General features: G+C 33.1%; 55 protein-coding genes (2 of these 55 cut by a window edge). 4 read left to right on the top strand and 51 right to left on the bottom strand.

The window, feature by feature from the left end; translation table 11 throughout:
* From ACZ1JT_RS09075 to ACZ1JT_RS08995, 17 genes are all read right to left on the bottom strand, one after another.
* A protein-coding gene (locus ACZ1JT_RS09075) for an O-antigen ligase family protein (protein WP_465093511.1) crosses the window boundary here: on the bottom strand, positions 1-1,283 show its 5' portion. 82 nt of this gene lie to the left of the window's left edge; 1,283 of the gene's 1,365 nt are visible here — the first part of the coding sequence; its start codon is at positions 1,281-1,283; its stop codon lies off the left edge, out of view.
* Positions 1,280-2,332 (bottom strand): glycosyltransferase, encoded by a 1,053-nt coding sequence (locus tag ACZ1JT_RS09070; RefSeq protein WP_465093510.1) that lies wholly within the window; start codon positions 2,330-2,332, stop codon positions 1,280-1,282. Before ACZ1JT_RS09070 ends, ACZ1JT_RS09075 begins: the two co-directional genes overlap by 4 nt.
* A gap of 33 nt (positions 2,333-2,365) precedes the next feature.
* A complete protein-coding gene (locus ACZ1JT_RS09065; protein WP_465093509.1) occupies positions 2,366-3,511 on the bottom strand; it encodes a glycosyltransferase in 1,146 nt (381 codons plus the stop codon).
* A gap of 66 nt (positions 3,512-3,577) precedes the next feature.
* Positions 3,578-4,726, bottom strand: coding sequence for a glycosyltransferase family 4 protein (locus ACZ1JT_RS09060; protein WP_465093508.1), 1,149 nt, complete (start codon positions 4,724-4,726; stop codon positions 3,578-3,580).
* 56 nt (positions 4,727-4,782) lie between these two features.
* A complete protein-coding gene (locus tag ACZ1JT_RS09055) occupies positions 4,783-6,156 on the bottom strand; it encodes a hypothetical protein (protein WP_465093507.1) in 1,374 nt (457 codons plus the stop codon).
* On the bottom strand, positions 6,146-6,850 hold the full coding sequence (locus ACZ1JT_RS09050) for an acylneuraminate cytidylyltransferase family protein (protein ID WP_465093506.1): 705 nt from the start codon (positions 6,848-6,850) through the stop codon (positions 6,146-6,148). The genes ACZ1JT_RS09055 and ACZ1JT_RS09050 overlap by 11 nt, the downstream gene beginning before the upstream one ends.
* Positions 6,850-8,007: a UDP-N-acetylglucosamine 2-epimerase gene (gene neuC, locus ACZ1JT_RS09045; protein ID WP_465093505.1), complete on the bottom strand. Its 1,158-nt coding sequence runs from the start codon at positions 8,005-8,007 to the stop codon at positions 6,850-6,852. Before neuC ends, ACZ1JT_RS09050 begins: the two co-directional genes overlap by 1 nt.
* Positions 8,004-9,008 carry an N-acetylneuraminate synthase family protein gene (locus ACZ1JT_RS09040; RefSeq protein WP_465093504.1) on the bottom strand — a complete coding sequence of 335 codons (1,005 nt, stop codon included), beginning with the start codon at positions 9,006-9,008 and terminating at the stop codon, positions 8,004-8,006. Before ACZ1JT_RS09040 ends, neuC begins: the two co-directional genes overlap by 4 nt.
* Positions 9,009-9,018: 10 nt before the next feature.
* A complete protein-coding gene (locus ACZ1JT_RS09035; RefSeq protein WP_465093503.1) occupies positions 9,019-9,891 on the bottom strand; it encodes a glycosyltransferase family 4 protein in 873 nt (290 codons plus the stop codon).
* A 250-nt stretch (positions 9,892-10,141) separates the two neighbouring features.
* Positions 10,142-10,858: a class I SAM-dependent methyltransferase gene (locus ACZ1JT_RS09030; RefSeq protein ID WP_465093502.1), complete on the bottom strand. Its 717-nt coding sequence runs from the start codon at positions 10,856-10,858 to the stop codon at positions 10,142-10,144.
* Positions 10,859-10,869: 11 nt separating this feature from the next.
* Positions 10,870-11,898, bottom strand: coding sequence for a glycosyltransferase family protein (locus ACZ1JT_RS09025; RefSeq protein WP_465093501.1), 1,029 nt, complete (start codon positions 11,896-11,898; stop codon positions 10,870-10,872).
* Positions 11,882-12,820 carry an NAD-dependent epimerase/dehydratase family protein gene (locus tag ACZ1JT_RS09020; RefSeq protein WP_465093500.1) on the bottom strand — a complete coding sequence of 313 codons (939 nt, stop codon included), beginning with the start codon at positions 12,818-12,820 and terminating at the stop codon, positions 11,882-11,884. Before ACZ1JT_RS09020 ends, ACZ1JT_RS09025 begins: the two co-directional genes overlap by 17 nt.
* 9 nt (positions 12,821-12,829) lie before the next feature.
* On the bottom strand, positions 12,830-13,411 hold the full coding sequence (locus tag ACZ1JT_RS09015) for an acyltransferase (RefSeq protein WP_465093499.1): 582 nt from the start codon (positions 13,409-13,411) through the stop codon (positions 12,830-12,832).
* An 84-nt stretch (positions 13,412-13,495) separates the two neighbouring features.
* On the bottom strand, positions 13,496-14,374 hold the full coding sequence (locus ACZ1JT_RS09010) for a glycosyltransferase family 2 protein (RefSeq protein ID WP_465093498.1): 879 nt from the start codon (positions 14,372-14,374) through the stop codon (positions 13,496-13,498).
* A complete protein-coding gene (locus tag ACZ1JT_RS09005) occupies positions 14,361-15,290 on the bottom strand; it encodes a glycosyltransferase (RefSeq protein WP_465093497.1) in 930 nt (309 codons plus the stop codon). The genes ACZ1JT_RS09010 and ACZ1JT_RS09005 overlap by 14 nt, the downstream gene beginning before the upstream one ends.
* Positions 15,290-16,372 carry a glycosyltransferase family 4 protein gene (locus ACZ1JT_RS09000; protein WP_465093496.1) on the bottom strand — a complete coding sequence of 361 codons (1,083 nt, stop codon included), beginning with the start codon at positions 16,370-16,372 and terminating at the stop codon, positions 15,290-15,292. The genes ACZ1JT_RS09005 and ACZ1JT_RS09000 overlap by 1 nt, the downstream gene beginning before the upstream one ends.
* 1 nt (position 16,373) lies before the next feature.
* Positions 16,374-18,083, bottom strand: a complete 1,710-nt coding sequence (locus ACZ1JT_RS08995) for an ABC transporter ATP-binding protein (RefSeq protein WP_465093495.1) — start codon at positions 18,081-18,083, stop codon at positions 16,374-16,376.
* A 198-nt stretch (positions 18,084-18,281) separates the two neighbouring features.
* Here ACZ1JT_RS08995 and ACZ1JT_RS08990 point away from each other — a divergent pair, with 198 nt between their 5' ends.
* Positions 18,282-19,016, top strand: coding sequence for a tyrosine-protein phosphatase (locus tag ACZ1JT_RS08990; protein ID WP_465093494.1), 735 nt, complete (start codon positions 18,282-18,284; stop codon positions 19,014-19,016).
* Positions 19,017-19,026: 10 nt separating this feature from the next.
* On the opposite strand, the gene ACZ1JT_RS08985 is transcribed toward ACZ1JT_RS08990, so the two are convergent.
* From ACZ1JT_RS08985 to recR, 30 genes are all read right to left on the bottom strand, one after another.
* Positions 19,027-21,411: a GumC family protein gene (locus tag ACZ1JT_RS08985; protein WP_465093493.1), complete on the bottom strand. Its 2,385-nt coding sequence runs from the start codon at positions 21,409-21,411 to the stop codon at positions 19,027-19,029.
* A 1-nt stretch (position 21,412) separates the two neighbouring features.
* Complete coding sequence (locus tag ACZ1JT_RS08980; protein ID WP_465093492.1) at positions 21,413-22,168, bottom strand: polysaccharide biosynthesis/export family protein; 756 nt, start codon at positions 22,166-22,168, stop codon at positions 21,413-21,415.
* 41 nt (positions 22,169-22,209) lie between these two features.
* On the bottom strand, positions 22,210-24,180 hold the full coding sequence (locus ACZ1JT_RS08975; protein ID WP_465093491.1) for a polysaccharide biosynthesis protein: 1,971 nt from the start codon (positions 24,178-24,180) through the stop codon (positions 22,210-22,212).
* 9 nt (positions 24,181-24,189) lie between these two features.
* Positions 24,190-25,326: a DegT/DnrJ/EryC1/StrS family aminotransferase gene (locus ACZ1JT_RS08970; protein ID WP_465093490.1), complete on the bottom strand. Its 1,137-nt coding sequence runs from the start codon at positions 25,324-25,326 to the stop codon at positions 24,190-24,192.
* A 70-nt stretch (positions 25,327-25,396) separates the two neighbouring features.
* Complete coding sequence (locus tag ACZ1JT_RS08965; protein WP_465093489.1) at positions 25,397-25,948, bottom strand: sugar transferase; 552 nt, start codon at positions 25,946-25,948, stop codon at positions 25,397-25,399.
* Complete coding sequence (locus ACZ1JT_RS08960) at positions 25,945-26,550, bottom strand: acetyltransferase (protein WP_465093488.1); 606 nt, start codon at positions 26,548-26,550, stop codon at positions 25,945-25,947. Before ACZ1JT_RS08960 ends, ACZ1JT_RS08965 begins: the two co-directional genes overlap by 4 nt.
* 1 nt (position 26,551) lies before the next feature.
* Positions 26,552-27,154, bottom strand: a complete 603-nt coding sequence (locus ACZ1JT_RS08955) for a sugar transferase (protein ID WP_465093487.1) — start codon at positions 27,152-27,154, stop codon at positions 26,552-26,554.
* The gene (locus tag ACZ1JT_RS08950; protein ID WP_465093486.1) at positions 27,144-28,298 is read right to left on the bottom strand and encodes a glycosyltransferase family 4 protein; all 1,155 of its coding nucleotides are present in this window, start codon (positions 28,296-28,298) and stop codon (positions 27,144-27,146) included. Before ACZ1JT_RS08950 ends, ACZ1JT_RS08955 begins: the two co-directional genes overlap by 11 nt.
* Positions 28,295-29,398, bottom strand: a complete 1,104-nt coding sequence (locus ACZ1JT_RS08945) for a hypothetical protein (protein WP_465093485.1) — start codon at positions 29,396-29,398, stop codon at positions 28,295-28,297. Before ACZ1JT_RS08945 ends, ACZ1JT_RS08950 begins: the two co-directional genes overlap by 4 nt.
* Positions 29,395-30,540 carry a hypothetical protein gene (locus ACZ1JT_RS08940; protein ID WP_465093484.1) on the bottom strand — a complete coding sequence of 382 codons (1,146 nt, stop codon included), beginning with the start codon at positions 30,538-30,540 and terminating at the stop codon, positions 29,395-29,397. The genes ACZ1JT_RS08945 and ACZ1JT_RS08940 overlap by 4 nt, the downstream gene beginning before the upstream one ends.
* A gap of 115 nt (positions 30,541-30,655) precedes the next feature.
* Complete coding sequence (locus ACZ1JT_RS08935) at positions 30,656-31,702, bottom strand: glycosyltransferase family 4 protein (protein ID WP_465093483.1); 1,047 nt, start codon at positions 31,700-31,702, stop codon at positions 30,656-30,658.
* Positions 31,699-32,886, bottom strand: a complete 1,188-nt coding sequence (locus ACZ1JT_RS08930) for a glycosyltransferase (protein WP_465093482.1) — start codon at positions 32,884-32,886, stop codon at positions 31,699-31,701. The genes ACZ1JT_RS08935 and ACZ1JT_RS08930 overlap by 4 nt, the downstream gene beginning before the upstream one ends.
* Before the next feature lie 10 nt (positions 32,887-32,896).
* Complete coding sequence (locus ACZ1JT_RS08925) at positions 32,897-33,988, bottom strand: acyltransferase family protein (RefSeq protein ID WP_465093481.1); 1,092 nt, start codon at positions 33,986-33,988, stop codon at positions 32,897-32,899.
* Positions 33,989-34,155: 167 nt separating this feature from the next.
* Complete coding sequence (locus tag ACZ1JT_RS08920) at positions 34,156-34,857, bottom strand: class I SAM-dependent methyltransferase (protein ID WP_465093480.1); 702 nt, start codon at positions 34,855-34,857, stop codon at positions 34,156-34,158.
* An 8-nt stretch (positions 34,858-34,865) separates the two neighbouring features.
* The gene (locus ACZ1JT_RS08915) at positions 34,866-35,978 is read right to left on the bottom strand and encodes a glycosyltransferase (protein WP_465093479.1); all 1,113 of its coding nucleotides are present in this window, start codon (positions 35,976-35,978) and stop codon (positions 34,866-34,868) included.
* A complete protein-coding gene (locus ACZ1JT_RS08910; protein WP_465093478.1) occupies positions 35,975-37,042 on the bottom strand; it encodes a glycosyltransferase in 1,068 nt (355 codons plus the stop codon). The genes ACZ1JT_RS08915 and ACZ1JT_RS08910 overlap by 4 nt, the downstream gene beginning before the upstream one ends.
* Before the next feature lie 25 nt (positions 37,043-37,067).
* The gene (locus tag ACZ1JT_RS08905) at positions 37,068-38,483 is read right to left on the bottom strand and encodes a lipopolysaccharide biosynthesis protein (RefSeq protein ID WP_465093477.1); all 1,416 of its coding nucleotides are present in this window, start codon (positions 38,481-38,483) and stop codon (positions 37,068-37,070) included.
* A gap of 1 nt (position 38,484) precedes the next feature.
* The gene (locus ACZ1JT_RS08900) at positions 38,485-38,991 is read right to left on the bottom strand and encodes an acyltransferase (RefSeq protein ID WP_465093476.1); all 507 of its coding nucleotides are present in this window, start codon (positions 38,989-38,991) and stop codon (positions 38,485-38,487) included.
* Positions 38,988-40,265, bottom strand: a complete 1,278-nt coding sequence (locus ACZ1JT_RS08895; RefSeq protein WP_465093475.1) for a hypothetical protein — start codon at positions 40,263-40,265, stop codon at positions 38,988-38,990. The genes ACZ1JT_RS08900 and ACZ1JT_RS08895 overlap by 4 nt, the downstream gene beginning before the upstream one ends.
* A complete protein-coding gene (locus ACZ1JT_RS08890; protein ID WP_465093474.1) occupies positions 40,258-41,541 on the bottom strand; it encodes a DUF4910 domain-containing protein in 1,284 nt (427 codons plus the stop codon). Before ACZ1JT_RS08890 ends, ACZ1JT_RS08895 begins: the two co-directional genes overlap by 8 nt.
* Positions 41,525-42,043, bottom strand: a complete 519-nt coding sequence (locus ACZ1JT_RS08885) for a KdsC family phosphatase (RefSeq protein WP_465093473.1) — start codon at positions 42,041-42,043, stop codon at positions 41,525-41,527. Before ACZ1JT_RS08885 ends, ACZ1JT_RS08890 begins: the two co-directional genes overlap by 17 nt.
* Positions 42,043-42,648 carry a serine O-acetyltransferase gene (locus ACZ1JT_RS08880; protein WP_465093472.1) on the bottom strand — a complete coding sequence of 202 codons (606 nt, stop codon included), beginning with the start codon at positions 42,646-42,648 and terminating at the stop codon, positions 42,043-42,045. Before ACZ1JT_RS08880 ends, ACZ1JT_RS08885 begins: the two co-directional genes overlap by 1 nt.
* Positions 42,649-42,651: 3 nt before the next feature.
* On the bottom strand, positions 42,652-43,710 hold the full coding sequence (locus tag ACZ1JT_RS08875; protein WP_465093471.1) for an N-acetylneuraminate synthase family protein: 1,059 nt from the start codon (positions 43,708-43,710) through the stop codon (positions 42,652-42,654).
* A 26-nt stretch (positions 43,711-43,736) separates the two neighbouring features.
* The gene (locus ACZ1JT_RS08870; RefSeq protein WP_465093470.1) at positions 43,737-44,495 is read right to left on the bottom strand and encodes a cytidylyltransferase domain-containing protein; all 759 of its coding nucleotides are present in this window, start codon (positions 44,493-44,495) and stop codon (positions 43,737-43,739) included.
* An 11-nt stretch (positions 44,496-44,506) separates the two neighbouring features.
* Positions 44,507-45,784: a nucleotide sugar dehydrogenase gene (locus ACZ1JT_RS08865; RefSeq protein WP_465093469.1), complete on the bottom strand. Its 1,278-nt coding sequence runs from the start codon at positions 45,782-45,784 to the stop codon at positions 44,507-44,509.
* Between the two features lie 9 nt (positions 45,785-45,793).
* Positions 45,794-47,182, bottom strand: coding sequence for a UDP-glucose 6-dehydrogenase (locus ACZ1JT_RS08860; protein WP_465093468.1), 1,389 nt, complete (start codon positions 47,180-47,182; stop codon positions 45,794-45,796).
* Between the two features lies 1 nt (position 47,183).
* Positions 47,184-48,164, bottom strand: coding sequence for an SDR family oxidoreductase (locus tag ACZ1JT_RS08855; RefSeq protein WP_465093467.1), 981 nt, complete (start codon positions 48,162-48,164; stop codon positions 47,184-47,186).
* Positions 48,165-48,209: 45 nt separating this feature from the next.
* Positions 48,210-50,669 (bottom strand): exopolysaccharide transport family protein, encoded by a 2,460-nt coding sequence (locus ACZ1JT_RS08850; RefSeq protein ID WP_465093466.1) that lies wholly within the window; start codon positions 50,667-50,669, stop codon positions 48,210-48,212.
* 9 nt (positions 50,670-50,678) lie between these two features.
* A complete protein-coding gene (locus tag ACZ1JT_RS08845) occupies positions 50,679-51,473 on the bottom strand; it encodes a polysaccharide biosynthesis/export family protein (protein WP_465093465.1) in 795 nt (264 codons plus the stop codon).
* 81 nt (positions 51,474-51,554) lie between these two features.
* Positions 51,555-52,175 carry a recombination mediator RecR gene (gene recR, locus ACZ1JT_RS08840; RefSeq protein ID WP_465093464.1) on the bottom strand — a complete coding sequence of 207 codons (621 nt, stop codon included), beginning with the start codon at positions 52,173-52,175 and terminating at the stop codon, positions 51,555-51,557.
* A gap of 84 nt (positions 52,176-52,259) precedes the next feature.
* Between recR and ACZ1JT_RS08835 the strand changes: the two genes are divergently transcribed.
* Entirely contained in the window at positions 52,260-53,756 is a 1,497-nt protein-coding gene (locus ACZ1JT_RS08835; RefSeq protein ID WP_465093463.1) for a sodium:solute symporter, read from the top strand.
* Here the strand turns inward: ACZ1JT_RS08835 and ACZ1JT_RS08830 are convergent.
* Positions 53,753-54,118 carry a CoA-binding protein gene (locus tag ACZ1JT_RS08830; RefSeq protein WP_465093462.1) on the bottom strand — a complete coding sequence of 122 codons (366 nt, stop codon included), beginning with the start codon at positions 54,116-54,118 and terminating at the stop codon, positions 53,753-53,755. The genes ACZ1JT_RS08835 and ACZ1JT_RS08830 overlap by 4 nt on opposite strands.
* A gap of 115 nt (positions 54,119-54,233) precedes the next feature.
* Here ACZ1JT_RS08830 and ACZ1JT_RS08825 point away from each other — a divergent pair, with 115 nt between their 5' ends.
* Entirely contained in the window at positions 54,234-54,857 is a 624-nt protein-coding gene (locus tag ACZ1JT_RS08825) for a MarC family NAAT transporter (RefSeq protein ID WP_465093461.1), read from the top strand.
* A 55-nt stretch (positions 54,858-54,912) separates the two neighbouring features.
* On the opposite strand, the gene ctlX is transcribed toward ACZ1JT_RS08825, so the two are convergent.
* Positions 54,913-55,857 (bottom strand): citrulline utilization hydrolase CtlX, encoded by a 945-nt coding sequence (ctlX, locus tag ACZ1JT_RS08820; RefSeq protein WP_465093460.1) that lies wholly within the window; start codon positions 55,855-55,857, stop codon positions 54,913-54,915.
* Positions 55,857-56,813: an arginase gene (locus tag ACZ1JT_RS08815; protein ID WP_465093459.1), complete on the bottom strand. Its 957-nt coding sequence runs from the start codon at positions 56,811-56,813 to the stop codon at positions 55,857-55,859. The genes ctlX and ACZ1JT_RS08815 overlap by 1 nt, the downstream gene beginning before the upstream one ends.
* A 214-nt stretch (positions 56,814-57,027) precedes the next feature.
* Here ACZ1JT_RS08815 and ACZ1JT_RS08810 point away from each other — a divergent pair, with 214 nt between their 5' ends.
* A complete protein-coding gene (locus ACZ1JT_RS08810) occupies positions 57,028-57,393 on the top strand; it encodes a hypothetical protein (RefSeq protein ID WP_465093458.1) in 366 nt (121 codons plus the stop codon).
* 30 nt (positions 57,394-57,423) lie between these two features.
* Here ACZ1JT_RS08810 and ACZ1JT_RS08805 read toward each other — a convergent pair whose 3' ends face one another.
* Positions 57,424-57,671 carry the end of a YiiX/YebB-like N1pC/P60 family cysteine hydrolase gene (locus tag ACZ1JT_RS08805; RefSeq protein ID WP_465093457.1) on the bottom strand. Its footprint extends 349 nt past the window's final position, so only the last 248 of its 597 coding nucleotides appear in the window; its start codon lies beyond the right edge, outside the window; the stop codon is at positions 57,424-57,426.

Raw genomic sequence — 57,671 nt, 5'->3', positions numbered from 1 at the left:
ACAAAAGCTGGCGCAGCAATTCGCATTGCCGCATGATTAATTGTTAAAAGCCAGAATGCCACAAACGAAAACAAAAATAAATTTTGCCGATTGTTAACATACATTAAAATAGGAGTAAATAACAAAATCAAAAGACAAATGATACCTAAAGTTCCATGTTCAGCCAACATCCTTGATATTTCATTATGGGAAGCCGCTTCTATACCGGTCATTTCCTCTCTATATTCTTTGTTTTTTCCAACCCCAATTCCCATAATAGGATGTTCTAAGAACATATTAAACTCCGATTCGATTAATCGTTCCCTACCTGTTAATTTACTCTCCTTAACTCTACCTTTAGCATCTTGATTTGCATAACGCTTATCTATTAATCCCCCTGTTTGAACAGAACTATAAATCCATACCGCCATAAGCAATAATCCAGACACAACAACAAATCCAGCAATTTTACCTTTAGCTTTCGATTTTGTTGTTAAAAAAAGTACAACTAAAAGCAACAAAACCATAACTCCTCCAGCAATTATTCCACCGCGAGAAAAAGTAACAATACCTCTAAAAGTAACTACCCCAAGAATAACAACGTCAATCAACCTTTGTTTAGTTGATTTTGAGAGTATAATAAGTTTAGTAAAATATAAAAAAATCCCCAATCCTAGTATTGTAGAAACCTGATTAGGACCAAACCCCCCTGAAGTCTCAAAATTTGATTCGGTACTGGTTACAACATCTTTAATATTTGGAGTATACAAATACATATAGGTAACCGTTGTTAAAACAGGAAATGCAAGTGTGTTTACTACATTCATCAACTCGGAAAGTGTAACCTTTCTTTCGCAACAGTAAATTGCCGAAACTGCAAGACAAAGTGGCCCAATAATGTTAAATGTAATTGCTTTTCGTATGTCCGTTTCAAAATTAAGGGTAAATGTACCAATGATGATTCCAGGTATAAGTAAAATTAAAAATATCCAATAAGGAGTAGATTTTTTAGAAAACCCTCGATAATAAATACCTAAAATTAACGACCCCATTACAACATATTTGGCAAATTGTTCACCAAAATTACCTCCTGTCATCCTCAAAAAAACTTCAGCTCCAACCACATAAGCCGAAAGCAGTAATGCTTCGTTATTTCGATTTTTATTTTTTATTAAAAAATAAAACCCAAAAAGAACCATCAACAATGCATAGATTTTAGAAAAGACAGGCACATAATACGATCCTACTCCAATTAAAATATGGAGTACGACTAAAGTTGTATAGGATATCTGCCTTTCACTCATTGCAGTATTTTTTGAAAAAAATCTAGCGCTTTATCAATTACCCTTTTATCAGAATATTGATCCAGTACAAAGCTATTCAAATTTGAGGAAAAAGTGTCACGTAAATTACTGTTTTCAACAAGAGCATCTATTTTAGTTTGAATTAAATTAACATCTGTAGGAGAAACTAAAAAACCTCTAATTCCTTCTTCAATAATTTCGGAACAGTAACCAACATTAGTTGAAACAACAGGCAATTTGGCTACACCATATTCAAGAAGAGTTACTGGAAATCCTTCTGAAGTTGATGTTAAAACACCTATAGACGCTTGCTCTAAAACAAAAGCTATATCTGAACAGCTACCATATATAAAAACAGAATTATTCAAATTATTTTCATCAATAAACTTTTTTAGTTGAGTAGAATACTCATCAAAAGAATCTTTCCCAATTAAATGCAAAGACCAACCTAACTGAGAAGCTTTGGTTTTTGAAAAAGCTACTAATAAACTAATATGATTTTTAGGATCTCTTAAATTAGCTAAACAAACAATTCTTTTACCATTTTCGCCTTTCAAAAAAGTGTTTTCCTTAAAATGTTCCGAAAAAACAGTAAAGTTTGGTATATAGAGAATTTCTTTTGTGTGAAGATTTTTTTTGGCCCATTTTTCCAACTCAGTATTACAACTTATTACACCACTGAAAAAGTAAGATAAATCTATAATTTTACGATTATATGATGCTGGAATAAATACACGATTTCCATTATGATCATGCCAGACAATTTTAATTTTCGGATATGTTATTTTTACTAAAACTGCCAAAAAAAAAGAACTACTATGTGCCTGTACAATACTTATTTTATTTGCTACCAAATAACGTCTTAACCTAAATACAGCCTTTAAATCTAATTTAGATTGTTTTTTTAAAAACAAATAGTTTACACTGGAATCCAATTGATCCTTTAAGGCTCCTTCTTCACGAGTTGCAATTAGACCCGAAAATTCTATATGGTTTGCTAACGCATTTGCATAATTAACTGCCATCCGTTCAGCTCCACCTGCTTTCAAACTATCTATTAATTGAAGAACTCGCATAATTCTTTATTGATCTAATAAATTTTTAATTTCTTCTTCAAAAAAATCTAGAGTATAATGTCTTGACCATACCATACCGTCTATAGCTTTTTTAGAATAGACATTCGAATCAAGAATACATTTTTTTAATTGTAAAACATCGTGTTCAAATTCCATGTCCAACAAAATACCTCTTCTACCAAAATCAAGCATATTTGGAACACACGATACTTTAGAAGCAACAGGCACACAACCCCAAAACATGGCTTCAGCAACCACCTTAGGCCAACCTTCACTTTTAGAAGGCAATAGCAAAAAATGACTTTTCTTATACGCTTCTTGAATGATTTCTGTACTATGATTTCCTTTCAATTGAATACAACTTTGAAGATTGTTTTCAATAATATAATTTTCCAAACTGTTTCTCTCAACACCTTCACCATACAAGTCTAAAAAAACATTAATTCCATTTTTTCTCAATTCTTCAGCCAGTTTTATTGCATAAAGCGGCCTTTTTCCATCAGAAAGTGTCCCTACAAACAATAGAAAAATATTACTTTTCCCAGACCCTTCAATTGTATAGTCATCAATTGACCTTATAGGTATATCTTGTTTATCCAATTCTCTATAAGTAGCTGTAAAAAAAGGTTTTACATTTTCAGTTTGACCTTCCCATTCCCCATAAACCAACACCTTCATATTTTTTGTCAGTAATGTATTTTTCAAAATCCATTTTTGCAATCGATAACTTAGAGGTTGCTTAGCCTTAGGGTCCCAATTTCCAGCGTATTTTGCAGTTTTAAGTTTTGATGGAAAAAAAATCTGAACAATACAACCTAACAACCCAACGTTGCCAGGACATCGCAAATGGATATGATCTGCAGATTTCATAGCTCTATAAATTCCAAAAACAACAGAAGGCATTACAAGTATAGAGTTTACGATATTTCGTAATGAAGTAAATGAAAAAGATTTAATTCGTTTAAAATCAAGAGAATCTGAATTATAAAAAATATCTATAGGATCTTTCACTTTCGATTCTAAAGGAGCTACAACAGTAACCTGATTTACATATTGCAACCATATGTTCATTTCACGCACATAAGGACCATAACCGAAATATCGATTATTTTCTTTTCCATGAACAACATGAGTTATTATAGTTAAATTCATTTCTCTTAAATCAAAAGTAAAAAACTGAAAACCGAATTTTTAAATTGCAATTTTATAATTTGACCTCTAACCATTACTGTTTATAAGTTCAGTATAAAAGTCAATGTTTTTTTTATAAATTATATCTGGAGCAAATTTAGCTTCAACTTTTTTTCTCGCATTTTCCCCGATTGTTGTATACTGATTACGTGATTTGAATACTTTAACAACCGTTTCGGCAATATCATCAGGATTTCTGGGATCACATAACCAACCATTAATTCCGTCGTCAATTGTTTCAGGGCCTGGGCCGTATTTTGTAAAAATAACTGGTTTATGCATACTCATAGCTTCAGGTGCCACTAAACCTTGTACTTCCATGTGTGAAGGGAATATACATATTTCTCCAAATTCATATACTTCGGGCAATTCTTCATATTTAACAGGACTTCTAAAGGTAATATACTTTTTAACCTCATCTGTTAATTGATTCAAAAGCCAATCTTTATACAATCGTCCATCCGGAAAAAACCAATCTCTTCCATATGCATACAGATGAAATTCTGGAATTTCTTTAACAATTTCTGGAATCGCAAAACACAGTTGACGTATTCCTTTTTTTTCACAAATAGTTCCCGCAAAAACAACAGCACCTTTGACAACCTTTGTCAAATCTGCCTTTCTGAATAATTCCAACAATATCGGATTATTGATAGTAGCCTGACTTTTTTTAGAAAAATCCACATACAAAGACGTTTGTTTTTTTACAAACTCTGAAGTAGAAATTACAGCATCACATTTTTTAAAAGAACGCTGCTCTTGAAAAGCCTTCCATTTATAAATCTTTTTATTTTCAAATTCAGAAAAAAAATAGTGTCCCCCATGCATTCTAATTATTTTTGGAATTCCTTTTGGAATTTTCACAAAAGCAAATCCTGCTTCTTGAGCCTCAATAATATCTATTGGAGTAGTTTGGTGAATTTTTTGAATTGATTTTGAAATGTTTTTAGCATTAAAAAACCAGGCTAACCCTTTCACCTTTGATTTTGGCTTGTAATAAATTTTAACTCCATTTATATTCTCCTCAACTGGTTCATTGGAATTAACGACACCAACAATAGAAACTTCGTGCCCATTTTGAATAAGCAATTTAGAATATGAAATTAAAAAAGTTCCAATACCCCCAAAAGTAACACCTGGCAAAGGAAATTCGTTCGCTATAAAACAAATATGCATATTTATTAATTATTCTGAAAACTTAAAAAGTCTTTAAAGTTTATAATTTAAATGCTTTATGCATTACTAATCAAATTCTTTATAATCAACGAAGGTTTACCCTCTGCACCTAATACAATTTCTTTCCAATCATTCATAGTTTGATCAAAAAAAGTATTATTCAAAATTGTAGAAATCTCATCTTTAGCATTCCACCATTTAACAGCATCTTTTGAAGGCATACTTCTGAAATGTTGAAATTGATATACTGTATCTACAGACCAATTTGAAATATTTTTTTCAGGTTGATCATAATTTATAAATACTCCCGGTTTATTAAACATTGCAAAATCAAAAGCCATTGTAGAACCAACATTAATTACAATATCGCAATAATAAGCTGTAGATACTAATAAAGATACATCCTCTGGTAACGGATAAATAGTAGTCCAACTTTTATCTTTATTAAAATTCCACAAGGGAGGTGCAACTCTAATTAAACTCGGAAATTTATTTACGATTTCATCGTACCTTCCTGACACGTCAACTGGACATCTTCGTAGCAGAATTTGATACTTTTGGGCTAAGTTATTTTTAACTAACTCCTCTGCCAAATCTTCTAAATATTTTGGATCATCGGGAGACGTTTTAACATCATCTCCAGAAAAACAAATTATTCTTTTTGTCAAATCCAAATTGTAATTCGAATAAAAAATTTCTTTAGAGATTATGTTATTAGAATCTGCATAACACTCAAACTGTGGTGTCCCAGTTATTTTAATTTGGTCATCATTAATTTCCGGATAATAGTCATTCATTTCATTTTTCATGTAAGAAGACCAAACCAAGTAATTATCAGCTCTTAGAGCCAATCTTGCCTTTGGTAAATTATCCCACGAATAAATAACCGTAGTTGTTTTTATTCCTAAATCGGATGCGGCAGCAAAAATTGTCGCACATTGAACCCCGCGTTGATGAGAGCAGAACAAATGTTCAATTTGCATCGATTGTAATTGTGATTTTACTTCCCGATAATATGCTGTTTTTCTAATTTTTTTTTGATAGGTTCGCTCAAGACTTTTGATATAACTGTATTTATTAATACACTTTGCTGCTAATTCTATACTCTTATAAAAATTACTTTTTGAAAAGCCTTTGTGATCTCTTTTCCAATTCTTTAATAAGGTTGGATTATTCTTTTTTTTAGCATTGTATTGCAAACGAACCAAACAAATCAATTCCCTCAAAAACTTTTCAGATAATGATTCATTGTATTTTGGAATTGCAACAGCCTCTTTAATGTTTGTAAGCTCTAAAACAGACTTTATAGTTTCATCATCAAAAGCATGATACAATATCAATTCATCTTCCAATCCTTTGAAAACATTTGAGTACAGATAATTACGTATACCCACACCATCCGGAAAAAGAAGTGCAATTTTATTGGCCATGATATCCGTTTTTAGTAATAAACAATTCTGCTTTTTCCCAATCTTCCTGAGTATCAATATTAATATTCAATTCAGGATTTGATTCGATATACCCAATTTTATTTTTAAACAAAACGCCTTCTTTAATTAGTTCTGTCTTCACTAAATAAATAGAACCATCTCTATAAAATGCATCTGGAAGTTGCTGTCTTCTTGGTATAATTATCGAATCTCCTGTAGCTATTGACAAATTCCCATCTTGATTTGGTTCGAATACCCAATGAGGATTATATTGATGTGGCACTTTCAAAACACTAACTAGAGTATCTACTTTAGTTTCTTCAAATTTACGGATGGCAGCATCTATACTCCCTTCTTGTCTAAATGGTGTAGTTGGCTGTAAAATACATATAGCATCAAAAAAAAGATCATTACTTTCAAAAAAAGCAATTGCATGCTGAATTACAGCTATGGTAGGAGTATCATCTGCAGCTAAATGACTAGGTCTTACAAAAGGTATTTCGACTTTAAAATTAGCAGCAACTCCGATTATTTCTTCAGAATCTGTTGATAAAATAGTTTTATTTAACAGTAAACTCTTATTAGCAGCTTCAATGGTATAAGCAATTAAAGGCTTATCCCCTAATTGCTTAATATTTTTTTTAGGAACGCCTTTTGAGCCACCGCGAGCTGGAATTATTGCTAAAACCTTCATTAATACATTATAGTTTTATGAAAGACTAAAGGTAAATCGGAAAGTAATTTAGCCGTTTTTTTACCGGCATCACCACCACCATATACATTCGAGGTATTTGCTTTTCCTTGTTTAATATGTTTTTTGATGGCATCAGTAATCAAATCTCTATCATAATCAACATCAATTACATTTTCTCCTCGATCACGTCTGTTCTGTCTGGAACCAATATTAACAACAGGGACCCCTAAATAGGCACATTCGCGAATTCCGACACTTGAGTTACCTATAAGACACATAGAATTATTCAATAATTTTAAAAAATCGTCCCCTTTCATATTTTTAAAAAAATGAACATGGTTTAAAACATTATTCTCTCTAAAAGCTCTTATTCCAGTAGAGGTTCCGTCTGCACCAGCATCCACATTTGGCCAAAACCATAATGTTGGAATTTGAAGTTCATTAATGGCAAATAAAGTTTCTTCGATATCTTTTCTTGAATTTTTATATTCAGTCGTAACGGGATGTTGCATAACAACGATATAACCATTGGTCAAGTCGGGTTTAGCACCAACCCCTCCATATTTTTGATATGGGTCAAAATCTAGCGGAGTACAATTTTTAACTTCTTCAGCCAAATCAATTGATGGGCATCCTGTATTAAAAACCATATCTACATTTTCTCCCAATTTAATAACCCGTTCTTTTGCACTTTCAGAAGCAACAAAATGATAATCGGCTAGTTTGGTAATTGCATGTCGTACTTTTTCATCAATATTTCCGGTAACTTCTCCACCTTGAATATGCGCTAACGGTATATTCATGTACGATGCTGAAATTGCAGTAGCCATTGTTTCAAAACGATCCGCAACAGTAACCACAATATCGGGTTTTAAATTATCAAAAACTGTTGACAATTCTAAAATTCCAATTCCAGTTGTTTTGGCTGCAGCAGTAAGATTTTCGCCTTCTAACACATTAAAAACTTTTGCTGAAATTTCGAAACCATCATTTTCTATATAGTTTACTGCAGAACCATAACGATCTAGCAATGCTGAAGCGGCTACAATTAACTGCAACTCTAACATTTCATGGTTTTTAATTGCCGTTAAAACCGTTTTCACTCTACTATAGGATGGTCTAGCCGTAATGACAACCGCTATTTTTCGTTTTGTCATAATATATCACTCGTATTTAAAAAATCCCATTTTTTAAGATCTTTATTCAGTCTTTTCCCAATCACTTCCTCAAACTTTGAAGCATCAATACCATATCCTTTTGGTTTTTTAGATTCTAAATCGTCAAAAGACAAAATATGTCCTTCGGAAAGATCTTTGTTAACGGATAATGATTTTTCAAAGATAGTTTTTAAAGACGAAAAACTCTCGTTGTTTTCCTTATTTACTGGATGCGATATAGCTGTTTCAATATTTCTTACGGCCTTTATCAAACGCTTAATTTCTTTTAAGGTTAAGGATGATTTCGAATCTGGACCAAATTGCTTTCTATCAAAAACAACATGGAATTCTATTATTTCTGCACCTAAGGCCACTGCAGCAATGCAGGCTTCTATTTTAGAGGAATGATCGGAAAACCCAACTTTAACTCCATATCTATTTTTCAATTCGCCAATTACGTTTAATCCGTACTGATTTGGTTCTGTTGGGTATGAAGTAGTACATTGCAGAATAGAATAAGGAACATTTCTACTTTTCAAAAATTTAACTGTTTGGTCTAATTCTGAAAAACTACTCATTCCCGAAGAAAGTATAATTGGTTTTTTTGTTTTTGCAATTTTTTCAAGCAATAACAAATTGTTAACTTCTCCAGAACCAATTTTATAGCTTTTTACTTCAAGCTTCTCCAACCAATCTACAGCTTCATTGCTAAAAGGCGAACAAAGAAACTCCAAACCTCTTTCATCACATTTCTGCTTAATTCCTTTCCACTGATCCAAAGTAAATCCCATTCGCTTCCAATAATTAAAACGAGTATCATCTTCTATGGAAAATTTAACCCGAAACGGCTCATGTTCACTACTTTCTGCTTCAGCAATATGCATTTGGAATTTAACCGCATCTACACCACACTCAGCCAGAGCATCAATGTAGGAATAAATCATTCCTAGACTCCCTTCATGTGCCTGCCCTATTTCGGCTATAGTAAAAACTTTTTCCATTGTATTTTACTTATTTACTCTCAATACGCTTTTCCCATTTCAGAAATATTTCTGAAAAAGACTGACACCATTGATTTATATCTAATATTTGATTTTCAACACTTGGAACTTTATATCCTGTATTTAAGGCAATAAACGATTCATCGAAACTCTTAACCCATTCTGCTACAATATTGGGCTTATCTAAAAAGATTCCGTTTGAAGGATTAAAAAAATCTGAAACCCCACCATTATTAGCTGCGATGATATAGCAATTACAACTAATGGCCTGTGCTAAGCTCAATCCAAAACCTTCTTTACATAAAGTAGAAAAAAGATAAACATTGGCAAGTTTATAAAATTTAGCAACCTGATCCGATTCGACTTTTCCTAAAAACTGAACACCGTTAATCTGGACATCCCTATTAGCTCCTACAACTAATAAAACAGCTTCATCTGGCGATTTGTTCCAATCTTTCCATGCGTTTAAAACAATATCAAGTCCTTTTTTATCACGATCGTGAGACAACCATAAATAAACTTTTTTTGCTGTCAATCCAAATTCCTCCAAGAGCAGTTCTCTTTCGGAATTTGAAACGGGTTTAAAAATTCTCTTATCGACAGGATTATTTAAAACGGTAACTTCTGGAATAAAATCATAGTACTTGTTCTTATTAAAAAGATACGCACTTTCTGTCAAAAAAATAACTTCCGAACATTCTTCTAAAAACTGATTGTTTTCTGTATCATTCAAAAAATAAGAATATCCACAGTTATAAAAAATCAAGGTTATTTTTCTAGAAAGATTTGATTTTTTCAAAAAATAAGTCAGTGCATTTTTAAGTTTTACATTGTCAATTACACACACAATTGCATGATCATTTTCAAGTACAATTTTCTTCAAACTTTGAAAATATTTCAGATACCTGTAATGCTTGTAAAATTTTAATACCAGTTTATTTTTTAACTGACTTACCCTATAAAAAGTTGTAGTAGTATTAATTGTCCGATCAGTCTTTCCACAAATAAAAAAATCAATACAATTCTGATCACTTTTTAAGAAATACTCAATTCTTTGTGACCAAGAGCCTTTTTTTCCATAAGGAATTGGATGTTCAGACAGTATGACTTTTGCTACTTTCACGTAATCTTTTTTAGTGACTTAATGGGTTTGACGAGAATGAATCTTCTGACGATAAAATTCCATAAACTCTGGTTTTCATCAATATCATTTTAACTTTGAAATTGGCTCCTTTCAAGGTTTCATACCACTGTTTTAAAATTTCTTTTTCATCAGATCGTCTAACATCATCTAAAAATAGACAAAAATTAGGATCTAAATGATTAATAACGGCCTGAAGTGCAGGTTTTCGGGCAAAACTTCCCAATCCTCCGCTTGGTCCATCTACAATAACCAAATCAAATTTTTTATCTGCAACTACCTCTTCCACTTTTTTGGTCTCATACCATTGCGTTTGCCCAGATAATTTATCGAGTGGTGCATATTGTAAGTCCACTACACTCCTACAATTGTACTTTATTAATTGGCTTTCAATAAAATCAAGCCATGATTTATTACTTTCAATAGACGTAATTCTTGCTGGCAATTTATTTTCAACAATAAATTTTGCCAAAACAATGGTAGAAATCCCAGAACCGAACTCTACGACAGATTTTCTATTGTTTATTTGAATTTCATTCAGAATATGTAAAATAGTACTCGGGTTTAAAGAAAACGTTGTAAATGGAAGTACAGTTTCATTTGGAAAAAAACGGTGCAAAATTAAATTCGCATTGGAATCATAGGTGTTTCTAGCTAATTTATCAAAATAAAAGTTTAGGCTAAAAAAACGAACTAAAGTATTAATCATATCGTTATTTTTTAAAAATCTTTTGAACCCAAACCTAAGTAATTGAGTACTTTTAATCGAATTGTGCCATTTTTGGCAAGAATCTTTTGAATTGTATAACCCACAAACCTTCCAAATTTGGATATTGGTTCATTATTAAAATCGGAAGCCTGATATTTTGTTACTTCTTTGTTTTTTTCTAAACTTTCAAATTCATCATACATCCATTTCTCGGTCGAATTACCCATATGGTAAGCATAATTATCTGGTGTTGAAATTCTGAGATACCCTAGATCTTCATTTGGCATATCAATAAATTTGTTTTCGACACCACCAACAATTTTAACAAATGCAGGTTCATCAGAACCTTTATCAAAAACTTCTCTTCTTAATGTCGCAACAAAATGTCCGCCTCCCATTACAGCACGAGCATCTTGTTTTTTGTTGTATAGAACAAGATATTTTTCGAGATGAATTGGTTTTAATAGTGATTTTTGATTACCCAAACTTTCATCAAAGCGAATCATGGCTTGAGGATCGGAAACTTTTTCAAACTTTAATTTTCCTTTAAAAACCCCATAAAACCAATTGTTTTTGACAAAATTAATGACTGCCTTACTGTTAGGAACAGGACAAACCATACCTGCTTCAGGAAAATCTATCATCATTTTCTCTACAGCTTCCTGCCAATTTTGTTTAAAGAAAACATCGGAATCAGAAATTGTGACTAGTGGCTCAAGATTTCCTTTAACTGAAGCCAAAATAGCATTTATCTTTCCTAGATTTTCTTTCGAATAAATAACCTGATCAATTAACTCAGATTCTTCGTATTTTGAACGAATATAATCCACTACTTCGGGATGACAATTATTACTGTAAAGTGTTATTCTGGTTTTGGAATGAACTGTAAGAAGCAGTGATTCTAAGCAGAGTTTAAAAACCGGAAAAGTCTCTTTGAAATAATCTTCAAAATGAGGTATATAAACTGGAATGACTACCCTATGGTAATTATCTAATTCGAGTGTATTATTCTTTTTTTCAGGGTTAATTCCTATTCTCATAATGATTAATCAATTTCATAATACCCTCGTCAAGCGAAATTAAATCTCGCCCTAGTATCTCTTTCATTTTTGAATTATCAGGACATCTGCGCGTCATATCACCTTCTTCCAATGCTGGTAAATGAATAATTTGCGACTTTGAATTTGTTATAGCAATAATTTTTTTAGCCAAATCAAGGATTGTCATCTCTTTATCACTTCCCACATTGATTACCTCGTGTACACAATCTATACTTTCCATAGCTTTAACACAAGTAGCCACATTATCCGCTACATAACAAAACGAACGGGTTTGCATTCCGTCACCATAAATGGTAATAGGCTCGTTTTTTAAAGCCGCTTTTAAGAATCTTGGAACTACAAAATCCTCACTTTGATTTGGACCATAAGTATTAAAAAACCTAAAAATTGTGTACTCTAATCCATATTCCTGATAATATGATCTAAAAAAAGCTTCTCCTACATTCTTAACAATTGCATAAGGTAATCGTGAGTTTAAGGGTGTGGTTTTTTCATTCTGAGGAATCTCAAAAGGTTCACCGTATACTTCAGAAGAACTAGAATAAAATACTCTCTTTACACCTGAATTCTTAGAGAGTGACAAAATATTTTTTATCCCTTCAATATCATTAAGTACCATGATCGGATTTTCAAGTGTTCTTTTAACACCAACTACAGCAGCATAATGAAAAACATAATCAAAATTATATCTTCCAAAAATGGGAACAATGTCGTTATAACAGTTAGCGTCAGCTTTAATAAAAGTGACATTATTTTTTTGAGGCACTTTAGTAATACTCCCAGTAGAAAGATTATCAACAATAACAACAAAATTATTGCTGTTTTCAGATAATTTATCTGCTAAGGCACTTGCAACATTACCTGCACCTCCAGTTATAAGAATGTTTATTTTATTTTCCATTTTAATATTTTAATTCCAATTTATATTTTTTTTGATAAGCTGCGCAGGATTTCCTCCATATATAGCATTTTGCATTTCAAAAGCATTTCCAGTTACAACAGAATTTGCTGCAATTATAGAATTATCTGGTATTTCGGATCCTTTTAAAATTAATGACCGGCAACCTATCCATACATGATTACCAATTTTAATTTCTTTATCATCGTTAATTTTATTTCCTTCTAAATCTTTAATATGATGCAAATCAGAATCCATAAAAAGCGTATCCCAAGAAAGCAAACAATCTTTTCCAAATGTAATTTTTTTTGCAACTACAAAAGCTGATTCTGCTGTTACATAAAAATTATTCCCCACAATTAATTCTCCTTTAGGATGCACCGAAATTTTAGAACCTTGACCTACAAATGCTTTACCTAAAAAAGTTACTATGCCATCAATATTTATAATTGCTTTGGAAGTTTTAGAATCGAAAATCCCCACACAATCATATCCAATTTTCACCATTCCATAAGTAAGAGGGGCATCAATAACAACGCTTCCTTTCAAAGATTTTAAAACACAATTTTTAGAAACTAAAACAGGAAAAATCAATGCTTCACGAAACTTGAAAAACTTGAAATTAAATATAATGGTATTCCAATTTAGTTTTCGAATTTTTTTTAACTTTTTTATCATTTATTTCAATCTGTGAAAATTTTTCACGTAAAAAAACGGGTTTAACATTAACTTCCAACGGCTCACAACCAACTTATCTACGTCATGAAAATTATTCCAATTACGAATTCCTGTTTGAGCCAATCTTAAAGCTATACGATATAAGGTTACAGGGTTTTTAATTCCCATTTTTACAAAATTATCAAAAACTACAGCTTCTAAGCCCAGATACTTTTCGCGTTTTTTAGAAAGCCTCCCTGGATCATTGTCGTCGCGATATAATGCTAAAGGTTCGTTGACATAATATACCTCATGAGAGAAAAACATTCTCTGGTAAAAATCAATATCTTCACCTACCATAATACTTTCATCGAATTTAAGCTTATCGAAAACTGACTTTCTAAACAATGGTGTTGGTGACTTAACAACCCATTGCCCTAATGCATTCCAAAACACATTACCGCTTCGTTTATGAGCTTTTTCCTTAGATGCTCCTATAATTCGTCCAGTTTCACGACCTTCATTATCTATAACTTTCGCCGAAGAATGCACACAATCTACATTTGCATTTCGCAGCAAAATTTCAACCTGAATTTCTATTTTATTTGGCAAAAACAAATCATCATCATCTAAAAAAGCAATGTAATCCCCTTTCGCTTGAAGAACGCCATAATTTCTTGCTGATGACAATCCACCATTGGCTTTATAGTGATAAAAGCAATTTTTAAATTTACTACAAATACTAGCGGCATAATTTATTTTAGATCCATCGTCGACAACAATAATTTCAATGTTTTCATAACTTTGATTTGCAACCGATAAAAGAGCACTTTCAAGATACGTATCCCTGTTATACGTAGGAACAATTACAGTAACTAACGGTTTACTATTTGAATACATAACTTTTTATTTTTTTTAAAATAAAGCCTAAAAGAAAAAAATAATATTTTACAACTATTGCATTGTCATATTTAATCTCAGTTAAAAAGGCGGTTTTAAACATATCGCTTTTATTCTGCCAAATATAATGTTGAATATAATGTTTTAAAAACGTATTTACTTTGTCTTTTCTGTTGAAATAGTTTAAGTATTGAATCTTTTCGTGGTAAATTTTTTTGAAAGAGTGCCTCTTCATTTTTGTCGTGGTAGACTCACTGTGTCTTCTAAAATAGTTTAGATTCTTATTTAGAAAAGCATATTTACTATTTTCTAGCAACAGTGTCCATAAAAAAATATCAGAAGATTGACGGTGTGTGAAAATTTCAGAGGGAATTTGATGTAACGGTTTACGAAAAACCACACTACTCCCATTAGTGATGTAGGTATCAAAAGGCATTCTATTTATAAAAACAGTTGAACCAAACACTCCGAAAGAATTTTTGGCAACATTTAAATCTTGAGTTCTTTTAGAAGTATCATATAGTATCGTACCATCTTCAACATAATTGCTTCCAGAAAAAGCCAGTTTAAGTCCTGAGTCATTTTCCAAAATATTTACTAATTCTTCTAAAAAAGTATCTTCCGAATAATCGTCTGTTTCAGCAATCCAGATATATTCTGTATCAGCCAACGAAATTCCTTTTTCCCACGATTTATAACCACTCCCTGAGTTTTGTTCGTTAATAATAAAACACTTAACTCTATCCTTGTGAAGATTAACAAAATTGTTTAGGATATGGGCACTTTCATCTTGAGAAGCATCGTCAATAATTATAAGTTCCCAATTTGTGTAGGTTTGTTTCAATATCGAATCTAGCCTTTCTTTTAAGAAAGAAGCGTGATTATAACTAGGAATAAGTATTGAAACTTTTGGCATTAATTCAAAATTTTGTTCCAACAATCAACAATTGTTTTTTCTTCTACTTCCATACTGTATTCAGAAAGAATAAACTCGGAAGCTTTCTTACCTTTTTCTAAAAAAAGAGATTCATTTTTATCGTATTCACATATGACATGTTCTAAGGTTTTTGCAAAAGAAATAACATCTCTATCTTGCACCGGATAACAGAACTCTTCTTTAAAAAATTCTTTACCTCCTTTTCCTGAATACCCCACCACTAAACATCCACATGCCATAGCTTCTGCAGGAGGCATACCGAACCCTTCATTTATACTAAAACTTAAAAAAAGAGCACATTCTCTGAGATTCTGTGCCACTTCTTTTTCATTCATATTATGAATTTCAACCAACTCCCAATCATCAAGCACTCCTCTATATTTAAGGATATTTATAACTTGAATTAAATCAACCCGAAGGCGGCGTGGCATAAACGCGATTTTTTTCTTCTTTTTTTCACCTGGAAAAAAGTTTTTAGAATCAATTCCATATCGAACCCGTTCTACTTTCATTTTTGGAAAAGCATAATGTATATAGTCTCGAGCATCTTCTGAATTAACAATTGTTGCTATTAACTCTTCATTCAAATATGGTGTTTGCTTGTTTTCTAAACTTAATTCATGATGAAAAAAAGTTTGATAAGCCCCCTGATTGTATATGATTTTACTATTCCCTTTCACCAAAGTGGCTACTTTTGGGCCATAAACTTCAGGAAACACAAAAATATCATCCATTTGAATTGTTATATCCCCAGTACTTCTCGATGAAATGGCCTTTATATTAATAATGGCTTTTTTTACAGCACTTTTTAAAAAAGGTAAAAATCCTTTTGCAGTTACCTCAGTACCTATTAGGATATTTATTGTTCTATGGATTTCATTACTATAAGCAATTTGAGTTGAATTTTGAAACCATGTGCATTTGAACCCCTTTTGATGGTGTAATACATAGGCATTAAAATTGTTTTTATTTAAAACATCAACTTGTCTATACAACTGTTTAATACCGCCAGTAGGCTTATTATAGTCTGGGCAAACAAAAAATATTCTTCTTTCTTTCATTTTAAAATTCTTGCAATTCTACCATTCTTTTGAATTTCTCTGAACTTTGTAGCAATTCTGAAAATGAACCTATGGTATCAATTTGTCCTCGATCTAATAAAATTATGCGATCTGCGTCTTTTACCGTACTTAATCGATGGGCAACCATCAAAAGTGTAACGCTTCCTTTTAAGGCTTCAATATTAGATTGAATTATTTTTTCAGTTTCACTATCCAAAGCCGAGGTTGCCTCGTCTAATATTAAAATATCAATATCCTTATATAATTCTCGAGCTATCGAAATTCTTTGTTTTTGGCCACCTGATATCAAAACTCCATTATCCCCTAAAAAAGCATTTTCCTTATCTGGCAAATTTTCAACAAAATCTTTCAAAGCTGCTCTTTGAATAGTTTGATTAAATCGTTTTAAATTTTCAGGTGTTGGATCAGCCCATAGCGTAATATTGTGAAACAAGGTATCGTTAAAAATGACCGGCTCTTGTGTAATATATCCAATTTTACTTCTGTAACTTATCAAATTTAAATCGTTTATTGATATGTTATCTATTGCAATTTCTCCTTCATTTACAGCTAGTAATCCAGCTACAATATTCATTAACGTTGATTTACCGGAACCACTCTCACCAATAAAAGCAATGGTTTCGTTTTTGTGAATCACCAAATTAATTTCCTTTAGAATTAGTTCAGAAGGATTATAACTGTAGTTAATATTCTTCAATTGAATTTTCGACTTAAGCCCTTCAAATTCAACACCTTTTACATCTTCTTTTTCTTCATTTAACTGCTTTAAATAATCCTGAGTGCTTTCTATAGCGCCTATTTGCACTAAAAATGCGTTCCAAGAATTTTGCATTCCCATTAAATTGATAAGAGATCTATAAAAGAAAACCAAACTCAAAAGAATTGTATCGAGCTTACTGCCAAACCATACTACTTGAACATAAATAACCAAAATAATAACCAAGATAACAAACGGCTCTCTGGACGAGCTTAAAAAAGCTGATAAAATTCCAGATTTTCTCTGAATTTCATTAATTCTATCAACTGATTTCTTTAACCTAATTGCGTATTTTGGCATTAACGCAGTTGCTTTAAGATATTTAAAATTATAAACACTCTGCAATAAAAAACTTTGAAATAAATGCATTTCATTAGATTCGTCACGCGATAATTGCTTTGTCCTTTTATAAACTGAGATATAAACCAAATTAATTAAGACCGCTCCACAACTAACAAAAAAAGCAAACATAAAATTTGCCGCAAAGGCCATTGAAACATAAACCAATAACAAAATAGCCGACTGAAGAGTGATAAAATATCCTCTAAAAGATGATACAACTCTAAATATTTCTCCATTGATAACGTTAATGGTTTTTCCAATATCTGAAGTTGTAAAATTGGAGTAATTCCAAGAAGTTAAGCCATCAATCATTTCAAATCGAAGTTTTCCAACAAACCTATTTCGAAGGATAGTCATATAATAGTTTTCAGAGAACTTAAACAATCCTTTAATTATGAAAATAAGCAGCATTAATGACAAAATAGCACTTAGAGTTATTGGCAAATGTAAAAAGTCAAATATTTTACCAAGAAAATTAGCCTGAGAAGCTTGAGAACTTCCTTTTTCGTTATCACTTAACGCTTGTAAAAGTGGTAAAAACATTGCCAAACCCAAACCATCCATAATAGCAACCAAAACGCTAATAAACAATAGTGAGAAAATTTGTGTTTTTAGGTATTTATAAAAAAAACGAAAATATGTGAAGTATTTTGAGTTCAAAATTCTGATGTTTTGTAATGCAAAAGCCCAAATATACTAAACTTTAAAATACTTTTATTAATTTAAAATTATTCATCTGTTAGATTAATCTTCAAAAGATAAACCAGCAATTTTATTTACCTTTGCAGCATGTTATCATTTTTCAAATCCAAGCCGGTTTTAAAAGAGCTTATCCCCCAAGGATACGTTGACATCCATTCCCATTTGTTATTTGGAATAGACGATGGCGCTAAAACACTAGATGACTCGAATTACTTATTGCAAGCAGTAATTGATATGGGCTTTTCGAAATGTATTACTACGCCACACACCATCGAGAATGTTTGGGATAACACTCCTGAAAGTATTCAAAATAAAAAAGAAGAATTAAAACAGTTAAGTCCAGATTTAACTGCAAAAGTTGGATTAGAAGCCGCATCGGAATACATGATTAACGATGCCTTCGTTAAACTTTTTAAAGAGAAAAAACTTTTAACATTAAAAGGCAGTCATGTATTAGTGGAAATTCCTTATTTAAATCCGCCAATTCAACTAACCGAAATATTGTTTCAACTACAATTAGCCGGATACACGCCTGTATTGGCACACCCAGAACGCTACGCCTATTTTCATCATAATTTTGACGAATACAAAAAATTAAAAAAATCAGGGTGTTTATTCCAGTTAAATCTGCTTTCTACCGTAGGTTATTACGGACCTGATGTAGCAAAAGCTGCAGAAAAACTATTAAACCTTGGACTAATCGATTTTACTGGTTCCGACATTCATCATCAAAATCACATTAATGCTTTTTCGGATAAAGTAAAAATTAAAAATACAGCTGCACTTGTTGAAGCAATGAAAAACAATGTTTTTTTCAAATAAACAGTCTTGTCTATTTTTTAAATTTAGAACGTAACTTTTGTAAAAAAGATTCGGGTTCCAATTCTGGACCATAACCGTAACCATATCCATAAGCTCCATAACCATATCCATATCCTTTTTTAATATCAGTATCGTTAATCAATAAAGCCATATTCGGAAGTTTATTTTCCTGATGAAGTTGATACGGAACACGCAACAAGCCTTTTTCTAGGTAATTTGCTCGTATTACATATACAAAAGCATCGGCATGCTGAGCAATTAAAAGTGTATCGGTAACTAAATGAACCGGTGATGTATCTACAACAATATAATCAAATTCGGATTTAAGTTTTTCAAAAAACAAATCCACTTTACTACTCATTAACAATTCAGCAGGATTGGGTGGTATAACACCCGATGGAAGCACATAAAACGATTCGTAACTTGGTATTTGATGAATCAGTGTGTGAACATCTAAATCTTTGGTCGACAAATAATTGGTCACACCTTCCTTTGGAAGATGCATATAATCTTCCAATTTCGGGTTTCTAATATCCATACCAATCAACAAAACCTTTTTACCAGATAACGCAATTGTTCCTGCTAAATTAACCGCTATAAATGTTTTACCTTCTTTAGGCAAAGTTGATGTAACAAATATGGTTTTAGCAATATCGTCTTGCACCTGATTCAGCATAAATTCCAAATTGGTTCTTACAATTCGAATCGCTTCAGCAGCACTTGATCGACTGTTTGCCTCTATAACCTCTTCGTTGGATAATGATGTTGGAACATCTCCTAAAATTGGTATTGACAGTTTACTTTCCACATCGTGTCTGCCTTTAATTTTGTTGTCCAACATACTCAACAAATACAAGATACCCAATGGTAGAGCTGCTCCAATTGCAAGCGCCATCATGTATATGGATCTTTTTTCTGGAGAAATTGGAGCATGAGACGATATTGCCGGATCTATAACTTTTGCATTAGGCGAAGTCACTGCTAAAGATATTGCCGTTTCTTCTCTTTTTTGAAGCAAATAAAGATACAGTTGTTCTTTTATTTGTTGTTGTCTCCCTAATGATCTAGAAACTCTTTCTAAGGTTGGAATTTGAGAAATTTTACCATTAAATACAGAATTTTGATTGATAAATTCTTTCTTTCTAATCTCTAAAGTCGATTGCAAACGAGTCAATGTCGATTTAATATTTTCTCGTAAAGCATCAATTTTTTTACTCAGCGTTAGAACAACAGCATTTTTCGGTCCAGCATTTTTCAACAGACGGTTGCGTTCCAAAATCATCTGATTGTATTGATCAATCAACCCAGAAGCATTAGCATCGGTAGTTAAAATATTTGAAGGAATTAAATCGTATTCTTTGCTATTATTAACATAATCCATCATGGTAGCAACTACCTTTAGTTGGGTTTCTGTTTCAATTTCTTTCTTTTCAAAAGCATCTGCATTATTCAAATACAAGCTAGATTCGGAAGTAATATCGGTAACATGATTCTTAATTTTGAATCCTTCTGTATTTTTCTCAACATCTTCCAGCTCATCAGCAATAATTTTTAAGCGCTCATTAATAAACTTGGATGTGTTTTCGAAAATTAAATTTTTATCGGCTACAACGTCTTTGTTATAAACTCGAATCAAACCATTTAAAAAATCTTCAGCTTTCTCACGAACAGGATCCACTACAGACAACTCAACAATAGTCGTTCTGTCACCTGCTTTCTTAATAGTAAGTCTGCTTTTAAAACTTCCTGCAACCGAAGAAACAGGGCGCATTAAAACGATTACCTTAAAAGGATTTTCTTTAAAATTTTTCCTTTTATCAGTTTCATAAACAACTGCTTCACCTTCTCGTAATTTTAAAACCTCACCAAATTTATATATCCCTACTTGGTTTTCAGCACGATCATACAATACAAACTTGTTAGCACCTTGGCTTAAAACTTTATAGATAATAGTTTGCTCATCATACCCGTCTTTAAGCTTATAAAAACTAAAGCGTATTGGTGATTTCTTATATAATTCTTCCGATTTTACACGGCCTTCATTGATGTAAAAAATATTAAGATTCAGCAATTGAACAGCGGCTGTTACTAAAGTTCTAGATTTAATAACTTCTATCTCATTATCCAAATTACTCTTAACTCCAGACAAGACAGCCAAATCCGAAAAAGCATTCATTTCAGAATCTGCTCCTCCTTTTTTCTCATCACGCAGCATTAGTGTTGTAAAAGCACTATATTTTGGGGTCGTATATCGCAAATAAATATAAGCCACCATTAAAGAAAGGAATACTCCTAAAAGAATCCATTTCCAATGGCTTAAATAGTATTCCACTTGGTCACGTATATTGAAACCTCCTGAAAATTTATTTTCGGTTGGTGTTACATCATTTTGCATTTTATCTCGTAAAAATTAAAATTACACCTATTGCAAAAGACAAAACAGATAAGGTTGTTCTAATATCGGAACCAATAACGGAACTATTTACCTTTGTTTTGTTTGGTTCTACATAAACCACATCATTTTGAGTAAGATAATAGTACGGCGAATTAATAAAATCCGACTTTGTTATATCTATTTTTTCAATAGTTTTTTCTCCATCTTTTTCCCGAATCACCATTATATTTTTTCTTTTACCGAAAATTGTAAGGTCGCCCGACATACTTAAAGCTTCCAAAAGCGTTATCCTTTCTCCCATTACTTTATGCACTCCAGGTCCAGACACTTCACCTAAAACCGTAACTTTAAAATTAGTGATTCGTAATTGAACAGAGGGATTAGAAATATGGTCTTTTAGCAGTTCTTTTATTTTTTCAGAAGCTTCCATTCGTGTTAAACCAGCAATTTTAATTTTGCCGATTTGAGGAAAGTCAATTTCACCGTTTTTATCAACTAAATACCCATCCAACTGATTCTGACCTCCCATTGCTTCTTGAACCCCTGCAGACTTTAAATTGTATGGTGCTGCCACTTCGGGATTTTCTGCAGAAACAACAATCTGAACCATATCATCCGGTTGAATGTACAATTCATACGAAATGTTTTTAGCGTTAGCAGAAGGTGTATTTTGCAGATACGCAATTTTCTTAGGAGAGGCGCATGACAACATTCCTAAAAAAACCAACAAAAGTGTATATTTAACTAACAATCTCATTTTAATCATGAATACAAAGGTAATTTATTTGTCAAAGCTAACTATTTATCCAATTCCTTAAATTCAGAGTTCATACTCAAAAATTCCGGAACAATACGTTTCATTTTGGCAACTATTGCTCCCGATTCCAAGTTTTTAGAAACTTTGACTAGTTCTTCCACTTGCGTATTGATATCCAAATATTGATCGTTAAGATCTTTGGCAATCATAATTTTCTCATGGTGCGTCGGCAGTGTTTTAGAAGAATCATTTAACAGCTCTTCATATAATTTTTCACCTGGTCGTAACCCAACAATTTCTATTTTTATATCCTTATCCGGACGTAAACCGGCTAAACGAATCATCTTTTTAGCTAAATCAATAATTTTGACTGGTTTACCCATATCAAAAATAAAGATTTCACCTCCTTTGCCCATTGCTCCTGCTTCCAAAACAAGTTGACAGGCTTCGGAAATTGTCATAAAATAACGAATAATTTCTGGATGTGTAATGGTAATTGGACCTCCATGTGCAATTTGTTGGGTAAAAAGTGGCACTACCGAACCATTTGACCCTAAAACATTCCCAAAGCGGGTGGTAATAAATTTTGTATGATTATCAGCTTGTTGGATAAGATGAAAATAAAGCGACTGCACATATTTTTCTGCTATGCGCTTGCTTGCTCCCATAACGTTACTCGGATTAACCGCCTTATCGGTTGAAACCATAACAAAGCTTTCTGCTTTAAATTTTGCAGCTAAATCGGCAATGTTTTTTGTTCCAAGTACGTTTGTAAAAACGGCTTGAGATGGATTTTCTTCCATCAGAGGTACGTGCTTGTATGCAGCAGCATGATACACCACATTGGGTTTGTATTTTTGAAAAACCGAATGCATTATACTATAATCTCTTATATCGGCAATTATAGTTTCGATAACCGCTGACGAATTTAATTTTCGCAATTCTAAACTTAAATGATGCAACGGTGTTTCTGCTTGATCAATTAGAATAACCTTAGCTGGATTAAAAGCACATACCTGCCAGACAATTTCACCACCAATTGACCCAGCGGCACCGGTAATCATAATCGTTTTATTTCGTATTTGATTGGAAATAGCATTATCGTCCAAATGAATTGGAGGTCTTTCCAATAAATCTTGGATTTGAAAGTTTTTAATTTTTCTGGAAATATCTTCCTGACTTTCCCAATCGGACAAATCCGGAACCGAAAGAACCTTGAAATTAAAGTCTAAACACTCATCGACAAGAGCAAACTTTTCATCATTTGTCAATTCCTTATCTGCAATAATGAGCGCACTTGCTTTATTTGAACGTAATAATACCGGAATTCTTCTTTCATTATCAAAAATGGGTAAATCCAATATACGCTTAGATGTATTTTTATTAGCTTTATCAATAAAACCAACTATTTTATATCGCATTGGCGTTTCTAAACGAAGTGCATTGGCAATGGAAATAGCATTGGTATCGGTTCCAAAAATTAATGCTCTTGTTAAACCGGCATCTTTACCTATTTCTCTGTAATGTTCAAAAACCTGTTTTACAATGATTCGGTATATCAATAAAAAAACAAAGGATAAAACTATACTGATAAACAAGCGAGTATTTAAGAACAATTTTCCATTTCCAAAAACTTCTGAAAAACTATTAACCAGTAATAAAAACAAAAAAGTTGACGATTGAGCCATAAATAACTTAACCGCATCAATAAAACTCGAATGGCGAATAATTCCAGAATAGGTTCTGAAAATCCAAAAGAAAAATATGGTAACGCACAAATACAGTCCTGTAATTAAATACAGATTATAGTTGATTGCAAAGTCAAGCCCGATTCCTTTTAAAAGTAAATGTCCCAGAAAACCAGACACTAAAACCATAAAAATATCTATGGCAAGTATAATCCAGCGTGGTAAATAGCTTAAGTTTTTAATGGCAAAATTAAAACTGCTCCCTCTCAACACGTAATTGAATGTTGATTTTAAGGTTCGCGAATTGTTTTTCTTGTCTGCCATCAAGCAAATTTATTTAAAAAATCTATTTAGAACACTCAAAATTCGTTGTTTGTCTTCTTTTGTTAAATTAGACCCCGAAGGCAAGCAAAGTCCATCTTTAAAGAGATTCTCAGAAACTGAAGTTCCATAAAAAGGATATTTCTCAAAAATAGGCTGCATATGCATTGGTTTCCAGAGTGGTCTGCTTTCAATATTTTCAGATTCTAAAGCCAATCTTAAATCTTCTCGGGTTTTCCCAACTACCGCTTCATCAATGGTAATTGCGGATAACCAATGATTGGAATAAAAATCTGATGTAGGTTCTGTAAGAACTCTAACTCCTTTGATATCTTTAAAAAAATCGGTGTAAAATTGATGATTGGCTCTCCTTAAATTGACATGATCTTCCAAAACTTCCATCTGGCCTCTTCCAATTCCTGCACAAATATTACTCATTCTGTAATTGTATCCAATTTTAGAATGCTGGTAATGAGGGGCATTATCTCTGGATTGTGTGGCGTAAAAAATTGCCTGTTCTTTCAATTCTTTAGTTTTAGTAACTAATGCACCGCCTCCAGAAGTTGTTATAATTTTATTTCCATTGAACGACAATATGCCAAAAGCACCAAATGTTCCACATTTTTTTCCTTTGTAACTGCTTCCTAGAGCTTCTGCACTGTCTTCAATTACAGGAATATTATATTTATTGGCCACCGCAAGAATTTCATCCGCTTTAAAAGGCATGCCATATAGATGAACCGGAATAATTGCTTTTGGAGTTTTACCTTTTGAAATACGGTCTATAATTGCTTTTTCTAGCGCCTCCGGACACATATTCCATGTTTCCGATTCGCTGTCAATAAAAACAGGAGTTGCTCCCTGATACAGAATTGGATTTGCAGAAGCCGAAAAAGTCATACTCTGACATATAACCTCATCTCCGGGTTTTACATCTAACAATATTAAAGCTAAATGCAAGGCAGCCGTACCTGAACTCAGTCCTCCAACATGAACATTTTCCTGAAGAAATTGTTCTAAATCATGTTCAAAACCGGTAACATTAGGACCTAATGGCGCAATCCAATTAGCCTTGAAGGCTTCATTAATATATTCAAGTTCCTTTCCGCCCATGTGAGGAGAAGAAAGCCATATTTTTTCATTTGTCATTTTCTGATGGTTAAATTCTGTATCGGAAAATCATATCACAAATGTACTGAAATTTAACAGATATGCCTATTTAGCGAAATTTTTGAAACACTGTATCGAAAATAATTTTAATATCGCCCCAAAAACTTCGAGTATAATAGTATTCTAAGTTCATTTTTATTTTATCCGGAAAAATAACTAAGTCGTTATATTCAAGAGGATTATCTTGTAGATTTAACAGGTATTCTTCATCAAAATATTTCAAAGAAGCTTTACTGGTAAGTCCTGGTTTTAATTCTAAAATCTTTCTGTTTTCCCCTTGAAGCAAATCATAATATCCTTGAATATCAGGCCTTGGTCCGACAACACTCATTTCTCCAATAAAAACATTGATAAATTGAGGGAGTTCGTCCAACTTACTATTTCGGAAAAATGAACCAACCTTAGTAACCTTTCCATCAACCATGGTACGTAATTTAATTATCGTAAATAAATTACCGTGCTGTCCCACCCTCTTTTGCAAGAAAAAGCCATTGTTTTTAGTTTCTATAGCGGCAATAATCCAACAAAGCATAATCAACCAACCAAATACTAGCAATGCTATTAAGGAGAAAAAAACATCAAACAATCGCTTTAAAATCATTTTTTGGTACTGTTTATTATTTTTCCCGGCACACCAACTACTACCGAATTATCCGGAACATCTTTGGTAATAACCGCACCAGCACCAATAACAGCCCATTTGCCTATTTTAATTCCTGGAAGAACTACCGCCCCTATTCCTATATGAGTTCCTTCGCCAACACTAACACTTCCTGCTAAAGCGACACTTGGAGAAAGGTGTACAAAATTTTCCACAACGCAATCATGTTCAACAATTGCTCCAGAATTAACAATACAATGATCCCCAATTTTAGCATCGGCATTAATTACCGCGTTTGGCATAACAGCAATCCCTTTACCTAAATTAACCGATTTACAAACCACTGCAGAAGAATGAATTGCGTTGTAAAAGTCAGACTGCAATCTAGAAGCAATTTGTTTACGTGTGGCATTGTTTCCAACGGCTATAATACATAATTCGTTCTCAGAAATTAGTTTATTTTGAGAATGAAAAACCGGCAATCCGAATAATGTTTCCGATTTTGGAAAATCGTCAACAAATCCTTGTATATCATCTACATTATTACTCTTAACAATAGATGCAATTACTTTACCATGTCCGCTTGCGCCAAATATGTACATATCAATTTCCTTTAAAAGGTTCGGCAGTTGCAACAGATTCTCCCGAAATTCCTTCGCTTTTAATTACTTTTTCAATCGTTTTCCAGAGTATGATTACATCCAATTTTAGTGAAATATTTTGGGTGTACCAAACATCGTATTCAAATTTTTGCTGCCAGCTTATGGCATTTCTTCCGTTAACTTGTGCCCAACCTGTAATGCCTGGACGAACATCATGACGTTTTTTTTGGTTTTCATTGTACAATGGAATATACTGAACCAACAAAGGGCGTGGCCCAATTATACTCATCTCCCCTTTTAAAACATTAAAAAGTTGCGGAATTTCATCTAAAGAAGTTTTACGAATAAATTTACCCACTCCGGTTAATCGTTCAGCATCGGGCAACAAATTTCCGTTACTGTCTTTTTTATCGTTCATGGTTTTGAACTTGGCAATTGTAAAAATCTTTTCATTTTTACCGGGTCTTTTCTGAAAGAAAAAAGGCTGACCTGAATTGGACACAAACAATGCTAGAATTAACACAACTAAAACAGGTGATAAAACCAAAAGGCCAATCAATGCAATTAAAAAATCGAATAAACGCTTAAAAAAATTACGATACATGTTCTAGATTTTGATATTCATTCAGCAAAGCTTCCCAAATGTATTTTTGCTCAAAACGATCAACAATTGCAACCCGCGCATTTGATTTTAAAGTTTGATATAAATTCAAATCGGTATACATTCGTGACATTGCCTTACACAATTGATCTTCTGATTTTGGTTCAACAATAATCCCGTTGTAGTCCGGAATTATAATTTCATTGCATCCGTTAATATTACTAACAATACTAGGTAACCCCATGGCTCCCGCTTGCATAACCACGTTGGGGAAACCTTCACGATAACTCGGAAACACCAAACAATTACTCACAGCCAGATAAGGTCGTACATCATTTTGATAGCCTGTAGAGCAAATGCTTTTATTAGATGCAATTATAGCTTCGGTTTTTTCCAACAAAGGATCCAAATCACTTTCGGTTGGTCCCACTAGAAGCAACTTTAAATGTGAATTGGTTTTTGAAAGCGCATCGAATGCAGCAACTAACTCATTAATTCCTTTGTCACCCACCAATCTTCCTACAAAAACAAAAACGAAGTCGTCTTGTTGCAATTCAAATTGCTTTTTTACTTCCTCAAGCTGAATTTTAGAAACAGCATCCAAGTTAAAATAATTGGTATTGATACCGTTTGAACTTCCATTACCAATAACTTTCAATTTCTTTACATCACAAAAGTTTTCATCAAGAATAATCTTTTTCAATCCATTAGAATTCGGATACACTTTTGTAGCAAAGCGGTATGTTAGTTTTTCCACAAAAGCCAAGATTTTACGCTTAAACCCTGTACTTTCCAACAAGGGCAATCCTGCAACGGTGTGCAATCGATTAGGAACATTTGCTAAAAAAGCTGCCATCATTCCAACAATTCCAGCTTTTGGCGTATGCGTATGAACAACAAAAGGTTTTTCTTTCTTAAGAAATCGATACAACTTCCAAACTGCAATTAAATCCTGTAAAGGAGTAATTTTCCGTGTCATTGCTACTGAAAAAGTTCGCACGCCTTCACGCTGACCAAACTCTTCTAAACGTTTTGGGTCTGACGAAATAGCAATCACTTCATAATACTCACTCATAAAGCACAACTGATTTTCCAGCAGCTTTTCTAAGGATAGCGGAACCGTTGTTATACGAACAAGTTTCTTCATGATTTTGATTTCAGTTGCTTTTTGGTCAAAGCAAAGGTAAGAATCCACAGCAAAACTAAACCAAGAAAAGGCTGTATCATTATTTTAGTACGAGCAAATATTCCAAAGCCTGAATATCGTTGCACTACAAATGCGGAAGTTATTAGTGCGAAAAACAGAATTATTTTCATTATTTGAGAGAAATGAATTTCTTTTCTTTTCCAAATAAAAATCACAATTGCAACAAGATGCAACAGCAACCAAAAAACATTTTCAAACCCTAAAACAAAACCATAAAAAGTTGGAAATTCATTAAGAAGAGGTCGAAACCAAAATGTGAAAATTTTATACGGGTAAGAATATTGAATCATTGGCACATAACTACCCGAATTTTGGAATGATCGCAATGAAAACTCATTAAATTTTTCAACACGTTCGAGGTTTAAATAACGAATTTCGGTTAATTGCAAAACCATATATAAAAGGCCAAAAGCAACAAATAAACCTGCGACAGTCAATCGTATTTTTTGAATTTTACTTAATGTGTTACCCAAAAGAAAAACGCCTATAACGGTGGCTAATAAAAATAGCGCGATATGCGGACGGATACAAATCAATAAAAATGCCGAAACAACCAGTGAAAACGAAAAATAATTTTTGCGAACTATTTCCAACAACAATGTAGTTAAAAGCAAGAAACAGATGGGTTCTTTTCCTAATCCGGAAGTCCAAAAATGAAGATTAGGTAAAAGTAGTAACACATAAAAAAAGTTTACTCCAAACACTACACAAGGTTTATTCAAAACAATTTTTCCCAATCTGTAAAACTGTAAGATTCCAAAAAAGCCAATACAACTGTAAATCAAAAAACCTAAACGAATATCTAGTGCTAAAACTTTTGCGGGAAAATAATTCAATAGCAATAATACGTCTGAACCATAATGAAATAACTCAGAAAAAACTTTTGTTTGTGAAGCTTTCATTTGAAACCAATACAATGCAGCGTCACCACTAAATTTAGAGTAATAATCCCAATAGAAAAAAGTAAAAATAAAATGATAGCTCGCTAAAAAAACTAAAAGTGAATTTGATTTAATAAAATTGAAACAACGAAGCATCATGATTTTTTTTGCAATTCTTTTCGATAGGAAAACGACCAAAGAATAAAGATAAGCAATCCTGGTAAAAACATGTTTCGCATTCGAATCATAATTCCAAGATTTCCAAGCGATTGAGAAAAGGCTAAAGTACCAATAACTAAAAACAACACTAGACCTTTTATTACAAAAGGAGCTGCTTTAAAAGTTTGCATTGGCTTGTTTTTAAATATATTCACCGAAATAATAAGCAACAATAAATTTTCGATTGAAGCAATTGCCGCTGGAATTCCGTTAATATCAAAAAAAAGCGGTCGGAACAAAAATGTGAATACTTTTAAAGGAAACGGATAAGACGAAATATCAATCCTAGAACCCGAAGTAGCTCTACTCAATAAATCTGCTTTCTTTTCCGAGAATTGTTCGAAGCTATCGATAGAAGTTTCTTCAATTTTAGCAAATTCCATTACCGAAGGTAAAATGGCAATACCTATACCAATCAAGACCAATGAAAAAATCACTCGTTTAGTACCCGAAACTTTAGAACTGAAGACATAAGAAAGTCCGAAAGCGACCAAAAGAAAAAGAGTTATGTGTGGTCGTATAAAATATGAGATTCCTAGTGAAATCAATAACAAACCAATACGTTTTAATGGCTGTAACAACCCGTATGCGAACATCCCAATACAGAAAAAAAGCAACGTATCTTTTCCGACACCACAACTCCAGAAATGAAGATTAGGCATAAAAAAGATTAAGGGAAACAAATCGTACTTATTATATTTAGAATTGTAGGGAACTGTTTGGTAGGCTATCACATAAAAATAGCACAAACCCATAAACCCTAAAAGCGAATAAAGCATTGTCCCTGTTAGATAAGAGAGTCCTAAAATTTTAGCTGGGAAATAATTTATTGCGAATAAGAAGTACGTTCCTTTTTGATCACTTATAAAACGATAAAAATCTTCGGAAGACATTCCGCCAGCCACTTTCCAGTACCCAATTGCATCACCTTGCACAAAAAAACAATAATACAATCCAAACACAACATGAAAGAACCACAATTGTTTAAGATGTTTTAAGTGAATAGCCCCAACATCGTTTTTAAAAACATTGGTAAATCCTATGCCGCTCGCAAGAATAACTAGTAGTATAATTATATCCAAATCTTCTCTTACGTTAAGGTGTTTAAACTGCTCATTTTTGCTGTTTATGAATCGCTGCTAGCTTAGTTTCTACAATTGCAACTACATACTTTAAACAAATGTAAGACTAATTTCTTTATCTTAATATTGTTGCCAAAGCCTCAATTTTTGCTTGTACAGTGTATTTTGTTTCAACCATTTTTCGTCCGGCGCTACCAAATGTAAAATTCTTAGAGCTATCGTTGAGCATACTTTGCAAAGTAACAAACCATTCATCATGTGTTTGAGCCAAAAAACCATTTAAATTATTCTCAATCACCACTACATTCATTCCCACAGGAGAACCGACTACTGGAATTCCGCATGCCATATACTGAATTAACTTATAAGCACATTTCCCTTTTTCCCAATCGGAATCTTCTAAAGGCATTATTCCGATATCAAACTGTTGAATGGAAGATACTTCTGTGTTTTCTGCCCACGGCAAATATCGAATCGGAAAAGCGACATGTTCTTCGCCTGTAGCACCAACAACATGCAATTCAAAATCTAAATTTTCATAAATTCTTTCAAAAACTGGAAATAGTGATTTTACATATTTAAATGTAGAAGGCGAACCAATCCAACCAATTACAGGTCTTGCTCTTTGCTCTTTTTTTACGATTGAATAACGTGAAATATCAATAACCGTGGGAATCAATACAATATTTTTTGCTCCGGCTTTTTGAGCGCGATTGGCTAAATATTCATTCCCTGCAATTACAGTATCCGAAAATTTCATAACACGATCAATCTTATTGCTTAAAAAACGACGAATCCATTTGTTAGGATGCCGATCGTAATTATGAAAAATTGCATCGTCATAATCGGCTACATATCGTATTCCGAAGAAACTCATAAACTGTTCGAACCAAGCAGGAAAATAAGGAAACAATTCCTTTTCCAAAACAATTTTATGGTACTTAAAAACCGTAAACAATACAAAAAAGCGTTTTATGTAACCTTGTAGTGCAATTGTTGTAGTTGATTTTCCGCTATATAAAGCATCCAGATATTTTTCTGAGAACAATGGCTTTACAACAATTTCAAAACCCTGTTCTTCTAGAAACGGAAAATACTGATAACTCCGAAGCCTACTACTGGCTCCTTTTCGGGTATATTTGGTTAGATATAAAATTTTCATAATCGCGCTAATACTTTACAATAACTTTCTGCACTTTTAGAAAGCGAAAAATAAGTAATCCCAACCTCACGAATTTCTTGTTTAGAAAAACCTTTGCAATTTTCAGCAAAACGAATAGCATCGGCTATGGCATTTTCTTGTTCGTGATCGAATAATTGACATCCATCAACTTTAGTAAGCAATAATTCGGTATCTCCAATTCCTTTTGAAGCGATTGTTGGCAAGCCCATTAAAAGATATTCCCCTAATTTTATAGGAGCCACACCTTGCATGCTAAACGTAGGTTTACGAATAGCAAAAGCCACATCGGCAGCAGTAAGATATTCCGGAACCTTTTCAAAAGGTACACTAATAACCGTGATTGCATCTTTTAAATCTAATGGAATCCGTTCTTCAGCAAACGACTGATTTCCAGTTAAAATCAAAAATTTGGCTGATGCATGAAGTTTGTAATACCCTTTAAAAACAGCCATCATCTCCTCCCATCCATACTGCGGCCCAAGTGAGCCACAATATACAAAGAGCAAGGCATCTTCAGCAATATCTAATAACTTTCTGGTTCTTTCTCGAACTGCTTCGTCATTTCTAAAGAACATTTCATCTCTACCATTAAAAACTACAGAAAACTTATTTTGATACGATGTTTCAATAGTTTCCAAATGAATTTTTATTGCTTTCTGGGAACGTGTTATTACTTGATCTGCCTTTAAAAGCAACTTCCTTTCCTCATTCTTAAGAATTTGATACTGTTTGCTATTTGTAGAAAGTCCAGAAAAATCAACCCTTTCTTCTAAAGGCAATCCATCCGCATCAAATAAAACTTTACAATTCTTCAAGCGTAATCGATTTACCATAACTGCAGGCATAGTACTCCGTGGCATTACTATATCAATACCTTGCTCTTTAATATATCGTTGAATATATCGGATTCCTAAAAAAACTGTTACAACACTTCCTATAACTGCTAATGGTTTTCGTTGTATTGGAAAAGCCTTGTACGATATCCCAAACGATTTTGCAAGGTGCTCAGTAGCTTTAGTTTTTGATGCTGATGCCCAAGTAAATTGTAGCACATGAAAATCTATTTGCTGATGCTTCTTTATTTCGGCAAAAATTGGAATAAACAAGCCTTCCATATATGAAGTTTGCGGACCGTCCCAAGTTATAAAAAGTACTTTTTTCATAGTAGTAAACCTAAGCAACTGCCTCCTCACTGGAAGCTGCACTAGGAATGGTAGTATATCTTGATTTAAAACGTAAAAAACGTTTTTCTAAATAAACATACGAAAGATGTGATACAATAACAATAGCCAAAATTACTATTACATACACCAAAACCAAATGCAAAATTGAACTTGAAAGTGTGAAATTTTTCATCAGTAAGGCCATCAAACAAATAATTAACGGATTGTAAACATACAACCCAAACGAAATTTTACCCAGATAATCAAAAACACGATTTTCAAGAGAGATAAATGGTTTTCCAGAAATCTGATTAAAAATAATCACTAGGGTTACTACAGAAATAATTTCGTGATCAATAATAGATGCAATATGAAATTTACCTATAGCAACAATTAAAAACACACCCCAAGCAATACTCCCACTCAATACCGAGCACAATAGCTGAGTTTTTTTTCTTTCATAGTAGTAGAAATAAGCTCCTAATCCCCCGATGGCCAAACATCCAAAACGGGTATAATGCAACAATGCTTGTATTTCTGCTGAAGCGTTCAAAAACTTCAACCCGAATTTTACACCCATAAAAATGAGAATAAAAAAAAGTAAGAAGCTTTTTAATCGGGTAACCTTCTTAATAATCCATGGCCAAAAAGCATAAAACTGCTCTTCTACGGCTAGTGACCAATAATGTGCTAGCAATGGTATCGTTGCCATCACTCCTCCCGCAGCATGATACGAAAAAGGCACATTTGCAAATATAAAAAGGTAATACCAAATTAGCGTTTTATCGGTTCCTAAACCAAATAAAATTACCGCAACAAACAAGTAAAAAAAGTAGAGTGGCCATATCCTTAATATTCTACGGATATAAAATTTGGGAATAGCAATGGTTTCTGTTTTACTTTTTTCGGCAAGTAACAAATACGTAATTAAAAACCCGCTTAACGCAAAAAACACAGTCACACCAAATCCAGCTAACGATAATCCAGCTTTTTTTTCAAGGCCGAACTTATCCAATCCAAGATTAATATGCGAGACAATTACTGCAAATGCCGCCATTGTTCGCAAACCATTTAATCCCGGAAAAAATATTTTAGTCGACATGCAGCTGCTATATTTTCAAAACAGTTCATTAGAATTGTATAAATCAATACTCAAAAACTGTTGTTTTCTTACTATTATATTCGCAAAATACGATTTTTTCGAATGATACTAAGATAAAATTGGTGGCTTTAGTATTCTATCAAAACTGCATTTATCTATACCAAAAGCTATATAACAAAATTAAAATGAGTTCCTTTTGAAAAACTAACAAATGTAGGATCTAGTAAAGTAGGACGAACTGCGAAGGTTGTTGCAATTTTATCAACCAAATCTGTTTCACCAATTCGATTCGAATTATCAACAAATATGGTAAAGTTATCGGCCATAACACCTTTAATATGTTTAATGTTTGTTGCTCTACTCATAATGTTTGACTTATGCCAAGCTGCAGGACCATCGATAAGCGCTAAATCAAATCGGGTACTCCCAACGATTTCGGAAATAATTGCTTGAGGATATTCATATGAATTTTCTATATCGCTGCTTTTAATTGTTGGAGCATGAATGAACTTAACAAAATCCAACAACTTTTCTTTCTCCAAAATATCTTTTACAATTGCTTGCCATTCGGAATTCTCATCAACAGAATAAACAACACCTTCTATTTGATTCAATTTGAACAATCTAGCGATTATGATTGTTGAAATTCCAGTTCCCAACTCCAAAACAGTAGTACGTCTATTCACTACAATATCGTTGGCAATGCAAGCTAACAATCGGAATTTTAAAGACGAGGTAGTAAAAGGCAGATACCTTCCTTGATGATACAATTTCTGTAATAAAAAAGCCGGTAATTCTTCGTTTTTGTGGCGGAAAAACTTGCAAAGCAATGCATCTACTTTTGTCTTTAAATTCTTAACTATACTCATTCTTAAAATTATTTTAATGCTGCAAAATACAATTTTTCAACCTTTGCGACATAACTTTCTTCCGTAAACTCTTTTTGTGCTTTTTCAAATCCCGATTTACCCATCTTATCACGAAGCGGCTTGTCGGCACATAACATTTTCAATTTAGCCGCAATTTCTTCCGTTTGAAAACGCTCAACCAGATACCCCGTAATTCCATCATCAACAATATATTGCATACCTCCAACCTTTGTAGCAACAACCGGCAATTCATGAAACATTGCTTCAGCCAAAACCAAACCGAAAGCCTCGTAAGCTGATGTCAGACAAAAAACATCAAAAAGCGCATAAAATTTAGCAGTATCGGATTGGTACCCTGCAAAAACTACTTGGTCTTGAATATTTAACTCAATCGCCAACTTATGATAATTTGCCAACTCCGGTCCCTCTCCTACCAAAACAAGTTTTGCTTTGTATCCCGAATCTAATATCAGTTTGAAAGCTTTTAATAAATCGGAAAATCGTTTATGACTATCCATTAACATTCGTCCAACCGAACCAATCACCACCTCATCTTCCAGAATATTGAGTTTACTTTTTAATTCTGAAACTTCAGTTTGAGATACTTTTCTTGGCATTGCTACACCATTGGTTATTAGACAAACTTTATCATCTGATATCTTTAATTGTTCTTTTAGGTACTTTGTTGCTGCTGGGGAAACGCCAACAACTTTATCTGCCATTGCAGCAAATAATTTCATTAATAAATTCCCTTTCCAGGTTCTATTTTTTGGGTCGGAAGTTTCTTCAATAATGATGGTTGGAACTCGCTTAAAAAAACCGTTAACGGCAGCCATAGTTACCCCTTCGAAAACTGCTCCGTGAATAATGTGCGGTTGAAATTCTTCGATAACTTTAATTACTTTTTTATGTTGTTTAAAATCAAACGGCGATTTCAGTTTACCAATTTCGATTACTTCAACTCCATTCGCACGAATTTCATCTGCTATATTCCCTTTAGCGACCGTACAGATTATTTTAAGTTCAAATTTAGATTTGTCCAAATGTTTTGCCATAGATAAACGTCTCCGCTCTACACCTCCTGAACCTATGGTTTCTAAAATATTCAAGACTCTTATCATGATAAACTTTGGTAAAGATTTTCAAGGTTTTCTACATACTTCTGAATCGAAAAACGGTCATTCACAGCTTGCTTTGCATTTGAACCGATTCGAGACAATTCTTCTTTAGGCAATTGAACTACCTCAGAAAGTTTCTCAAAAAATGCAGTTTCATCACTTGGATTGAACAACCAACCCGTTTCTCCTTCGGTTATAAATTCTGGAATACCTCCTACATTGGAGCATAAACAAGATAAGCCTTGCTGCATAGCTTCGACTACCGCAATGCCAAAACCTTCAGAATGTGATGGTAATACGAATAAATCAGCCTGGGCTAAATATACTTCCGGTTCACTTGTAAAACCAGTTATTTGTACTCTGTCTTGTACGTTTAATTCTTGAATTAGTTTTTCTAACGATGAGCGTTCCCTACCATCACCAACAAGTATTAATCGTGTTTGTTTATTTTCTAATCGAGCAAACGCTTTGATAATTAATTGTTGATTTTTAACAACTTCCAAACGCCCAACATTAACAATGGTAAAATTGACAGATGTATTCCTTTGAATTTCTTTTGGGGCGCTCACAGGATTATATACGACTACACCTTTATTTTCAGAAATTTCACCAATCTCCTTCAAATAATCCTGAACCGCTTGTGATACACAAATTACAGCATCAACAAAACGATAGCAGTTTTGGAATACTAATCGTGCTAATTTTGAATGATTTGGGAAGCCAATTTCTTCGGCAAGGATTACTTTTACTCCGGCAAGTTTAGCCGCGATAACTCCATGAAAATTAGCCTCCGCAGCAGCAGTATGTACTACATCGGGTTTAATTTTTCTAAACCATTTGTACAACATCCAAATATTACTAAGGTTTTTAATTGCCGGGTTCTGATTGAACAAGGTAACTGAAAATCCCCTATCTAAAATTACTTGAGATGCATGTCCTCCATAACCTATGGCAGCAAAAAAATACTCATTTTTCAACAAAGTAGCATCTTCAGAGAAAAGCAAATATTTTCGCTCCTGACCTCCAAAATCCAACAATGTGGTGATTCGTACTATTTTCAATGCCATAATATTGTTCTGATATTCCGTAAAATTAACTTTGTTTTATACGCTGCATTTTTTTCCACAAATAAATTACGACAAATACCGATAACATAAAAACTATAATTGTCATTACCACTTTTGAAAAAAAAGAACAATCCCTTAAAAAATAGACCAGCACTGTTAGTATTGTTGTTGCTAAAAACCAATAGCCCGGATAATAATTTACAGTGGAGTTTTCTTTAAAATCTCGAAGAAAATAACCTGAATACCCCATAAACATTAAGCTTAAATACGTTGTAACAGCAGCTACTTTATAACCAAATATTGGAATACAAATGAGGTTCATTAAAACGTTAGTTAACCCTGCAATAAATGTAATTTTCCATAAAATTTGAGTCCGTTCTAAATAGAAAAGTTTATTGATGGAACCGTAATACATTGCTCTGTAATTGTATGCCATAACTACAATAATACCAATTGGATAGGTTGCTGCCAATGTATCATTTTTAATTAAAAGCTGGAAAATTTCTTTCATCCAAATACAAGCTACAAAAGAAGCAAGAAAAAAAGCGCCTTGAAGTACAAATACCAATTCGCGTGCAGCTTTCTCATCTTTTCGCTTGTAACAATCATTCATTAAAGGTGTAATGGCAAAACCACTTACCATTCCTATTGAGTTAAAGAAATTACCAACAGTATACGCTGCATTGTATTTTCCAATATCATTAATTGGTACCGATAAACGTTCCATGACAATTTTATCGGACGTATTCAATAAAAAGGTTGAGTAATAGTGTGGAATTGTTGGCAAAGTTACCCGTAAATATGATTTTATTCTTTTCCAAGAAATTTTAAAAATAGGTGTGATTTTATATTTAAAAAAAAGTGGGTAGAAATAAGACAAATTCCCTAAAACGGTCACAATAAAAATCGAGTAAAACCAACCGATGTAACCCATTTTAAGTTGTGCAATAAAAAACACATTTAGTAAAATGGTCAAGGTTCCAAAAACAGCTGTTCGTATGGCGATAGAAACTGGTTTTTGACGAATTTGAAAATAGGTTGAGCCAATATTAGCAGTTGGCCCAAAAAACAATCCTACACCAACATTTAAGAAAATCACCAAAAAGACCTGATCGACTTCTTTAGGCATTAAAAGCCACAAAAAAAGAACTTTAAATGCTAGGAAAACAATATTCCACAACATTAAAAACCCATAAATTTCTCTCCAAATCTTTACATACCAGTTGGAATGCTTGAAAAATGTATTGACTAAAACTACACGAAGTCCTAAAGAACTAAAAACCTCGATAGCAGCCATATATGAAGTTATTACACCAAAAATACCGTAATCTTCTTCTGTTAAATATTGAGTGATAAGGGGTAACGAAAAAATCCCTGCTATTTTAGGGACCTGATTGGCAATGCCATAAATAAAGGTATGTGAAAAGAGTTTTTTTAACATTTTAATGGAATTGCCCTTGCTCTTTCAATGTATAATAATGTTCGGATTCTCTATATTTAAAAACAGTGGCTGGATTACCTCCGGCAATAGCTAATTTAGGAATATCTTTAACCACAACCGACCCTGCTTGCAAAATAGCACCTTCACCAATAGTAACTGAACCAATTATTGTTACTCCATGTCCGAGCCAAACATTGTCTTCAATGGTCACTTCCTTTAATATATTTGTTTCATCATAAGGCAATTTATTACCCTTGTAATTATGTGCTTCTGTAAGAATAACACATTCCATACCCGAATGAAAATTATCGCCTATAGTTACCTTTCCATTTCCTAATACACGGAGTCCATTAAAATGCACGTTATGCCCTAAACGTGTTTTCCTATTAACATAGGACAATCCATTAACTGTTAACTCACCTTTTATATATTCGGCAGTTTTAACAATCTGTGCTTTATAATATTTTTTTCGAAGACGTTTATATTTTGCAATTATATATCCAATCATTGTTCCAATAGCGTTTTAATAATTAAATCCCTCGATTTGTTTTCAAATTCAGAATTCACGGTACTACAATAATATTTACAGTTTTCATACTGCTCTTCAATTTCGTCGTAAGATAAGGAATTCAATACACTTGTAATATCTTCAAGTTTACTAACCGCCTGCGTAATTTTGTTTTTCACAAAACCATACAAATCAAATTCGGCAACTTGGTCGTCAATATAAATTGTTTTCACTTTCATTAAAGCCGCTTCTAAAATAATTGACGATTCGCCAGAAATCATGACATCAATTTTCTTAATAAATTCATGAGGACGCTCTTTTTTTGCGTTGGATATGGAAATATTAAGCTTTTGCAATTTATCATAAAAAGCCTGTGAATTTCCTGGGTGAGGGCGTAAGATAATTTCGGAAATCTTTGATACATTTTTAATATATCCGATTATTTCCTCAATTAATTCCATGGAATAATAAGGTTTTAAACAAAACCCCACTACAATATTTTCGCTCACAAATTCTTTTTTATGAGCCAATAATCCATCCATTCGAGCAATACCTACAAATTGATGTTTACGAGACAAATTGCCAATTTCATTATAGATATCTAATGCCTGTTGACCTTCCAACAAAGCAATTTCTGGCAATAATTTTGGAAAAGCTTTAGAAACCGCAGCATGCTGAATATAATAGCTTGGATTTTTTGTGTTTTTAGCCGCTAATAATAATGCTAAAGGCTGCAAATTATGGTCGTTAGTTAGAATTACATTTTCACTCTGAAACGATGTAATTAATCTTTCAAACATTTTAACAGAAGCTAAAAAAAGAGAAAGATTTACATAAATGTGAGTCGTATTAATGATTCCCGATTTTTGCTTGCAATAGTTTTTAGATATGATTAGCGCTTTAGGAAAAAATAAGAGCGCATTATAAAAAAGTTGTCTTTTGTTAAAATGGAGTGTGTCAAAATTATCAATTTGAATATCGTTATTCAAGACAAAAAGCATTTGCTCAGAATCTGTTTTTTCGACTCTATCAAACACATCAATAATCGCATTTTTCTGATTTATTGTCTCAACATAAACCAGATACTTATATGCATTTTTATTTTTTTCAGAAGCCTTAAATGTAATACTTTTAAAAAAATGCAACAGTAGTGTAAAAAAGGCTCTTAGTATAGAAAAACGTTCAATTTTAGCATTGTAGTGGTACAGATTTTCACCCAACCGAATCACAAAATATTGATTAAAGTAAAAAAGTATTTTTTTGTTTTTAAACATTGGAACCCTTCTTCAATAATTGTTTATCTATCAATGCATTTATTTCATTTTGAAAAGAAACCATAGGTGCTTTAGCGATATTCGCGATATCCAACAAGCTGTGTTTCCCATCAGAATAATTAAGCATATACAAAAGCCGTTTTAAACTTTCGCCTCTTTCTTCTATTTTCATTAAGGTTGGATACAAGCCTCTTTTTCCTAATTGCGGTTCTCCATACGGACTTTGATTCATATAAAAGCCATCCAATTCAATACTATCCACCAGTTCCGAAAGCGTTAAAATATAATTTTCTAAAGCCTCAAAATCTATAATTTCTTTATTATCCATAGATGTATGGTACTCTTTGTATTCTCCGTACATGGTACGAGTTAAGCAAACCACAGGTAAGTCAAAACCAGGGGAACAATATTGGCGTTCATCACTTCCCATTGGGAAAAAATCCACTTTTTTATAGTTCGAAGTCGAATACTCTAAAATATTCTGAAGTACCGAATCAAAATAGGATGCCGTTCTAGATTTTTTCAATGTAATAGGCCCTGAATCACCACAACAAGTTAAAACAACACCCCCTACTAACTTTTCTTTAAAATGCATACCATTTTTCGAAAGGTTATAGATAGCCCCAATAGTTTCTGGAGCCAAATAAAAACGATATGTATACTTGAGATTCTTTTTCTTTTTAAGTGTTTGATACAAAAATGCCAAAGCAAGCATACCGGAAAGTTCATTATTAGCCATGCTTGGATGGCAACAATACGAAGTAAATAAAACCTCCTTATCTGAAGCTCCATGAATAACAGCTTCTCCAACAGTCATTGAACCATTGGTTAGCGATGAATCAATAAACACCTTATACATCCCTTCTTTGGGAAGTGTTAAAAATTCATTATGACTTAAACAAAATCCCCAACGCTCATTGTAATACGATGTTACATAAGGAATAGCATCAGGATAATCGGGTCTAGTAGATATATGAGATTCTAACTCACTGAAACTTAACTCTCCTGAAAACGGTATAGAATAACCCATCAGATGAAGATTATTCTCCGAAAAATCAGCTATTTTTCTACCATCAGGCGTTAAAATGTAAGCTTGCTTAACATTCCATTCTTTAGGAATTTCCCAATCGAATGCTTGCGTACCAGTTGGAACTTCTGAAATTTCAAAATCAATAAGCTCGCTTAAAATTGCAAAAGTCTCACGAACTCCATTGCCAGTAAGACTTCTGTTTATTGGAAAAAGACGATCAAAATACTGCTCAATTTGATTTTTCATGATTTTGGACTGCTTTTTCTAACACCGATTCAAAAACTCCGTTCTCTTTAAGAATATACTCTACAAACTCTCTGAAAGCACCTTCGCCACCTTTCTTAAAGGTAATAAAATTAACTTTATCCTTAACATAATCGGGAGCATTAGCAGGACATGAACTAAATCCTACCTTTTTCAAAAGTGCTATATCATTAATATCATCACCAATAAATGCACAATCAGCAAATGAAATATTCAAATTGTTTAGCAAAGTTTGAACAACTTCAACCTTGTTTTTAACCCCTTGAAATAAATAATCAATTTTTAGTTTAGAGGCTCTTCTTTTTACAATATCAGTATCTTCACCTGTTATAATCACAACGGGAATTTCACACAATCTAGCAAACAAAACTCCTGCGCTGTCGTAGGTATGAAATCTTTTGAGTTCGTTTCCGGTTTGGTCGTAATACATACTCCCATCTGTCCAGACGCCGTCAATATCCGTTATAATTAGTTTTGGTAACATTATTTATTTCTTTTAATTACACCTGGAACTCCAGCAATTACTGAATTATTTGGTACATCTATTAAGCAAACACAATTGGCCGCTATAACCGAATTATCGCCACAGGTGATATTTCCTAGTACTTTAGCCCCAGCATAAACAGTAACATTATTTAATAGTGTTGGTCTTCCTCCATTACGATCCCCAAAAGTAACGTTTTGGTGAATCAAGGCCTGTTCACCTATTTTACATCGAGCACCAATAACAGTTCCTAGTCCATGATTAATTTTCAACCCTTTTCCAATTTCTGCAGAAAAATAAATCTCGAAACCACATATTATTCGCAATAAATTAGAAAAATGTGTTGCTATTTTTTCTTCGTTTCTCAAAAAATAGACTCTTGAAATTCTGTATAAGAGAATTCCTAAAAGTTCAATTCGTGAAAAAACATTTTCTTTTGTTAACTCTTGATTTGGAAAATATCTATAATAATCGTGAATAAAAACAGGGATAATTTCTTGATAGCAATCAATATCGTTAAAGTTTATTTCTGAGACATCCAGCAAATAATATCTATCAAAAAGACATTTCAATTCGAAACCAAGAATATCACTAGTAATTAACATAATTTATTTATCAATAGCATTGGGGTAAATCAGTTCGTTTTTAGGAATTCTAACCGATACTTTTTTACCTATAACTTCCTCTTTTTGAGTCCATTTATAACCATCTCCAGGACTTAGTAAATGCAAATCCTGTTCCGAAATAATTTCACCAACTTCTAGATCACGATTGGTAGCAATAGAGCGCTCCAATTTAATTTTGGCAGCTTCTACTCCCTTTTCAATATAAATATCTTCTACTCCTAACCATTTTTCGGCCACACGAATATCTCTAACCATTCTAAAAACACCATCAGGTCCTAATGAACCCGCTTGGTCTGTACCTTTCATGTTTCTATCGATTGTAATATGCTTTTCAATAATTTGAGCCCCCATACCTACTGCAACTGTTGGCGCCGAAATTCCTATTGTATGATCTGAAAAACCAATGGTATACTTTCCATAATTGTTTTTCAAATAGGTAATTGTTTTGAGATTAAGATTATCAGGATGGGTTGGATATTGAGATACGCAATGCAATATGGCAATATCGGAATGATATTTAGAAATAACCGCTAAAGCTTCGTCTAATTCGGCCTTACCCGCCATACCCGTAGATAAAATTATTGGTATTTTAGTTTCTGCCATAGCAGCCAATAAAGGCAAATTGGTTAAGTCGCGACTGGCAACTTTTAAACAATCGGGTTGAAATAATTTCAACAGAGACAAACAACCTAAAGAACATAAGGTTTCAACAAATTCCAAACCTCTACTTTTAGCATATTTATAGACTTCAAAGTGCTCTTCATCCGATAATTCAAGATATTCTCTATGCTCACCATAGGTTCGTCCAAACGAATGAGGTGAATCGTATATCTTATTCATTTGAGTTGTGGTGAGCTCTTCTTTTAAATCCCGCTTGGTTAATTTAACAGCATTCATCGGATTCAAATTCAGACCAAAATCACTTTCAAAAACTGGTCGTGACACCAATTCAACAATGAGTTTAGCAATATCAACAGAACCGTTATGATTCTGCCCAATTTCGCCTATTATATAGACCCCGTTATTTGAATAATCTTTCATATTAAGAGAGGTTTATTTTCAAACCATTATTTTGAATTCTGGTTAATTTGATTTTGCATTGCTTTTTTAAAATGATCATTTTCATTTAAAAAATCGACAATTTCATTTATACCAAAATTAGAATGCCTACTACTAAGTTCTGAATAAATTTTGGATAATACTTCAAAATCTTCAATTGTATCCAAAGTCATTCGGATTGAATTTTCTTGATCAATCTTCGAATTAGGTTCTAAGAACTGTATTGAAAAAGAATCCGGATTTCCGTATATGTAATTTGTTACATGTTCATGATAAAAGGGATCATCGGTTTGAGTTTGCACTTTTCTTAGTGCTTCAACAGTAACGTATTCTGCCCAGAAACCGTAATGTGTTTTGATACTTGGAATCCCATTTATTTGAAAACTCACATAATCGTAGGTAGTATTAGATGTAGAATTAATTAGCTTTTCCATTTCATCTATATCCAGAAATGGATTATCGGCACAAACACGAATAATTTTATCGTATTGAAATGCATCTGAAGCTTCTACAAATCGTTGCAAAACATCATTTTCACTACCTCGAAAAACGCTACAACCCAAATGAACTGCAATCTCTTCTAGAATTTGATTTTCTGACATATCCGAAGTAGCTAAAACTATCGGAATATTTGGAAATTTATTTCTAAGTTTCTTGATGATTAATTCCAATATACCCATTTCTTCATAAAAGGGAAGAATCATTTTTTTGGGCAATCGAGTTGATCCAATTCTAGCCTGAAGCATAAAACACAACGAATTATCCATAGGCTAATTGATTATAATTTTGAATCAGCTTTATCTCCTAAAATTCCTTTAACATCAAAAACCAAACTATTTTCTTTTCGGAATTTATCAAAGTCCATCTGTAAAAACTCTTTGTGTGCTACACCCAATACCACTGCATCAAATTTATCATCCGGCAATTTTTCAAGTGTTTTCAAGCCATACTCATGCATAACTTCACTTGGATTTGCCCAAGGATCATAAATAGTCACATTGGTTTCGTAATCTTTCAATGATTGAACAACGTCTACAATTTTCGTATTACGAACATCGGGACAGTTTTCTTTAAAAGTGATTCCTAGCATCAAAATTTTAGAACCGTTTACTTTGATACTTTTTTTAATCATTAATTTCACTACTTGTGAAGCAACATATTCTCCCATACTATCGTTTAGGCGACGTCCGGCAAGAATGATTTCAGGGTGATAACCGTGTTCTTGGGCTTTTTGAGCTAAGTAATAAGGATCAACACCAATACAATGTCCGCCAACCAAACCTGGCTTAAAAGGCAAGAAATTCCATTTTGTGCCAGCCGCTTCTAATACCGCATGGGTATCTATATCTAAAATATTGAAAATTTTAGCCAATTCGTTTACAAAAGCAATATTGATATCGCGTTGCGAGTTTTCAATTACTTTAGCAGCTTCGGCCACTTTAATTGTTGGAGCAAGATGCGTTCCGGCAGTGATAACCGATTTATATAACGCATCCACTTTTTGTCCGATTTCAGGTGTAGACCCTGAAGTAACTTTTAATATTTTTTCTACAGTATGTTCTTTATCTCCAGGATTAATACGCTCTGGTGAATACCCCGCGAAAAAATCGACGTTAAACTTTAATCCAGAGATTTTTTCTAAAACAGGTACACACTCTTCTTCTGTTACACCAGGATACACAGTAGATTCATATATAACAATATCTCCTTTTTTAAGTACCTTTCCTACGGTTTCACTGGCCTTGTATAGTGGTGTTAAATCTGGGCGATTATTTTTATCAACGGGTGTTGGTACCGTTACAACATAGCAATTTGATTGTGAAATATCTTCAAGATTGGATGAGCAAAATAGGCCAATTTCATCTGAAGCTTTACCAACTAAAACCGATTTTAAAACGGCATTATCAACTTCTAAAGTGGAGTCAACCCCGCTGTTTAGTTCTTCAATTCTGCTTTTATTAATATCAAAACCCACCACAGGATATTTTGTAGCAAACAATCTTGCTAAAGGCAATCCAACATATCCTAATCCTATAACTGCTATTTTTGTATTCATACTTTTACTTTAAGAACCAATCGATTGATAAACAAACCCAATTTTTTCAAGTTTCGATTTATCCAATAAATTTCTTCCATCAAAAACGAATGCAGGCTTAAGCATTCCATCATAAATTTGCTGCCAATCGTATGTTTTAAACTCATCCCATTCTGTTAAAATGGCTATAGCATGAGAATTTTTACATGCCTCGTATGGATTTTCAACAACTGAAACTCCGCTTTTATTTTCACTTTCCGAACGTGTTTCTAAATAATTTAAGTCAAAATAGATTTGGCTTTCTTCAACTTTTGGATCGTACACTGAAATTTGTGCTTGTTCACTTAGTAAATCATCAGCAACATAAATTGCAGCAGATTCACGAGTATCGTTGGTATCCTTTTTAAATGCCCAACCTAAAAATGTAATTTTTTTACCGGACACCGTATTATATAATGTCCTAATGATATTTTTTGCAAAACGACGCTTTTGGTGATCGTTCATAATGATAACTTGTTCCCAATAATCTGCCACTTCATGAAGTCCGTACGATTTGGCAATATATACCAAATTCAAGATGTCTTTTTGAAAACATGAACCTCCAAAGCCAACAGAAGATTTTAAAAATTTTGAACCAATACGACTATCCATACCGATAGCTTTAGCAACTTCGTTCACATCGGCTCCAGTCTTTTCACATAATTCAGACATCGCATTAATTGAAGATACTCGTTGTGCTAAAAATGCATTGGCCGTTAATTTTGATAATTCGGACGACCAAACATTGGTAGTTAAAATTCGATCCTTTGGAACCCAATTTGCATAAACATCAACCAAAGCTTGAATTGCTTTTTGTCCATCTGGAGTTGTATCACCTCCAATAAGCACGCGATCCGGCGCATGTAAATCAACTACTGCGGTACCTTCGGCAAGAAATTCCGGATTTGATAAAATCTGAAAATTCACACCATTACCAGTATGATTTAAAATATCTTTAATTGCGCTTGCCGTTCTTACAGGCAAGGTAGATTTTTCAACAACTATTTTATCAGTTGTAGCTACACGAGCAATTTGACGGGCACAAAGTTCAATGTACTTTAAATCGGCGGCCATTCCTTTTCCAACACCATAGGTTTTCGTTGGCGTATTTACCGAAATAAATATCATATCTGCTTCTGCAATTGCCTTGTCAACATCGGTAGAAAAAAACAAATTTCTGCCTCTAGCTTCAGCAACTACAACAGGCAATCCAGGTTCATAAACCGGTATGTTGTCAATATTAACATCATTCCAAGCAGCGATTCTTTTTTCATTTAAATCGACAACCGTAACTTTAATATCCGGACATTTTTGTGCGATTACCGACATGGTTGGACCACCTACATAACCAGCACCAATACAACAAATATTCTTAATCATTTTATCTCAGATTTTCCCAATACCATTTCACGGCTTCTTTTAAACCAGTTGAAATAGAATATTTAGGATTATAATTTAATAATTCTTTTGCTTTTTGCACACTCGCTAACGAATGAGGTATATCTCCCATACGATTTGGACCGTGAATAACTTCTATTTTACCTATTTCAGGATCATATTCTGATAGATATTCTTTCAAATAGTCTACCAAATCGTTTAAGGTGGTTCTATCTCCATATGCAGTATTATACACTTGATTGACAGCTTCTCTATTCTCAGAAAAAAGAGCCAATTCATTCATATGAATAACATTATCAATATAGGTAAAATCTCTAGAATAATTACCGTCACCATTTATTATTGGGCTTTCATGATCCATTAATTGCATTACGAATTTTGGAATCACAGCAGCGTAGGCACCATTTGGATTTTGTTTTCTTCCAAAAACATTAAAATAACGCAAACCAATTGTTTCAATACCATACGTTTTATTAAAAACATCGGCATATAATTCGTTCACAAATTTTGTTATTGCATATGGAGACAACGGTTTCCCGATAATATCTTCAACTTTTGGAAGACTTTCAGAATCGCCATAGGTAGACGAACTCGCTGCATAAACAAATCGTTTAATCCTAACCTCTTTTGACGCTTGCAACATATTTAGAAAACCGGTAATATTAACATCATTAGTTGCAATAGGATCATTGATAGATCGTGGAACTGAACCTAATGCGGCTTGATGTAAAACATAATCAACCCCTTCAAGAGCTTTGAGGCAAGTATTATAATCTCGAATATCCCCTTCAATCAATCTGAAATTTTCATGAGCAATAAGATGCTCAATATTATGTCTGTAACCAGTCGAAAAATTATCCAAACAAGTTATTTGGTGCCCTTTTTCAAGAAAGTATTCACACAGATTCGAACCGATAAAACCGGCTCCTCCTGTAATTAATATTGAAATTTTAGGCTGCGACATTTTTTAAATTTGATGCAAAGTTACAATTATTTAGAAGGTGTAACTTTATTTCTTTTTCCAGATTGATTGAATTTTTTCCAAAATTGTTTTTGGCTTTTCTTCTTCTAAATACCCATTACTGTATGCGCCATAACCATATCCGTAACCATATCCGTAACCATATCCATAACCATATTTTGCTCTATTTTCAAATCCATTCAATACAATACTGATATTATGAAGTTCTCCACGTTTGTGTTTTTCATTTACAATAGATAACATCCCTTTTTTAGTAAAGTTTTGTCGGGTCACGTACAATACAGCATCACAATATTGCGCTAACTCTAGTGCATCGGCAACAAGTCCTACTGGAGGGGTGTCTAAAATGATGAAGTCATATTCTTTTTTAAGCTCTTCTATCATTTCTGACATCGATTCTCCTAAAATTAATTCGGAAGGATTCGGTGGAATTGGTCCTGAGGTAATCACATCCAATTTAGGAATATGTGTCTTTTGAATAATATCACTCAGGCTTTTCTGACCAATCAAATAGTTAACTGCTCCAATATTATTTTCAATTTTAAAATCTCCAAAAATTCTTGGCTTTCGTAAATCCAATCCAACAATAACCGTTTTTTTATCACTTAAAGCAAAAACAGTTGCCATATTAATCGAACAAAAGGTTTTACCCTCACCTCCAACAGAAGAAGTTAGCATTAATATTTTTGTTCCATCAACCTTTTGTTTTTTATACAAATATTGTAAAGAAGAACGTATAGCTCTAAACGACTCTGCTAAAGGAGACTTTGGTTTTTCATAAACGGAGAGATTGTTTTCGGTATTCTTTTTTCCAACTACACCAATAATAGGAATTTTAGTTAGTTTTTCTATATCTTCAGTATTATGCAACGTATTATCTAAAAGAGTAATTGCAAAAACAATCAATAATGGAATGAAAATACCCAACAAAAATGCCAATATATAATTAACACTAGTTTTTGGTCCTAAAAGTCCACCTCCAACATCTTTAGCAGTATCAATAAACTCAATATCGGAAACATTTGCTGCTTTTACAATATCTGCTTCACTTCGCTTTTGCATGAATGTATTAAAAATATTGTCCTTCAAGTCATATTTACGAGTAATTTTCAAGAGTTCTTGTTTCTCCTGAGGCAATTTACTGATTTCAGACTCTGCCTCTCCTATACGTCTGTTGATTAATGACAAATCATATTGTAAGGCTTGTTTTGCTGAATTTATATTTTCTAACAAGACTTTTTTATATGCATCCATTTCTTTATCGAAGTCATTAAACATTTTCTTATTCTTAACAGAATAAGCCATTTCTGAACGCTCCGCAGACAACTGAATTAATTTGGATACATTTCCAACAACATTGGGGTCATCAATCCCAGCAACTGTTGGGGCAGGAAGTTTTGAATAATCAGTACTATTAATAAGATAATTACGAAGTGAATTATAGTATGCAATTTTTCTTGTTATAGCATCTTGTTCTACATCCAAACTGCTTAATTTTTCTGACAATTGCTGGCCTCCAGCTTCCAATTGCAAAATGTTTTTATCTTTTCGGAAATTTTCAAGTTCATTTTCCGTTTTTTTCAATTCGCCTTCCATTGCTATCAATGTACTATCAATAAAGGAAATAGTGTTTTTAGCAAATTGGTTTTTACTATCCAACTGTCTTTTCTTCAACACTTGAACAGTAACATTTAGATATTCAACCAATCTGTTTTTATTTGTTCCTTGTAGTGATAGCCTTATAATAGAGGGTGCTTTTGTATCGGTTTCTACATTAATAGATTTGTAATGTGATACTGTTCCATCGAAGCTCTTAAAACGAATATAATATTCGTTATCCACATACTTTCCTGGTCTAGAATTGATGTATAATTTTAAATTCAAAAAAGGCAAATCAATATTTTCGCCTACTTTAAACTTTCTTTTGTATTCTCCAACAGCCACATTAACAGACGAGTCTTCATTTGTTTCATATATATAGCTTAATACTTTTCCTTCTTCAAAAACTACAGAAAGTTCAAATTCAGTTTCGCTCAAAAATTTGATCTTTATAGGTAAATTAGCTAACTGTGCTTTGTTTTTATCAATTTCAACATAAAAAGGAACTTCTCCATACGCATCCTGAAAATTATATTTTCCACGTTTTAGATAGTCTACATAATAGTTCAAACGGTTTACAACATACTCATTATGGGTTCGCGACTTTAGCATGTTCATTATTGTTTGAACCTTATCCGAAGTTCCTCCCCAATTAAAAACTAAACTTGTATTGGATGTAAAAAAAGGATTGTTTTCATCTTTTACAACAATAGAAGCCTCCATTCCAAAAATTTTCTCTTTGCGAATGTTAACCTGATAAGCAATAACAAAAGTGATTATTAAACTCACCAAAAACCATTTCCAATAACTTGCAATTTTTATAAGAAAGCCTTTAAAATCGAAGCTGTTCTGGTTTTCAAAAAAAGAAAAATCTTTTGTATCAAGCATCTCTTTTATCTATAGATTTTTTAGTAATAAAAACGTTGTGGCTACTAATGAAAGTGCCGATATAATTGTAGCCACTGATTGCGTACCCGTTGCTCCTGTTCCCCAGGATTTTTGCTTCAATGGCTTAACATAGATATGATCGTTAGGTTGCAAAAAATAATATGGTGATTGCATTACTTTGGCATCTGTAAGATTCAAAGTATGCATTTCGGTACCATGAGGATATTGTCTAACTACGATTACTTCTTTTCTGTTTCCTGTCATAGTGATATCTCCGGAATTAGCAATAGCGTCTAAAACCGTTGCCTTATCTTGATATAATATTTTAGTCCCTGGAATGCCTACTTCTCCATTTACAGTGTAGCGTAAACCTGATAATTTAACCGTTACAAAAATATTTGCCTCTTTTCTAAAATACTCCTCTAAAAATCTTGACTCAATTTTTGTTCGAATTTCTTCAATTGTAAAACCTAAAACATTTACTTCTCCTAAAACCGGAATTCTGATATTTCCATGGTCGTTAACTGAAAACCCATTAAAATACACACCTTGTTCGGATATTACTTGATTACCTTGAGCTTCTGTAGGATTAAACATTTCAACCAAACGTTGATCCAACGCTTTAACCTTGATGGTAAGAATATCATTGACTTTTACACGATACGGCTTTGAAGCAACTGGATTAACACCCACAGAAACAGAGTCTTTACCGCTGTTTTGAAGGTATATTAAATCTTTATTAGGTATACAGGAAGTACTTAAAACTCCCATCACTATGATTAAAAGAAAAATTACTTTTCTCATTCTTATTTTTTTGAAAAAACAAATATAGTTTTTCAATTTATAATTTTAAACATTTAAGCAATAATAAACGAAAATCTAACATTAAATATTCTTTAATGAATTTTCAAACGGAATACGATGCATCAAGCTTCTTCCTAGGGTTACTTCATCAGCATATTCCAATTCATCTCCAATTGCAATTCCGCGTGCAATAGTAGATGTAACAATTCCAAAGTCTTTAATTTGTTTATAAATATAAAAATTGGTTGTGTCGCCTTCCATTGTTGAACTTAATGCAAAAATAATTTCTTTAATATTTCCCGCTTTAGCTTTTTCAACCAATGGGGTTATGTGCAACTGACTCGGCCCAACACCATCTATTGGCGAAATTTTACCGCCTAAAACATGGTATAACCCTTTAAACATGCCGGTATTTTCTAATGCCATGACATCACGGATATCTTCCACCACACAAATAACCGAAGCATCTCTGGAAGGATTGGAGCAAATTTCACACACTTCTTCATCCGAAATATTATAACATTCCTTGCAAAATTTTATCTCTTCTCGCATTGAAATTAAAGCGGATGTTAGCATTTCCGTTTGACCTTTTGGTTGTTTAAGCAAATGCAAAACCAAACGCAAAGCTGTACGTTTGCCAATTCCGGGCAACTGCGCCATTTCGTTAACAGCTTTTTCTAATAATTTCGATGAAAATTCCATGCTACAAAAGTAGTCATTTTGAAAATTAACCAATTTGAAATTTTGGAGATAATTTGTGTAAATTGGCACATTAAATTTTACACCATGACATCGGCAACCATTCTTACCATTATCATCTTGTATTTTGGTCTACTAATAGCAATATCAAACATTGTCAGCAAAAAAGACCAAAGCAATGATACTTTTTTCAAAGCAAATAAAAACTCAAAATGGTATTTAGTGGCTTTTGGCATGATTGGCACGGCTTTATCGGGTGTTACATTTATTTCTGTTCCTGGCGAAGTAGGAAATCCTGATTTGCAATTCAAATACTTTCAATTCATTATAGGTAATGCTATAGGTTTTATCATTATTGCCAAAATTCTCCTCCCATTGTATTACCGCATGAACCTAACTTCAATTTACAGTTATATTGAACAACGATTAGGCACCATTAGTTACAAAACGGCAGCGACTATTTTCTTAATAAGCAGAACTATAGGATCAGCTTTCCGATTGTATTTGGTAGTAATTGTTTTGCAACGTTATGTTTTTGACGATTTTAAAGTCCCTTTTGCTATAACAGTATTGGTTTCGTTAGCTTTAATTTTCGCATATACCTACCGTGGCGGACTTAAAACAATTATCATTACCGATACCTTACAAACTTTCTTTTTGGTTTCTTCGGTATTTCTGACTATAATTTTTGTGTGCAAAAGTTTAGATTTTAGTACATTTGAAGCATTTGAAGCAGTAAAAAACAGTCAGTACTCTAAAATATTTTTCTATGAAGATTTCTGTAAAGGCAATTTTGTTTTGAAACAAATTTTGGGCGGAATCTTTGTAACCATTGCGATGGTGGGATTGGATCAAGACTTGATGCAGAAAAATTTAAGCTGTGCTACTATTGGAGAAGCTCAAAAAAACATGTTCACTTTCACTGGAATTTTTGTAATTATCAATATTTTCTTCTTAAGTGTTGGTGCGCTTTTATACATGTATGCAGCTAAAAACGGCATTGAAATTCCTATGGTTGATGGTGTGGCTCGAACCGACTATTTATTCCCCGAAATTGCTTTTAAACACTTAAACATAATCCCTGCCATAATCTTTTTACTTGGATTGACAGCAGCTACATTTGCCACAACAGACAGTGCTTTAACAGCCTTAACCACTTCTTTTTGTGTAGATTTTTTGGGTATGAATAAATTAGAGAATGCCAACAATCCAACAAACATCAAAAAAAGAAATTTTGTTCACTTAGGATTTTCATTGTTGATGTTCTTAGTTATACTTGTTTTTAATTCCTTAAACGACAAATCGGTTGTAACAATGATTTTCACTGTTGCAGGTTATACATACGGACCACTGCTTGGTTTGTACGGATTTGGTTTAATTGTTACTTCAAAAACCGTGATTGACAAATTCGTTCCATTAGTTTGTTTGATTTCACCTTTACTTACCTTATTCATCAACATGAATTCAAAAAAATGGTTTGGGGGATACGAGTTTTCTTTTGAACTAATTATTCTAAACGGATTAATTACATTTTTAGGTCTGTTATTAATCAGCAAACCCGCTACAGGTGAAACAAAATTTTAAAACTGATTTGTCGCCAACAGCACTAAAGTACAAGCTGTTTCATAAGGAATGTTATTTTCATTAAGAAGCTTAAAAAATTCAGGATTTTCGGAACCTGGATTAAAAATAACACGTTTGGGTTTCAAATTAATGATATAATTGTAGTATTCTTTTTGACGAATCGGATTGAGATACATAGACACCGTGTCGATATCTGAAATGTTATCCATTTGAGCATGAATAGGAATTCCGTCTACTATTTCATCTTTCAAACCTATCGCAACAATTTCATGATGATGCTCTTTCAAACTTTTTATTGCCATATTCGAATACCGCTGTGGATTAGCGGAGGCACCAATTACCAAAGTTTTTTTCGAATTCATAAATGATTTTTATTAAAGGTACATCTTTTTTATTACTTTAGTCAAACTATAACTTTTCCTTAAATATTTATTTACGCGAAACACTCAAACCAAATTTAATTTTGCAACAAAAACAATGGAATTATTTATTTACATTTTCGCCGCCTTATTTTCTGTTTTAAACCCACTTGGAGCCATTCCGATTTATGTTGGACTTACTGAAAACGACACGCAATCCGAACGTTTTAGAACATCACTTTGGACAGCAATAAACGTATTTATTATATTAATCATATCTTTCTTTGTAGGTGAATATGTTATTAATTTCTTCGGAATTAGCATTGATGCACTTCGAATTGCAGGTGGATTAGTAATTGCCAGTTCTGGTTTTGCTTTGTTAAGTGGAAAATTCAGCAAAAAAAGAGGTGTAAATAAAAAAGTTACTTCCGACGCTCAAGGCAGAACAGACATTGCTTTAACTCCGCTTGCCATGCCTATATTAGCGGGACCGGGTTGCATCTCATTACTTATCGCTTTTTATCAAGACTATCCTGCGTTTAGTGATAAAGCTTCAATTTGTGCTGCAATCTTAGCCGTTGCCGTTGTTATTTTCATCATATTGCGAAGTGCCCATTATTTATCAAAACTTCTTGGAGCATCTGGAATCATAGCAATTTCAAGAATTATTGGATTTTTTGTAATTGCAATTGGAGTACAATACATTAGCAATGCGGTTGTAAATATTTTTAAAATGCTTTAATCACTCAAAAAAACATAGACAAAAAAAAAGACCTTAATAGGTCTTTTTTTTATTCTTACATATCGGATGCTTTGGGGAGAAATACTTCTGCCATCATGCAGCGCGAACTTCCACCTCCATTACTCTCAATAGTTTTTAAATCGGTTTTAATAATTTCACCGTGCTTCTCCAATACTTTTAATTGAGCAGGTGTATAACTTGCATACGCTGTATCACTCATCACGATAAAACGTTTATTGTCTTTTCCTTTAACTTGAAGAATATTGGCTGCAAAATTGAAAATTTGTTCTTCAGTAAGCAAAATAATTTCTTTTCCGTCGGCTCTCAAACAATCCAAAACCATTTTTCGCTCTTTAGAATCATCAATAGCTTCAGCGCAAATAACCGCAAATTTTTCACCTATACTCATCATTACATTCGTATGATAAATCGGTTTTCGGGTACTGCTTACCGTTTGAAAAGCATCAAAAATCACGGGATCCATTTCAAAATCTTCACAAAATTCGATCATTAATTCTTCGCTAGAACGCTCAGAAATTCCGCAATACGCTTTACCATTTTCCCTATCTAAAACTAAACTTCCGGTTCCTTCTAAAAAAAGACCTTCTTCTTCTGCCGAGGAGAAATCAATTAAATTTTCAATATAAAAACCATTTTCTTCTAGCAAATCTAATACATCTTCACGACGTTCAAGACGACGATTTTCTGCAAACATTGGATATATGGTCACATCTCCATTTTCATGAAATGAAATCCAATTGTTGGGAAAAATACTGTCTGGTGTTTCCGAACTATCGGTATCATCAATCACTATTACCGACACACCTGCTGAACGCAAAGCCGAAACCAAAGCATCAAATTCTTGTTGCGCTTTAGCATTAACAGCTCCCGGTAAAACAACACCATTTCCATTTTGAAAATAATTATTTACCGCTGTTTGTTCGTTACGTCGGAATGCGACTGGACGAATCATTAATAATGTATTTGTGATTTGTTGCACTATTTCTTTTTTATAGTTTCCGTAATTGCTTCAACAATGTCTAATGTTACTTCAGCCATTGTATTTTCTTTTTCATCAAGGCATGGATTTACCTCCACCACTTCCATACAAATTGTTTTAGGATTTGCTGCTAAAGCAATCATTAAACCTTTTGCTTCTTCTGGCGTAATTCCGTTATCAACTGGCGTCCCAGTACCATGAGAAGTCAAATCTGGATCCATAGAATCCACATCAAAAGTCACATAAATACAATCACAATTGCTCAGTTGCTTTTCAATTTCTTGAATTACATTTCCGACACCATTGTTTCTAACATCATCAACAGTAATCGATTTTATACCAAAACGCTCCATGACAGCTTCTTCTTGAGCTTCTGTATCACGAACTGCTACATAAACAACATCTTCAGGAAGAACTTTTGGAGCTATTTGACCAATATTTTTAAGTTGATTCCACAAAGTAATAGTTTGTTCATCAACATCGTTAATCTTACATTCCAAATTATCAACATTCAATGCTGTTGCCAAAGGCATACCGTGCATATTCCCAGACGGTGTTGTATAAGGCGTATGAATATCGGCATGTGCATCTATCCAGACCACTCCAATACGCTTCGAAGGAAATGCGGTTTTAATTCCGGCAATGGTTCCTCCAGCAGAACCGTGATCGGCCGCCAAGACAATTGGAAACGAATTTTGCAAGAGAATTTCAGAAACTTTAGAATTAAGCTCCTGATATATTGTCATTAACCCATCGATGCGTTTTGCAAAAGGATAGGTTGTTGGTTTATCTAAAAACGTATTTACATTTTGAATTTTAGCAACTGCATTTTCACCAAAAATGTAGCTATTATTTTTACGTGCAGCTGTTATAATAGCATCGGGACCGAGAGAAGCACCGCGAGTACCGGCAGTTATTTCAGATTTGTTGATTAAAAAAGTAATATTCTTACTCATAAAAGTTGTATTCGACATGAGGATAGTGATATCCTTCAAATGCATTTCCATTCGGACAAATATAGAAAAAGGACCTTTATAAAAGAAACGATACGTAAAAAAAGGGAAGCCTTAAAAAAAAGGAACAAATTACCTAAATTTAGCAGCAACTTAATAGCAGTTCTTTAAATATAAAACTGATTTTTTAGTAAATTTGGTTAAAACTTATAAAATTATGGGATTATCAAATTTTTTTAGTTCGCTTTTTGGCAAAGCCAAACAAACTGGCGAAAATTTAGGTGAAAATGTTTCAACTATGGCAGAGTCTGCAATAGATAAAGTTGAAGATTTTGCTAAAGACGCTGCGCAAACCGTTTCAGAAGTTGCAGAAAGTGCATCGCAAAAGCTGGACGAGATGGGTGTAAAAGATTCATTGAACAATTTGGTTGATTCGGCTAAAGAAACAGCTTCTAAAGCTGCTGATTGGGCGGAAGACAAAGCTGGTGAAGTAAAAGAAACCGTTAAAGATGTAGCTAACAAAGTAGAAAACAAAATTGACGACTTAACTGGCGATTCTGACGAAGAAAAACCAGCAGAATAAATAAAAAAAGTCCCGCAATCGCGGGACTTTTTAATTCACACTTTTAAATTGTTTACTTCCAAAAAAAACATCTACAGGATAGTAGCATAATGTATCTCTTTTCAAATAGGCAGATTCCAGATTATTCAAGCTCTTTTTACGATACTTAAAACTATATCTGCTTGGTGCTACTGTTGTTAACACATCACAAACCAGTTTCGAACAGTAAATGGAATTTGTTGAATTCACTGAAAATGTAAAATCAAAACTTAGATTTTTGTTTTTGACAACTTCAAGCT

This window comes from Flavobacterium sp. IC2-16 (assembly GCF_055521455.1).
This window is presented reverse-complemented; position numbering and strand designations above follow the sequence as displayed.

What these genes read in the sequence shown, in the direction of transcription:
- ACZ1JT_RS08970 (WP_465093490.1), bottom strand. Translation starts at nt 25,326, where the DNA reads ATGACAAATGAAAAAATATGGCTTTCTTCTCCTCACATGGGCGGAAAG.
- ACZ1JT_RS08890 (WP_465093474.1), bottom strand. Translation starts at nt 41,541, where the DNA reads ATGAAAAATCAAATTGAGCAGTATTTTGATCGTCTTTTTCCAATAAAC.
- ACZ1JT_RS08830 (WP_465093462.1), bottom strand. Translation starts at nt 54,118, where the DNA reads ATGAATTCGAAAAAAACTTTGGTAATTGGTGCCTCCGCTAATCCACAG.
- ACZ1JT_RS08980 (WP_465093492.1), bottom strand. Translation starts at nt 22,168, where the DNA reads ATGAGATTGTTAGTTAAATATACACTTTTGTTGGTTTTTTTAGGAATG.
- ACZ1JT_RS08985 (WP_465093493.1), bottom strand. Translation starts at nt 21,411, where the DNA reads ATGCAAAATGATGTAACACCAACCGAAAATAAATTTTCAGGAGGTTTC.
- ACZ1JT_RS08845 (WP_465093465.1), bottom strand. Translation starts at nt 51,473, where the DNA reads ATGAGAAAAGTAATTTTTCTTTTAATCATAGTGATGGGAGTTTTAAGT.
- ACZ1JT_RS08865 (WP_465093469.1), bottom strand. Translation starts at nt 45,784, where the DNA reads ATGAATACAAAAATAGCAGTTATAGGATTAGGATATGTTGGATTGCCT.
- ACZ1JT_RS09065 (WP_465093509.1), bottom strand. Translation starts at nt 3,511, where the DNA reads ATGAATTTAACTATAATAACTCATGTTGTTCATGGAAAAGAAAATAAT.
- ACZ1JT_RS08930 (WP_465093482.1), bottom strand. Translation starts at nt 32,886, where the DNA reads ATGAAAAAAGTACTTTTTATAACTTGGGACGGTCCGCAAACTTCATAT.
- ACZ1JT_RS08875 (WP_465093471.1), bottom strand. Translation starts at nt 43,710, where the DNA reads ATGAAAGATTATTCAAATAACGGGGTCTATATAATAGGCGAAATTGGG.
- ACZ1JT_RS09060 (WP_465093508.1), bottom strand. Translation starts at nt 4,726, where the DNA reads ATGCATATTTGTTTTATAGCGAACGAATTTCCTTTGCCAGGTGTTACT.
- ACZ1JT_RS08960 (WP_465093488.1), bottom strand. Translation starts at nt 26,550, where the DNA reads ATGTACATATTTGGCGCAAGCGGACATGGTAAAGTAATTGCATCTATT.
- ACZ1JT_RS08880 (WP_465093472.1), bottom strand. Translation starts at nt 42,648, where the DNA reads ATGTTAATTACTAGTGATATTCTTGGTTTCGAATTGAAATGTCTTTTT.
- ACZ1JT_RS08965 (WP_465093489.1), bottom strand. Translation starts at nt 25,948, where the DNA reads ATGATTTTAAAGCGATTGTTTGATGTTTTTTTCTCCTTAATAGCATTG.
- ACZ1JT_RS08815 (WP_465093459.1), bottom strand. Translation starts at nt 56,813, where the DNA reads ATGAGTAAGAATATTACTTTTTTAATCAACAAATCTGAAATAACTGCC.
- ACZ1JT_RS08950 (WP_465093486.1), bottom strand. Translation starts at nt 28,298, where the DNA reads ATGAAGAAACTTGTTCGTATAACAACGGTTCCGCTATCCTTAGAAAAG.
- ACZ1JT_RS09005 (WP_465093497.1), bottom strand. Translation starts at nt 15,290, where the DNA reads ATGCCAAAAGTTTCAATACTTATTCCTAGTTATAATCACGCTTCTTTC.
- recR (WP_465093464.1), bottom strand. Translation starts at nt 52,175, where the DNA reads ATGGAATTTTCATCGAAATTATTAGAAAAAGCTGTTAACGAAATGGCG.
- ACZ1JT_RS08915 (WP_465093479.1), bottom strand. Translation starts at nt 35,978, where the DNA reads ATGATAAGAGTCTTGAATATTTTAGAAACCATAGGTTCAGGAGGTGTA.
- ACZ1JT_RS09050 (WP_465093506.1), bottom strand. Translation starts at nt 6,850, where the DNA reads ATGAAGGTTTTAGCAATAATTCCAGCTCGCGGTGGCTCAAAAGGCGTT.
- ACZ1JT_RS08835 (WP_465093463.1), top strand. Translation starts at nt 52,260, where the DNA reads ATGACATCGGCAACCATTCTTACCATTATCATCTTGTATTTTGGTCTA.
- ACZ1JT_RS08870 (WP_465093470.1), bottom strand. Translation starts at nt 44,495, where the DNA reads ATGGATAATTCGTTGTGTTTTATGCTTCAGGCTAGAATTGGATCAACT.
- ACZ1JT_RS08925 (WP_465093481.1), bottom strand. Translation starts at nt 33,988, where the DNA reads ATGTCGACTAAAATATTTTTTCCGGGATTAAATGGTTTGCGAACAATG.
- ACZ1JT_RS08920 (WP_465093480.1), bottom strand. Translation starts at nt 34,857, where the DNA reads ATGAGTATAGTTAAGAATTTAAAGACAAAAGTAGATGCATTGCTTTGC.
- ACZ1JT_RS08990 (WP_465093494.1), top strand. Translation starts at nt 18,282, where the DNA reads ATGTTATCATTTTTCAAATCCAAGCCGGTTTTAAAAGAGCTTATCCCC.
- ACZ1JT_RS08935 (WP_465093483.1), bottom strand. Translation starts at nt 31,702, where the DNA reads ATGAAAATTTTATATCTAACCAAATATACCCGAAAAGGAGCCAGTAGT.
- ACZ1JT_RS08905 (WP_465093477.1), bottom strand. Translation starts at nt 38,483, where the DNA reads ATGTTAAAAAAACTCTTTTCACATACCTTTATTTATGGCATTGCCAAT.
- ACZ1JT_RS09055 (WP_465093507.1), bottom strand. Translation starts at nt 6,156, where the DNA reads ATGGCCAATAAAATTGCACTTCTTTTTCCGGATGGTGTGGGTATACGT.
- ACZ1JT_RS08895 (WP_465093475.1), bottom strand. Translation starts at nt 40,265, where the DNA reads ATGTTTAAAAACAAAAAAATACTTTTTTACTTTAATCAATATTTTGTG.
- ACZ1JT_RS08910 (WP_465093478.1), bottom strand. Translation starts at nt 37,042, where the DNA reads ATGGCATTGAAAATAGTACGAATCACCACATTGTTGGATTTTGGAGGT.
- ACZ1JT_RS08900 (WP_465093476.1), bottom strand. Translation starts at nt 38,991, where the DNA reads ATGATTGGATATATAATTGCAAAATATAAACGTCTTCGAAAAAAATAT.
- ACZ1JT_RS08825 (WP_465093461.1), top strand. Translation starts at nt 54,234, where the DNA reads ATGGAATTATTTATTTACATTTTCGCCGCCTTATTTTCTGTTTTAAAC.
- ACZ1JT_RS08810 (WP_465093458.1), top strand. Translation starts at nt 57,028, where the DNA reads ATGGGATTATCAAATTTTTTTAGTTCGCTTTTTGGCAAAGCCAAACAA.
- ACZ1JT_RS08975 (WP_465093491.1), bottom strand. Translation starts at nt 24,180, where the DNA reads ATGGCAGACAAGAAAAACAATTCGCGAACCTTAAAATCAACATTCAAT.
- ACZ1JT_RS08945 (WP_465093485.1), bottom strand. Translation starts at nt 29,398, where the DNA reads ATGATGCTTCGTTGTTTCAATTTTATTAAATCAAATTCACTTTTAGTT.
- ACZ1JT_RS08855 (WP_465093467.1), bottom strand. Translation starts at nt 48,164, where the DNA reads ATGTCGCAGCCTAAAATTTCAATATTAATTACAGGAGGAGCCGGTTTT.
- ACZ1JT_RS09040 (WP_465093504.1), bottom strand. Translation starts at nt 9,008, where the DNA reads ATGGAAAAAGTTTTTACTATAGCCGAAATAGGGCAGGCACATGAAGGG.
- ACZ1JT_RS09025 (WP_465093501.1), bottom strand. Translation starts at nt 11,898, where the DNA reads ATGAGAATAGGAATTAACCCTGAAAAAAAGAATAATACACTCGAATTA.
- ACZ1JT_RS08860 (WP_465093468.1), bottom strand. Translation starts at nt 47,182, where the DNA reads ATGATTAAGAATATTTGTTGTATTGGTGCTGGTTATGTAGGTGGTCCA.
- ACZ1JT_RS08885 (WP_465093473.1), bottom strand. Translation starts at nt 42,043, where the DNA reads ATGTTACCAAAACTAATTATAACGGATATTGACGGCGTCTGGACAGAT.
- ACZ1JT_RS08955 (WP_465093487.1), bottom strand. Translation starts at nt 27,154, where the DNA reads ATGTATCGTAATTTTTTTAAGCGTTTATTCGATTTTTTAATTGCATTG.
- ACZ1JT_RS08850 (WP_465093466.1), bottom strand. Translation starts at nt 50,669, where the DNA reads ATGCTTGATACAAAAGATTTTTCTTTTTTTGAAAACCAGAACAGCTTC.
- ACZ1JT_RS09010 (WP_465093498.1), bottom strand. Translation starts at nt 14,374, where the DNA reads ATGTATTCAAATAGTAAACCGTTAGTTACTGTAATTGTTCCTACGTAT.
- neuC (WP_465093505.1), bottom strand. Translation starts at nt 8,007, where the DNA reads ATGACAAAACGAAAAATAGCGGTTGTCATTACGGCTAGACCATCCTAT.
- ACZ1JT_RS09020 (WP_465093500.1), bottom strand. Translation starts at nt 12,820, where the DNA reads ATGGAAAATAAAATAAACATTCTTATAACTGGAGGTGCAGGTAATGTT.
- ACZ1JT_RS09000 (WP_465093496.1), bottom strand. Translation starts at nt 16,372, where the DNA reads ATGAAAGAAAGAAGAATATTTTTTGTTTGCCCAGACTATAATAAGCCT.
- ACZ1JT_RS09030 (WP_465093502.1), bottom strand. Translation starts at nt 10,858, where the DNA reads ATGATTAATACTTTAGTTCGTTTTTTTAGCCTAAACTTTTATTTTGAT.